Source organism: Desulforhabdus amnigena (assembly GCF_027925305.1).
GTDB classification, from domain to species: domain Bacteria; phylum Desulfobacterota; class Syntrophobacteria; order Syntrophobacterales; family Syntrophobacteraceae; genus Desulforhabdus; species Desulforhabdus amnigena.
This window is the reverse complement of record NZ_BSDR01000001.1, coordinates 3100901-3158571: the sequence shown is the minus strand read 5'-3', so window position 1 is coordinate 3158571 and position 57671 is coordinate 3100901. Positions and strand designations below refer to the sequence as shown.

Genomic DNA, 57671 nt, shown 5'->3' with positions numbered 1-57671 from the left:
GGCAGGGCATCGACGCGGTCCGGCTCTCGGGGCAGACCAACATGCTCGACCGGCCGGTCGTCGCCCGGCTGGCCGGGGAGCTCGGATATCCCGATGCCGCGAGCTGGATCGAGGAGCATCCGAAGGAATACGCCGAGGGCGTCTTCCGCGGGTTCATCGTCGATCCGCAGGGAGGGAAATCCTGATGTGCGGGCTCGCGGGAGTCATCTTCGGAAATAAGCGGCGACGCGCCGAGGAGCGGGAGTATCTCGCCTGGCTCTTCACCCGCCTGCTGCTGCTGAGCGAGGAGCGCGGACCACACGCCACCGGCGCGGCATGGCTCGACACCGACGGCGGACACCGGCTCTTCAAGCGGCCGGTGACGGCCGAGCGGTTCGTCACGGACAAGGCCTTCGCCGAACTCCTGGCCGGCATAAACAACCGCGCCACGCTTCTGCTCGGCCATACCCGGTGGCGCACCCGAGGGGACGAGCGGGTCAACAGCAACAACCACCCGATCCGCGCCGGGGAGGTGATCGGCACCCACAACGGCACCATCTACAACGCCGACTACCTGTTCCGGCGCTGGAAGATGCGGCGCTTCGCCGAGGTGGACAGCGAGATTCTGTTCCGCCTGGCCGCGAACGCCGCCCGGGACGGGGCCATGGATATCGAGCGGTTCAAAGCCCGGCTCCGACGCTGTCGGGGTCAGATCACCGCCGTCATCGCCTGCCGGACCGATCCGCAAACCGTCATCGTGCTCAAGGGCAACCGACCGCTGGAACTACGCTGGCATCCCCGCCGCAAAGCGGTTCTCTACGCTTCGGACCCCGCATACCTCGACGCCGTGCTGGCGGAGGAAAAAGGCTGGCGTGAGATTGCGGTCCCGCCCATGAGCCTGGTGGTGTTCCGGCGCGAGGACCTGGCCGGGTACTCGGTGGAACCGTTCGAGTTCGTCGCCCAGGAGAGAAAGGGCGCGGAACCATGACAGACACTCCAATGAACCCCATGAACCAGGCAATGAACCCAACAGAACCCTTGAAGCCGAACACAAACGGAATACTGAGACTCTTCGTCTACGGCACCCTGAAGCGCGGTTTCTGGAACCACGACCGCTTCTGCCGGGGCGTCCTGGCCATTGAGGACGCTCTGGTCCGCGGCCGCCTCTTCGAGACATCCTCCGGAATCCCCGTCCTGGAGGTCCCGGAGGAGGACATCCTTGCCGTCGGGACCACCAATCCACTCGCCGACGTGGCCACCTGTCTGCGTGCTGAAACGCACAGGCAGGTACAAGCGCGCGTCGTGGCTCGCATGTCCAATCCCGACCCAACCCCCGACCGGCTCCCGAAGAAGGGCACAGGCGCGCCCTGGGGCCCCGTGTATGGGGAGCTTCTGACCTTCGACGATCCCGAAAACCGCCTTCCGGCCATCGACCGGCTGGAGGGGTTTCACCCCGGCGGCCCCTGCCTCTACCGCCGCCTCCTGGTCTCCGTCCGGGCAAAGGAAACCGTGCTCCCGGCCTGGCTCTACGTCGGCTTCCCTTCGAAAGAGAGGGGACTGCAACCGTTAGGGTCCTCACAATGGCCCCGGAACGGGTAACTTCTCTCGAACGGCAGGTTTGTGACCCGGATAGGGATCGATTCCGGTATGTATTCCGTGAGGCGGAAAATCGAGAGATCGCCAGGGCAATCGATACAGACAAATCCAGGTTTCTGCGGTAAATTGCGGTTGACAATCGGAAAGGATTGGCGTATCATTATTTGTTGGAAAATGGGAGGGGTGTGCCCCTCTCTCTTTAAACGGCCGAGGCGAGCGGTGAGTCGTGAACCGTAACATTCCGCGGGAGCAGGAGAAATGACCGAGATCGAAGACCGATGGCTGTCGGTGGAAGAGATATCCAAATACCTCGGTGTCAGCAACGACACGGTGTACCGATGGATCGACAAGCACCGGATGCCCGCTCACCGGATGGGTCGACTTTGGAAATTCAAAAAAGACGAAATCGATGAGTGGGTAAAGGCCGGAGGTGCCTCCTCACACGACCAGAGGACAGAGTAGGCAGGTATCGAAGAACATGGAACGGATCGAACGGATACAGATAGGGAAACGAGCGAAGCGCAAAGTCTACGCCGTGGACCTATTCTGCGGTGCCGGCGGGCTTACGTACGGACTCGAGAAAGCGGGCATCGACGTCCGCCTTGGGGTCGATATCGATCCTGCCTGCGAGTATCCCTTCTCTGCGAACAACGCCGCCAAGTTTCTTCTAAAATCCGTCGAAGACCTCAAGGCGGAAGACCTCGAACGGGTATTTCCTAAAAACGGTATCCGTCTGTTGGCCGGATGCGCTCCCTGTCAAACATTTTCCACCTACAATCAGAAGGCGACCCCGGACGACAAACGGTGGTGGCTTCTCTTGCAGTTCGCGAGGCTCGTCGAGGAAATATCTCCCGAACTCGTCACGATGGAAAACGTTCCACGACTTCAGGATCAAGGCGTCTTCGAGGAGTTTCTCGGGACCCTCCAAAACGCCAAATATCACGTCCACATCGATATCGTGAATTGCGAAGAGTACGGGATACCCCAGCACCGCCAGAGGCTCGTTCTCCTGGCTTCGAAGCTCGGTCCCATTCGTTTGCTGTCGCCTGGGGAATTCGGTGCCGAGCGCACCACGGTTAGAGAAAACATCGCCGACTTACCGCCAATACGAGCGGGCGAGATGGAGGAGACAGATCCATTGCATCAAGCCTCTATCCTTTCGGACCTGAACAGGAAGAGGATCGAGGCATCGAAACCCGGAGGAACTTGGCGAGACTGGCAAAAGACGCTGGTCGCCGACTGTCACAAGAAGAAAACCGGCAAGACCTACCCGAGCGTCTACGGTCGCATGTGCTGGGACGAACCGGCTCCCACGATTACCACTCAGTTCTTCGGATTCGGTAACGGACGTTTCGGACATCCAGATCAAAATCGTGCGATCTCGTTGCGTGAAGGAGCGATTCTGCAGAGCTTCCCGAAAGATTACGAGTTCGTCCCTCCGGGGCAACCCATATACAAAAAAACGGTCGGAAGGTTGATCGGCAATGCCGTGCCGCCGAGACTCGGAGAAGTGATCGGACTGAGCATAATCCGCCATGTCGATACGTGGATGAAAAATCGAAGGAGAACCAGTGCAGGAGCGAGCGCGAATGCCTGAGAAATCACGATCCGATACGAACAGATATGTATGGAGCCGTTCCGTCCCCGACCCCGGCCAACTCGTCGAAATCAGACGTCGTCAGTGGGTCGTGGGTGACGTCGAGGCATCTGCTTTCTCTTCGACGGGAAACGGGAAGCAACACCTCGTCACTCTGGCCGCCCTCGACGAAGACTCCCTCGGTGAAAGCCTCCAAGTCCTGTGGGAATTGGAACCGGGGGCTCGTGTGCTGGAAAGAGCGGGGCTACCGAAAATCACCGGTTGGGACGAAACGGAAAAACTGGAAGCGTTCCTCGACGCCGTTCGCTGGGGGGCCGCGACCAACGCGGACAGGTCCTTTCTGCAGTCACCGTTCCGAAGCGGGATCACCATCGAAGACTATCAACTCGATCCCCTCGTCCGCGCGATCGATATGGCTCGCGTCAATCTGTTGATTGCCGACGACGTCGGTTTGGGAAAGACCATCGAAGCGGGCTTGGTGATTCAGGAACTTCTGGTGCGCCACAGAGCGAGATCCGTCATGATCGTCTGCCCCGCGACTCTTCAGGTCAAATGGCGGATGGAGATGCAGGAGAAGTTCGGTCTCGAGTTCCGTATCGTAGATACCGATTACGTCAAGACGCTTCGTCGGGAACGGGGCATCCACGCCAATCCCTGGACGTCTTTCCCTCGACTGATTTCTTCGATGGACTGGATAAAATCCGGGGAAGGGCTGCGTCTGCTCAAGGACATTCTTCCTCCTCACGTGACCTATCCACGCAAGTTCGACATCCTCGTAGTGGACGAGGCCCACAACGTCGCGCCCGCGGCCGCGACCAGATACGCGCTGGAAAGCCAACGCACGCGATTGATCCGCACATTGGCTCCCCATTTTTCCCATCGCCTGTTTTTGAGCGCGACACCTCACAACGGATATCAGGAATCGTTCACCTCCCTTCTGGAGCTTCTCGACGACCAACGTTTCGCCCGGACGGTGATGCCGGACGAAAGGCAACTCCATCGGGTCATGGTAAGACGAATGAAGAGCGACATCGTCGACGCCGACGGTCAGCCGGTCTTCCCGGTCCGACGGCTCCAGTGCCTGGAAATCGCCTATTCGGATGAAGAACGGGATATCCATCGCTTGCTGCGCGAATTCACGGCCACGAGAGCCAACAGCGTCAAAGGAACACGGTACGAGTTCGGGACCGACTTCGTGCACATGCTGTTGAAAAAACGACTGTTTTCGTCTCCGATGGCTTTCGCCATCACCTTGGCGAAACACAGAGAGACGCTGCTACGAGGTCGCCCTCGGACCGCCACGGCATTGGACGATCGAATACTCCGCAAGGCGATCGTTCGAAGCGAGGAGGAGTACTCGGACGAAGCGAAGGCGGAAGAGGCCCATCTCGAAGCGGTCGAAGTGGCGACCGAAATGGCCGTAGCGCTCGGTGAAACGGAACGTGCCATGCTCGACCGCCTCACCGAATGGGCCGAAAAACACAAGAACCGGGTGGACGCGAAGGCCAAGGCCATCCTCCACTGGCTCGATACCTATCTGAAACCTGGCGGACACTGGAACGAAAAGAGAGTCATCCTCTTCACCGAATACCGCGCCACCCATGTCTGGCTCCATCAGATTTTCACGGCCAACGGGTACGGAGGGGATCGTCTCGCCATCCTGCACGGAAGCATGCGCCCCGACGAACGCGAAGCCGTCAAGGCGGCCTTTCAGGCGAATCCGGACGTAGCCCCGGTTCGGATTCTGTTGGCGACCGACGCCGCTTCGGAAGGAATCGATCTTCAAAATCATTGCAACTACCTGATCCATGTCGAAATTCCTTGGAATCCCAACGTCATGGAGCAGCGTAACGGCAGGATCGACCGTCACGGCCAGAGGCAGAAGGAAGTCTTCATCTGGCACCCGGTGAGCCAAGGATTCGATCCTCGTGAAGTATCCAGACACCGGAAGGTCGGCGAAATCGAAGGGGATCACGAGTACCTCATGAGGGCGGTCCTCAAGGTGGACACGATCCGGGAGGATCTGGGCAGCGTAGGCCCCGTCATCGCCAAACAGATAGAAGAGGCCATGCTCGGAAGACGGACCGGTTTGGACACCGGTGCAGCCGAGGCCAAAGCGGCGAAAGCGCGTCGGTTCGTCGCTGCCGAGCGCAAGCTGCAGGAGAGAATCGCACGTCTACACGAGAAACTCGTGGAGGCGAAGAGAGATTTTCGTCTCGATCCGGAAAACGTGCACCGTGCGGTCGAAATCGCCCTCGAACTCGCCGAGAAGCCGCCGCTGAAATCGGTTTCGTTGTCTGGCGTTCCGAATGGCAAGGCGTTCGAAGTGCCGGTGTTGCCCGGTTCGTGGGGACGGGCGACCGTCGGACTCGAACATCCACACACGGGAGTACGACGCCCCATCACCTTCGATCACGAAGTGGCGAAGGGACGTGACGACGTGGTTCTGGTCCACCTCGAACACAAGCTGGTCCAGATGAGCCTCCGCCTGCTGCGCGAGGAAATATGGAAGCTGGACGACGTCAAGTTGCTACATCGAGTCACCGTTCGAGCGGTTCCCGACGAGGAACTCGCTCGGCCTGCAGTGGCCATCTGGTCGCGCCTGGTAGTTACGGGCGGCGGGCATCATCGGCTCCACGAGGAATTGACTCTCTCCGGCGGCGAACTGGAACACAAGTCTTTCAGAAGGATCGCTCAGGTGGGCAAACTCGAAGCGCTCGTCGAAAAAGCAGAGCCGGTTTCTCCCGGCGACGATCTCTTCGCGATCCTCAAGGACCGATTCGAAAGAAACGAGGAAGCGATCCGGGCAGCCGTGGAGGCGCGCTCTCGCGAGCGGTTGAAGTACCTGGAGAACACGTTGAATCGCCGCAAAGAAAGCGAGATCGCCGATCTCATGGCCATCCTCGACGATCTGGCAAAAAGCATCCGGAAAGAACTATCCGACTCGGGACCGCAATTCGTTCAATTGACGCTCTGGCCCGAGGAAGAACGCAACCAGTTGAAGAGGGATATCGAGGCGTTGAAAGCCAGGCTCGCCCGTATCCCCGAAGAGAAGAAAAGCGAGGCTGCCGCCGTCGAAAGCCGCTATGCCGACCCCACTGCCAGAACGTTCCCCGTGGCGGTCGTTTTCCTCGTTCCTCGCTCCTCGACCGGAAAGGTACGACCGACATGACGAACCCTTCGAGACATACGGAGTGGCTTTCCCTCGTCGAGGTGTCCGGGCCGTTTCTCGCCTTGCCTGTCCTGGAGAAGGCGTTCCCCCAGGGCTTGGACGTCGTCGAGACTCCAAAACGGCAGCGCCTCCGTGCGGCATACGATGAATGGTGTGATGCAGTCGAGGACAACGACCCTCTGCTCGCCGATCTTCATCGCGAGTGGATTCGACTCGTGTTCACGGAAATCCTGGAATACGACGGTTCGACACTGACGACGGATGCCGAGAAGGCCAAAACATACATGGTGGCTTCTCCGGAGCGAACCGAGACGTTCGCTCCCGACTGGATGGTAGTGTCGCCATCCGATGGCAAGCCTCGCCTTTTCGTTTCCGTCCAACGACCGGGGACCGACCTCGAAAAGGCACAAAAGGACGACAGATGGCCCGCGTCGCTCCTCGAGCGGATGGTGGCGCTGTGTCGATCCCACGCCGTTCGACTGGGAGTGATCACCGACGGCGAACGGTGGACGCTGGTGAACGCGCCCGTCGGGGGAATGTCGAGCTACGTCTCGTGGTACGCCCGTCTTTGGTTCCAGGAGCCGATCACCCTCAAGGCTTTCCAGTCCCTCTGGAGCGTCAGGCGCTGTTTCGGCCAGCCGGACGAGACCTTGGAAGCGTTGCTCGACAGCTCGCTCGAGCATCACGAGGAAATCACGGACACTCTCGGCGAACAGGTTCGCCGTGCCGTGGAAGTTCTCGTCCAGTGCCTGGACAAGGCCGACGCGGACCGCAACGGAGAATTGCTACGGGACGTCTCGCCCGCCGAGCTCTACGAAGCCGGTTTGACCGTCATGATGAGGCTGGTGTTCGTTCTCTGCGCCGAAGAACGTGGACTCCTGCTTTTAGGCGATCCCGTCTACGACGAGTGTTATGCCGTATCCACGCTGAGGGGGCGGCTCGCCGAGGAAGCGGATCGTCACGGTCCCGAGGTGCTCGATCGGCGGCACGACGCGTGGGCTCGTCTTCTCGCCGTCTTCAGAGCCGTTCACGCAGGGATCGACCACGAGGCCCTTCGACTACCCGCCCTGGGCGGTTCGCTGTTCGATCCGGATCGTTTTCCGTTCCTGGAAGGGCGGTCCAAGGGTACCAGTTGGCGCGATTCCGCCGCCGCACCGCTGCCCATAGACAACCGGACGGTCCTGCTTCTCCTGAACTCGTTGCAATCGCTGGAGCAGTCCGGAGGGGCTCTCCTGTTGTCTTACAGGGCGCTCGACGTCGAGCAGATCGGCCATGTCTACGAAGGCCTCCTCGAACACACCGTCGCCCGTATGCCGTCCGTGACCATAGGGCTGACAGGTTCCAAAAAGGCGAAGAACCCGAATCTCCCCCTCTCCGAATTGGAATCGGCGCGCATGGACGGGGAAGACACCCTCGTCGCCCTGGTGAAGGAAACCACCGAACGCAGCGAATCCGCCATACGAAACGCATTGACTCGTCCCGTGGACGAGACCGTCTTCGGGCGGCTGCTCGCCGTATGCGGCGGCGACACGACGCTCGCCGAACGCATCCGCCCGTTCGCCAACCTCGTTCGAACCGACGCATGGGGCGAACCCATCGTCTATCGCGAGGGAGGCTTCATGGTCACCCTGGGTGCCGACCGACGCGAGACGGGCACGCACTACACGCCGAAGTCGCTCACCGAGGCCATCGTCGAGACGACGTTGGAACCGGTCGTCTACATCGGGCCGGCCGAGGGTAAACCGCGGGCGGAGTGGAAACTGAAAACTTCCGCGGAATTGCTGGAACTCAAGATCTGCGATCCCGCCATGGGCTCCGGGGCGTTCCTCGTGCAGGCGTGCCGATGGCTCGCCGAGCGTCTGGTGGAGGCCTGGGCGATCGAAGAGGGGGCAGGCGGATTCGTCACCGCCGATGGCGAAGTCAGGCCATCGCCTGGTGGAGCCGATCCCCTTCCCGGCGGTATGGACGAACGGCTGTTGACCGGGAGGCGTCTGATCGCCGAACGGTGTCTCTACGGTGTGGACGTCAATCCCCTCGCCGTCGAACTGGCCAAGCTCTCCATCTGGCTGGTCACTCTCGCGAAAGGGCGTCCATTCGGCTTCCTGGACCACAACTTGCGCTGCGGCGACAGCCTGCTCGGTATACACCGGCTGGACCAGCTCACGAAACTCATACTGAACCCGGACGACGGTCCCTACCAACAGCGCATCTTCGGCCAGAACGTGGCCGGTTCGGTCGCCGAGGCGGTGGAGATCAGGAAGCGGTTGCGGGCAGTTCCGATCCGGGACGTTCGCGATGTCGAAACCATGGCCCGCCTGGACGCCGAAGCGAGGAAGAAACTCCAATCCATCGAATTGGTTGCGGACGCCATGATCGGCGAGGTTCTGCGGGCGAACGGAAACGCACGCACAATCGAATCCGCTCTGGATTCCCTGGCGATGCAGACGGACGCTTTCCTCCGCGGCGATATGGAAGCTGGCAAGGAGATTTCGAGGATCGCACGGGCCGCGTTGTCCGTGGATCTACCACCGGGCAAGCCTCCGAGAAAACCGTTCCACTGGCCGCTGGAGTTTCCGGAGGTGTTTTCGCGACAGAACGGAGGGTTCGACGCCTTGGTAGGCAATCCGCCCTTCCTCGGTGGTCAGCGTATCACGGGAGTCCTCGGATCGTCTTATCGGGATTGGCTCGTGCATCATGTCGCCGGAGGACGTCGCGGTTCGGCCGATCTGGTCGCTTACTTCTTCTTGCGGGCTTGGAGCCTGATACGAGAAGGGGGCGGATTCGGTTTGCTTGCGGTCAATACCATCGCCGAGGGCGACACGCGCCAGGTTGGGTTGGAGGCCATGGTCCGTGCGGGTGCCGTCATCCACGCGGCCTATCCCAACGAGCCCTGGCCCGGCAAGGCGGCGGTCGTCACCAGCCGCGTCCATGTCCACAAAGGCGAATGGCGCGGCGAACGCTCGCTGCTCGGGCGGCCGGTGCCGTTCATCTCGGCCTTTCTTTCGGATCGGGAAGAGTGGAGCCCGAAGCGGCTCAAAGCCAACGAAGGTATCGCTTTTCAGGGCTCTATTGTACTGGGCATGGGCTTTATCCTGACACCCGACCAGGCTCGGCGCATGCTTGACGCCGACCCGCGCAACGCCGACGTGATCTACCCCTACCTCAACGGCGAGGATCTGAACTCCGATCCCGAGCAGCGGCCGAGCCGCTGGGTAATCAATTTCTGGGACTGGCCGGAGGAGCGAGCGCGCACCTACGAGTTGCCCTGGAAATGGACCGAAGAGCAGGTCAAGCCGGAGCGTCTTTCCAACAAGGATAAGGGTGCACGCGAAAAGTGGTGGCTGTTTCTCCGAGCGAGATCTGAGCTATATCACGCCATCGGCCGTGGTCACCACTTCGAGCGGCATCCGGAGGGGTGGTCCTCGGGCAGGCGCCAATCATCAAGGGTGCTGGCTATCACTCGCGTCAGTAAAACATTGGCTTTTTCGTTCGTCACTTCCAATATTGTATTCTCGGATGCAACCGTGGTGTTTTCACTTGCTCAAGAGCGTGACTTCGCACTGTTGCAGTCTAATATCCACGCTGTTTTCGCGTGGCAGCATGCCTCACGTCTCAAGAGCGATTTGCGTTACAGTCCGACGGACGCACTCGAACCTTTTGCTTTTCCTGACGGATTCCGTGAGACAAACAACGACTCACTTGATGACTTGGGACGTCGGTTTCATCAAGCCCGCATTGAAATCATGCGAACCGAGCACATTGGCCTGACTATGTTGCACAACCGCTTCCATGACCCGTCGGACGACGATGTTCGAATCGTGGCCATGCGCGAACTGCATCGAGAGATGGACCTCGCCGTCGCCCGCGCCTACGGCTGGGACGATCTCGACCTCGAACACGGTTTTCACGAAGTGCCGTATCTGCCGGAGAACGACCGGGTCCGTTTCACCATCTCCGAGCGCGCGCGGCGCGAAGTGTTGCGCCGTCTGTCGGAGTTGAACCGTCAGCGCTACGAAGAAGAAGTCCAACGAGATTTGCATGGCGAAACCATGAACGGGTGTCGAACGACGAGAGGTCGAAGAGGAGGAACGAGGAAATGAACGATCCGAAAAGACGAAGATTACGTTTTCACCATGGGAGAGAACGCGCATGACGAAGACCGAGACGACGAAGCGAGTTCCGGCCATGGGGGAGATCGGGGCATGGCTCGTACGTGGATGTCCGGATGTCCGCTTCGACAATTTGAAAATCACCGTCGATCATGTTTCTGCCGACCTCCAAGGCATCCGCGAAGGCGACGGCCTTCTGCTCGTCGAAGAAAAATCCGGATCGCTCGATGTCGCATTCTTTGCTCGTATATACCGCGTGCGGCGTGGCCTCGACGAAACCGCGTTATTACTAGACGGGCTGCTTCCGGTGGAACCTCCCCGACCTTCGAGAGATTTCGGTATCCAGCCGCCGACCGTGGCTGTCTCCCGCCTGGAATGGCCGACTTTCGAATCCGCCCTGAAGACGGCCTGTGGCATCGAATTCCCGGCACTTCCCGTTTTCGAAGGGAAGACGGCACAGGAACGGGCCTATATCCGGGATCTCCTGCAATGGGCGGTCGAAGACGACCTGCTCGGACCCGCCGACGGACCTGTCGAGGAAATCATAGGGATGAGTGTGCGGGACCGGTACCTGGTCGGCAAGCTCGCTCCGCCGGACACCCGAGTTTCCGACGACCAGGTGGAAGACCTGCCGGACGCGGCGATCGCCGACCCGGAAGGCGACGACAGAGAGGCCGAGGCGTCGACCAGCAATTCGTTGGTGCCCTCGTCTTTGGGTTTCACCTTCTGCGTCGACGGATCGGCGAAGGCCGTCGAGGTTCGCGCGAGTTGGGGAAGGTACGAACGTACGGAGAGCGAGCGGACGACCGAAGACGGAAAACCGATCCGTTGCTGGAAACGGATACCTTCCGGTGGTACCGCCATCGTTTCGTTGGAACACAGGATCGTCGATCCCATCGTCGTGGACAGCGCCTGCCCCGACGTGGTCGTTCAGGGAACCGTCGGCGATCCGCTGCCGAACGGCGACCGTCTGGTGACCCTCTTCCTGGTGAACTGCCAGACCAAGCCCGACGAAAATCAAGATCAGGCGTGGGTTTTCCAGCCCGAACTGATCGTCAGGGACCCGGAAGGACAATCCATCTTCAGAAAGAGACCTTTGCTATCCGGCATCGGATCGGACGAAGAACGCGAATCGCTGGAGATGATTTACCGGCGGCGGGTCGAGTTCGCCGTCGGACACGGAGTTTCCGTCCACGCCACACCGTCGGCCGACGATCCGGAACGCGCAGTGGAGGTCAGGACCCGCGTATTGCCCCGGTACGAGGTTTCGGTCACAGAGACACCCGGAACCGCTGCGGACGACAGGCCCGTCATGAAACGTCTCGCCTCCGACGGCTCTCTCGACATGTCACGTCTCGCGGAAATGGAACGTGCCGATCTCGTCGCCGTCCTTGATGCTCTGGCGGACGACTACGCCGCATGGATCGGAGAGCTAAGGGAGAGAACGAAAATCGACGTACAGGGGTACGCTTCTTCTGCGACGGCCGCCATCGACAGATGCGAATCCATTCTCGAAAGACTTCGAGAGGGGATCGAGGTTCTGAAATCGGATGACGCGGCGCTCGAAGCGTTCCGCTTCGCCAACCGTTCGATGGCGTCGCAACGTGTCCACAGCGTCTATTCGCTCAGGGTGCGGCGGGGGGAAACCGTCGATCTCGCGAGCGTCGACATTCCCGAGAACCGCTCGTGGAGACCGTTTCAGTTGGCCTTCATCCTGCTGTCCGTTCCCGCCCTGGCGAATCCCGTGCACCGCGACCGGACGGAACCGGTGGAAGCCTTCGCCGATCTTCTGTGGTTCCCGACCGGCGGCGGGAAGACCGAGGCCTACCTCGGCGTGGCCGCTTTCACCATGGCCATACGCAGATTGCAGGGAAACATCGGCGGACTCGACGGAGGCCGGGGATTGGCGGTGATCATGCGCTACACTCTGCGATTGCTCACCATCCAGCAGTTCCAAAGGGCCACCACTTTGATGTGCGCTATGGAGGTGCTGCGACGTGTGGACACCGCCAAGTGGGGTGCCACGCCTTTCACGATCGGGCTATGGGTCGGACAGCGCGTGACACCCAACACTACCCAGGAAAGCCACGAAGCCATCGAGCGGGAAAGGGACGGAAAGTACGGAACCGGTTCCACGCCGGCGCAATTCACCTTCTGTCCTTGGTGCGGCTCCGAGATCGTACCTGGGCGAGACGTCAAAGTGGTCCGTGACATCGGCCGGACCTTCATCTTCTGCGGTGACAAATACGGAACCTGCGAATTCGGGAAGGTCAAGTCGCCGGACCTCGGTCTGCCGGCACTCGTGGTGGACGAAGAGTTATACCGCCATCCACCCTCCATGCTGATCGCGACTGTCGACAAGTTCGCCACGATGGCTTGGCGAGGTCAGGTGCGAACGCTGTTCGGTAGAGCCGACACGGAATGTCCGCGTCACGGGCTTCTGTGGCCCGGAGCCGATTGCAGCGGCACTCATCGGAAAAAGGGGTCTCTCCCGGCGACCACACCACGACCGACGTTGCCGATCCGTCCGCCGGACTTGATCATCCAGGACGAGTTCCACCTCATCGGCGGTCCATTGGGCACCATGGTCGGTCTTTACGAAACGGCCGTGGACGAACTCTGTTCGTGGACGTTCGAAGGCAAGAAGGTCCGACCGAAAATCGTCGCGTCGACCGCGACCGTTCGGAAGGCAGACGAACAGGTCAACAACGTCTTCCTCCGCCGCGTGGCGGTCTTTCCTCCTCATGGTATCGACGTGGAGGACAATTTCTTTTCCGTCCAGCGATCGATTGATCGGAACCCCGGACGCCGGTACATGGGCATCTGTTCGCCCGGTAGCTCGCGTCCCGCCGTCCTCATCCGGGTATACGTGGCCTTGCTCACGGCCGCTCAATCCCTGTTCGAGCGATTCGGGCAGGCGGCCGATCCGTACATGACCCTGGTGGGCTATTTCAATTCGCTACGCGAACTGGGCGGAATGCGTCGGCTCGCGGAAGACGACGTCCAGACCCGTTCCTATCGTGTCCAGATGAGCGACGTGTCTCGACCGGGGCTGAGCCAGCGCTCCATTCGAAACGTCGACGAACTCACCTCTCGAGTTTCGAACAAGGAGATACCGAGAAAGCTCGACCAATTGGAGGTCAAGTTCAAGGCGGCCTGGGCCAAAGGCGAAACTCGCGCCATCGACATCGTCCTCGCCACGAACATGCTATCCGTCGGGGTGGACGTAAATCGGCTCGGGCTGATGGTCGTCAACGGGCAGCCCAAAAACACGGCGGAATACATCCAGGCCACCAGCCGTGTCGGCCGTGTCTTTCCTGGTCTGGTCTGCACGGTACTGACTTGGTCCCGTCCGCGTGACCTGTCGCACTACGAGACCTTCGAACACTACCACGCGACTTTCTACAAACACGTGGAAGCGCAATCCGTCACGCCTTTCGCACCCCGGGCGCTGGACAGGGGTTTGACGGGCACGATGGTGAGCGTCATGCGCCTCGTGAACGATCCCTTGAATCCGAATCTCGGCGCCCAGACCCTGGACAACTCGGGGAGACCGGAGGCCTCCACCGTGAGAACCGTGGTTTCCGATCGTGCCTGGAAAGTGAAGGACAAGGCGGCACGGTCGCTTGCCGACACGATGGTGGCGGATCGCATCGATAGATGGGTGAAGGAAGCGATCAAGGCAGGACGAAGACTGGGTTACGAGACCGAGCGCGGTCAGGGGGACGTCGCCGCACTCCTGAAAAAGCCCGGTGCGACGGCCTGGGACGAATTCACCGTGCCGTTTTCGATGAGGGAGGTCGAACCCGGTGTCCGGCTCGTCATGGACGTGGCCAGACTCTCCGACCCTCCACAATGGCGCGCCAGGGCGAGAGACACGGAAAGCGACGGAGGTGAGGCATGAGTACCTATCTCGTGGGGCAAGTCCGCCCGAGTCAGTTGCTCTGGACATACGGTCCCGGAGCGCTGGTCGATCTTCCGAACCTGTCCGTCGTGACGATGGGCCTCGATCGCTGGGACGTCAATCAATGTCTGCCGGTGGAGGAGGCCAGGTTGCTCGCGGCCGTGCGCCGGCTGCTCGGCCCACAGGTCGAGCGTCTGCGTGTTCCCCCTTTCGTCCGTGAGGAAGGGGCAAGCCCCATGTCGGCGGAGGGCAAGATCGGCGTGCCGGTCAGGCCGTTCCCGCGATGGCTGCGCTGCGTGAAATGCGGATTGCTGGCGGAATACGATTCCGGCCTTTTCGACATCAAGCCGTATCCTTACAGGCCGGAACAGACTCATTTCGTGCATTCGAACTGCGAAAAAGGAAAAAACGCGGACGCGGTGCCGGCCCGCTTTCTGCTGGCATGCAGGAACGGACATCTCGACGATTTTCCATGGCACTGGTTCGTTCACGGTGGACCCTCCGAATGTAGAGGCACGCTGCGTTTCTTCGAGCGAGGGGCGTCGCTCCAGACGGAGAACCTCTGGGTGAAATGCGACGCGTGCGACGCCGCCCGATCCCTCGTTCACGCGTTCGGCAGAGAAGCCCAACAGAATCTTCCGGCCTGCAGGGGAAGGCACCCGCATCTCGACACTTTCGATGCATCGTGCCAGGAATCTCCACGAGCAGTATTGCTCGGGGCCACGAACAGTTGGTTCCCCGTCTCTCTTTCGGTATTGGCTATCCCCTTGGAACGGAATCAACTGAGCCAGCTCGTCCTCGACGGTTGGGAATATTTTGCGGACGTGGAGTCCGCAGACGAATTGAAAGTGGTGATCAAGACTCTGGTGAAGAGCGGGAGTCTGCCGGGAATCGAACGTTTCGACATCGGAGACGTATGGCGCTGCGTTCAGGAGCGGCAGGAAGGCAAGGGCGACGATACGTTCGTCACGGAGGGGGATCTCAAGATTCCCGAATGGGAGGTGCTGACAGCACCCACTCCTCCGACCGATTGGCCGCAATTCATGAGTCGACCGGAGCCCCCGCCCGCCGCGTACACGGGGAGGATCGCAGGTGTTCTGCTCTTGGAAAGATTGAGGGAAGTGAACGCATTGATCGGTTACACCCGAGTCGAGGCTCCGGAAGAGACCACCGATCCGGACGAGCGGCCCCCGATGGCGGCGTTGTCGCGTGCACGTCCCGATTGGATTCCCGCTTGCGAAGTGCATGGTGAGGGAATCTTCATTCGATTCGACGAGGAAGCCGTTCGAAGCTGGGAAGATATTCCTTCGGTCAAGCGTCGCAGCGAAAGACTGGAAGCGGGACACAGAGGGTGGAGAAACGCTCGTGGACAGGACCCCGAAAAGGGCTACCCCGGTATCCGCTACGCCATGATCCACACGTTCGCCCATCTCCTGATTCGGGAGTTGGCACTGGAGTGTGGATACAACGCGGCCAGCATCCGAGAGCGTATCTATGCGAGTTCGGACCCCGATTCACCCATGGCCGGAGTCATCATCTACACGGCTGCCGCCGATTCCGACGGAACCCTCGGTGGGTTGGTGGAACTGGGAAAGTCGGAGAACCTGGGACGCCTCATCGGCCAGGCTCTCGAACGTGCGACCATCTGTTCTTCCGATCCGCTTTGTTCCGAGCACAATCCCAGCGTCGATCGTTCCTTGCACGTGGCTTCCTGTCACGCCTGCACGTTCGTTGCAGAGACCTCGTGTGAACGGGGCAATCGTTATCTGGACAGGGCATTGCTCGTGAACACGTTCGAGTGCCGCGATGCCTCTTTCTTCCAAGGGGGAGGCGGCGGCAATGAATGAACTATGGCAGATCATCGCGGAGCTCGGCTTGGAACTGCACCCTGATCGTGTGGCGGCAATCGCTTCGAAAATCGAGTCGTTGGGATCGGTCGAACAGTTCGCACTGGTCAAGCCGGTCTTCGGTCCCAATGCGGACAAGTCCATGATCGGCCGGTTGGACGCCGCCTGGCGTGAAGCCAACCAGGTGCGTCCAGGCGAGTTGGCCGCGGCCTTGCGCGGGGCTTCGGCCACCGCGGCGCTCCATGAGCGGCATGGTTCCGTGGAAATGGTGTGGACAGGGCCTTCGACGGGAATGGTACCCGTCCGACACACGGAACAGGTGCTCTGTGAGGTTATCGAGTCCGCACGCAACCGGCTGTTTGTCGTTAGCTTCGTCGCATACGAGGTGTCATCGATAATCAAGGCACTGCAGGATGCGGCAGGCCGTCAGGTCCAGGTGGACATCCTTATGGAATCCTCGACCGACCGTGGCGGAAAGGTAACGGTCGATTCCTTCAAGACGATGAAGACCGCCGTTCCCTCCGCGAATCTTTACGTTTGGCATGTCGGAAACGGGGAAAAAGGCGTCTCCGACCCCACGGGGTCTGTGCATGCGAAGTGCGCGGTTTCGGACGGAAAGTTGGCCTTCATCACCAGCGCGAACCTGAGTACGGCGGCCATGGAAAGAAACATGGAACTGGGAGTGCTCGTGCGGGGTGGACACCTGCCGGACGAGCTCCATAGGCACCTCGAAGCGCTCGTGGCGACTGAAACTGTGGAACGGATTTGAATGGATACGGTGGACATGCGAACGAGATCACGAATCATGGCCAGTGTCGGGCAGCGCGACACGGGTCCCGAGATGCGTCTTCGCCGTGCTCTCCATCGACTGGGGCTACGATATCGACTACATGACCGAAAGCTGCCTGGATCGCCAGACCTCGTCTTTCCCCGGTTCAGATCAGTGGTGTTCGTGCACGGGTGTTTCTGGCATGTCCACAAGGGGTGCAAACTCGCTACCGAGCCAGCATCCAGAAAGGACTTCTGGCGCGAGAAATTCGAGGCGAACCAGAAGCGTGACAGAAAGAACTACGATTCCCTCCTGGCCAGCGGATGGAGAGTTTTGGTCGTTTGGGAATGTGCACTCAAAGGCAAGAAGGATGAGGAACTCGAGAAATTGGGTGCACACGTGCGGTCATGGCTATTGTCCAAAGAGAGATTCGGAGAACTCGGTTATTCGGATGTGGTGTCGGTTCATAACCTGGAGATGAGCGGCGACGTCGAAGGCGGCAAACCTGGAAAGGAAAAACGCGATGAGCGATAACGAACATCCATATCGGATGACTATTGACCTCAACGTGCTCGACCATTTGGCGGACGGCCTATACAGTAGCGTCGCCGCCGTGATTACGGAGACCGTTGCGAATGCCTGGGATGCTGATGCGACCGAAGTTAGGATTGACCTCGATATCTCCGGAGACCGCATAGAAATCGTAGATAATGGAATCGGGATGGACCTATATGCCGTTAACGAACGCTATCTTCGAGTCGGCTATCGACGCCGGAGAGATGGCGATACAACTCCTGGTGGACGATCGGTAATGGGCCGGAAGGGCATCGGGAAGCTCTCGCTCTTTTCAATCGCTGACCTGATCGAAATAAAGACTCAAGCAAACGGTGCAGAGCCAGCCGGTCTGAAAATCATATCCAGTGATTTGAGAAGGGCAATGGAGACAGGCCTTAGTGTATACAATCCCGAACCGGTAGCGGTTTCCCAGGGAACGTTCGTTAACGAACATGGCACTCTCATTCTTGCATCTTCCTTGAAACGCAATCGTCTTCGCGAGATGGCACCGGAGTCGCTTAGACGCCGGTTGGCCCGCCGTTTTTCCGTCATTGGAAGTGATGGTTTCCGTGTATTCGTGAATGGAGTGGAGGTAACCGCAACCGATCGAGAGGATCTCAAATTCATCGAATATCTTTGGACACTTGGCAACACGACAGTAGCCACCACATCGTGCGTGAACCTGAAGAAAACGGAAAGTCTGGACGGCCGTGACGAAACATGGAATCCAGAATGGCAAATACAAGGGTGGATTGGCACTGTGGATCGTCCTAAACGCCTTGCCACGCCGGAAGGAAATCTAAATTCGATCATAGTCCTCGCTCGGGGACGGTTGGTGGACGAGGATGTGTTGGCGAGGATAGTAGGCGCAGAGGTCTATACAAAGTATTTGACCGGCCAGGTGGAAGCGGATTTTCTCGATGCATCCGAATCTGCCGACATCGTGACCAGCAACCGGCAAAGGGTCATCGAGGATGATGCTCGGGTCGGTGCTCTGACCGTTTTCCTCCAGAAGGCACTTCGCAGGATAGCCGAGACGTGGAGCGAACTCAGGGCGACGGACAAGACGAGTGAATTGCGTGGACGATATCCGCGTATCGGAGAATGGCTCGACGGTTTGCAGGAGGGCTGGAAAACGAAAGCGGAAAAGCTTCTCGAACGTATCGCTACCATGGAGGTCGGAAAGGACGATACAGACCAAGAGGAAAGCCAGAGGACACTTCTTCGTCACGCAGTTTTCGGCTTTGAGCGGCTTCGACTCCGTGGGGACGCCGAAGAACTTGAACGAGCGTTGTCGAAAGGCGTGGATGCCCTTCTACGACTGCTGGCCGACCGGGACTCTTTGGAGGCGTCGTTTTATCGAGATATCGTGCGCAATCGATTGGACATAATCAAGGAACTCCAGGGATTAGTCGACGAGAATCACCGGGAGCGCGTTCTGCAAAAGTATCTGTTCGATCACCTTTGGCTGCTTGACCCCGCGTGGGAACGCGCCACGGGCAGTGAGGAGATGGAGCGGAGATTGCGTATGCACGATCCATTCCGCGATGACGACAGGACTAAGGAGGAGTATGGTCGAGTCGACATTCGCTACAGCACCTTGGCTGGCAAGCACGTAATCGTGGAGTTGAAGAGAGCGTCGGTACGCGTCGGTATTTACGAACTCGCTGGGCAAGGAGCCAAATACGTGGACGCCATGAAGGAAATCTTGCCTGTGGAGGAAAAGGATAGAGCTCAAATTGAAGTCGTGTTCGTTGTCGGCGCGAACCCGCCCGATTCCTCTCAACGGATCGAAGATGCGATGAACAGTGTATCTCCCGGTTCGAGAATCTTGACTTACGAGATTTTGATCGGCAGGGCTCGGGCCGCATACGCCTCGTATCTCGAAAGGGCGAGAGCGGCAGATCGAATCGACGGGTTGTTCGACCAGAGGGACAGGAGTGGTAATCCAGAACCATCGGAAACTGCGGCAGATGGAATGGACGGTGATCCGCCTGTGGCAGCATGAAGTCGAAGAGGATTTCGATGCATGCATTGATCGGATACTCGCAGCGGTCCGCGGGCACGAAGAGAAAGCCAACTCAAATCAGGAGGTATGAAAATGTCGAAGCGCAAGACTTACCATGTGACACCCAATACCGACGGCGGCTGGAAGGTCAAGGAAGAGAAGGCATCAAGAGCATCCAGCAGCCACGATACGAAGGCGGAGGCTGTGGATCGAGCCAAGGAACTTGCGAAAAACCAGGAGCTCGGGCAGGTGGTGATCCACAAGAAGGATATGACGATTCAGACCGAGCACACCTACGGAAAGGACCCATATCCGCCCAAGGGATAAGAATGTGCAATGTGATGGAGGCGGCGCTGAATAATGAAGACACCGAAACATTCCCTGCGGAAGATCGTCAGCTTCTTAAACAATCCTGACGAGGACGGCGGTTTCTGGCTGCCCAATATCCAGCGGCCGTTCGTCTGGAGCGAGGACCAGATCTGCCGTCTCTTCGACTCGATTCTGAGGGAATACCCCATCAGCACTCTGCTGATATGGAAGACCAAGGCTGAGGTCCGCCACAGAAAGTTCATCGACAACTACCGCAGCAAGCTCCGGTTGAGCGATTTTTACGTCCCCGAAAACGGCAGGAAGAAATGTCTGGTTCTGGACGGTCAGCAGAGACTTCAAAGCCTGTTCATCGGTCTGTGCGGCAGCTACGAAGGGCGGGAGCTTTTCCTCGACATTTTAAGCGGAGAGGTGTCCGCTCCGGACGACGTCAAGTTCAGGTTTGCCTTTCTCGACGCAGGCAAAGCCGGCTTTCCGTGGATCAGATTCAAAGACCTGGTCTTCAATACCGCCGATCCGCTTACCGCCGCGGAGGACCTGATCGCCAAAGCGGGCCGCGGACTCTCCCCTGATGAACGTCGCAAAATCAGCCGCCACGTCGGCATCGTATTCAAGACTTTTCATTCCGACGACGGGATTTCATACCAGGAGCTCGACAGCACCGAAAACGCCGAACTCTACACCGAAGACGACGTTGTGGAGGTCTTTATACGGGCTAATTCCGGCGGCACGCGGTTGGGCAAATCCGATCTGCTTTTTTCCTTGCTGAGCTCAAGCTGGGACCGCGCCGACGAACAGATGGAAGACCTCCTGTCGGACCTCAACCGCCACGGCTTCGCATTCACTCGTGATTTCGTTTTGAAATCATGCCTTACGCTGTTGAACCAAGGCGCACGCTATGAGGTCTCGAAGTTCCGCAAACCGGGCGTGCGGGAGGAAATCGAAACCAGGTGGCAGGACATCACGAAAGCGCTGAAAGACGTTCTGGACTTCGTCCGCGGGAAAACCTTCATCCGATGTGACAAAGCCTTGCCGTCCTATCTTGTCCTGATTCCGTTGGTCTATTCCCGCTATCATTTTCCGGATAACTGGAAGGCCGCGCAGGGGATAGACAGTTACCTGCTGCGTGCTCTAATCAGCGGCGCATTCAGCGGAACCCCGGACCAACTCATCGACGACTGCGTCGGAAAGATCAGGGAGCGGAACGGCTTCGATCTCAATCATCTGTTCGACGCCATCCGTTCGAAAGGACGAAGTCTCGAACTTACCGAGGATCGCTTCTGGCAGATGGGTTACGGTTCCGACTCGATCCATCTGCTTTTCAATCTGTGGTACCGTGAGTTCAATTACACACCTGCTTACGACAACAGCCTTCCGCAAGTCGACCACATCTTTCCGCAGAGCGCCCTGAGAAAGATCAAAGCCGCCAGCCCGGAAACGGGTCGGCTCAGCATCGTGAAATACAAACAGGATTCGCGCGACCAGTTGGCCAACTGCATGTTGTTGACCCAGGCGGAAAACGGTGCGGGCGGTAAATCCGATACCCTGCCCGAAGTCTGGTTCGCCGACAAGCCGGAAAGCTACCTCGACATGCACTTGGTACCGAAGGATAAGGACCTCTGGAAGATCGACCGCTTCGAAGACTTCATTGAAGAGCGCAAGAAGTTGATTAGAGATAAATTCTCGTATCTTCTTGCGCAGAAGACTCAGGATAATCGGATTGCACAAACGGGCAATGATGGACCCGCGCCATCTATTCATCGATGAACGCCACACCGGCATGTGCGTTTATTGCGGCACCCATCCGGATACGCGCGACCACGTTCCTTCGAAGGTCCTGTTGGATGAACCCTATCCGCCGGAGTTGCCGGTCGTCGGTGCCTGCAAAAAGTGCAACTCTTCGTTCTCGCTGGATGAGCAATATCTGGCTTGCTTCTTGGATTGTGTCATCCACGGCGGCGCAGAGGCCTCTGATCTTCATCGTCCCAACGTCAAGCGCATTCTGGAAGGAAATCCGGCGTTGCAATTGAGGATAGAGGGGGCTTGGAAAAAAGATGAGGCGGACGACTTGATATGGGAACCGGAGGCTGGTCGGGTTCGGAACGTGATCCTGAAACTCGCAAGAGGGCACGCCGCATATGAGTTGTACCCGAAACTGGAGAAACCGAGCATAGTCGGTTTTGCGCCCCTACAGATATTGAGCGATGACCAAAGATCGGCGTTCGAGCAGGTCGCCGGCGATGACGAGACCGACTTGTGGCCGGAAATCGGCAGCCGGGCGTTCCTGAGGGCGTTCGGGAAATCTCCGGACCGACTCCCGCTCTCAGGTGGTTGGGTCGTGGTTCAACCGGGGCGTTACCGATATTCAGTGTCCGAAACAGGCGGGGTGATTGTACGAATGGTCCTGAGCGAATACCTGGCCTGCGAGGTTGTATGGGAACTTTGAACGGTCCTTTGGAAAGGAGGTGATCTTTGCGACAGGTTTGCGACACAACTTGCGACAAGATCACGACTCGACTTGCGACATTCGCGTCGTGTAGAGTAATTGGGAAATCGACATTGACGCCGCTTCTGCCTCGCCGGGAACGGCCTGATCTTTGATAATCCGTTGATATTGAAGGTTTTCGGTTAACTGCGAGAGAAAGAGAACGGTTATGAAGAGGGTTGCACACGGGGAGCCAGAAATCAAGAAGGCCGTTTTCCGATAGGGAAACGGCCTTTTGCCGTTTGTAGACAGTGTTCGTAACTGCGAGTAAATCAAAGGGTTTTCGGTAATTGGGGATGAGCTTCCCGTCCTTCCAGATGGAGTTCGAAAGTACAAAATTGAGAAGAGGGCGTTTTTCGTGCGGATTTTGTTTTTCGTAAAAAATAACGGCGCCAAGGTCGCTTCTGGCCAGTCTCACCTCATCCCATCGTGTAGGCATACAACCACAAAATCCGTGATGCTATTTGGATCAAGGCGGCCGGTGCCCCCATCATCGTTCAGCCATGCGTTCATGGTCCAGTTCCCTGGTGTCTGGTTAAACGTCTTCTCTGCGCGTAACAGGCTGCTCCAAGGCGCCAGGTTCTGTTGACATTTGGGTTCTCATCGAAGGATGCCAACAAAACTCGAAAACGATACGTGGTTAAAGATCTGATGGCCTTTCGCAATCCACTACTCCTCTCTCCAAGTGCTTATTATGATGATGGAAATTCTTCAACTCCAGCAAAAAGCCTTGTGAAAAACGAATTCGAATCCGGAAATTCACACGCTCCGCAGTCAGGATTTCCTCCTTGTAGTGCTTCACGTAGATTCCTTGCTGGTGATGTTTCTGATCGTTTCCTTCATATCAACACAATTTTCATTTCACCCGTTGAATCTAAAGTCAGTCCGAACAGCGTCCGATATCGATGTATTTTGTGAAACTGCCGTTACAAAGGCGACTCGATTCGAACAAACACAAAATCCGCCTATAGAATTCCAGCCGCTTCCTTTGCTGATTAAAAAATTATTGCTTTGTAAGACATTGCGTTAAAGCGCCCTGTGGTCTAAAAGATTGAATGGATTCAGTTCTCATCCGGCCATTTTCCGGTCTTTATGAGTGTGAACAAGAAAGCAGCCAAAGGATTCGACCATGCGGACCATTATTGAAGCCTGGCAGCCTCGTAGAGACATTCTGCAGGGAACATTCAATCCTGAAATATTTACAATGCGAATTAAGGGTTGAGGCTCAGCAGCAGAAAACTTGCCGCAAGCCTTCCAAAAACATGAACCAAGAGCCCCTTGAAGGAGCGGACTTTCGAAGCGATCTCGATACCCGTTTTCTCCCCAATCCAGGAGAAGAGTGACTCAAGAGGTTGCCTGATTGCACTGACCGCCTTAGAGAAGGCCCTCTGAGCAAGGGGTAGAATCTCTTGCCCCTTTTTCTTCTTAAAAGGAGCATAGATGTGAACCATTTGAGGGCAAAGTTGCTCGGAAAGCTGTGAATCGATATAGGCTTTGTCTACGAACAGATCGATGTCGTGTAACTCTGAGGCGATGCCTTCCAGAACGTTTAGATCGAACTCTGATGCCGGAGTGACCAGAGCTCGGTCAGGCTGTGGCAGGGTGCCGGGAGATCTGAGCCCAAGAACATGCACCTTCACTCCATAGTAGTACATCTTCTTGGAGGAGCAGTAGCCCTTATTGGCAAAAAAGGATGCCACTCGCGCCTTGCCGCTCCTCTTCTCAGAAGCCATAATAACGGGAAAGGAGTCCAGCATGCCTATCTCTCTGAGGATGTTTGCCTGAGGCAAGTTCTCTTTAGCCGCCTCACAGAGCACAGGGAAAGCAGAGCTTATCCTGTTGAGCCTCTGGATGTATCCCCCATAGCATGGCAGGTGGGGAAACCACGATGAGAAGTGATCGCAGATGTAGTCATAGATCTCCTTTACATTTCTCCTTTTCTGGATGATGCCAAAAAGGTAGATCGTCATCACTTCCTCATCCGTAAACTCAGGGTCCATGTTATTGCTGAACCTCTGGACATGCTGCCAAAGGCCAGACTTGAACTGTTCGCAAACGAAGAGGTAAATTTCAATTAGCATTGTATCGGGCATCTTTCTTCCTCACTTCTGTCTATGTACTCAAAATCGTGTCCAGCAATAACGATTGATTTTTCTTCGCACAGTAAATCGGGATAAAATCAAAAAACGAGAGGGCTTCCTCTCAAGAGAGAAAATAATTTCTTCACGCTCAACTGGAGTTCCCGTTGGGTGAAGGAGGCCGCATTGAAAAACAATCTCATTTTTGATTTCCGAACCATGAATCCTACCACGGACAGCGCTGAGCAGGAGCAGGAAGCTCTGATCGGAATTCTCATCAAGACGGTGGAGCATTTCTTCGGTGGTTTCCAGAAGATTTTTGGAGGCGCATCCGATCCGAGAGACCAGAGGAAGATCAACTACCCTCTTGCATCTCTTTGCTTTGCAGGAGTTCTCATGTTCTTGCTGAGACTCGGAGCCAGAAGACAGGTCACATACCAACTCCGAAAGAATGAGCCCTCCAGGGAAAAGTTCGAGATCCTTTTCGGTGTCGACTCCTTTCCCCATGGTGATACCCTTAATGATCTCTACCTCAGGCTCTCTCCGCAAGAGGCTCAAGAGGCCGTTACCGGGATGGCCGAAACCCTCATCAGAAAGAAGGTGCTCTCTCGCTGGAGACTTCGGGGCATCTACTATGTTGTGGCTGTCGATGGGACGGGGACCATTTCCTTCGACAAGAGACATTGCCCGTACTGTCTCACCCGGACTCACGGAACCAAGACGATCTACTACCACGAGGTGCTCGAGGCAAAGCTCGTGACCCCAAACGGATTCGCCTTCTCCCTTATGACGGAATTCATCGAGAACCCCGGGGAGAATCCCGGCAAACAGGACTGTGAGCTCAAGGCTTTCTACCGGCTTGCACAAAGGCTCAAAGAAAGATTCCCCCGGCTTCCCCTGTGCATCAGCCTCGATAGCCTCTTTGCCGGCGGCCCCACCTTTGACCTGTGCAACCGATACGGCTGGAAGTTCTTGATCGTTCACAAGGATAACCTCCCCTCCGTTGAGCAACAGTTCGAGGCCCTCCAGAGATTCCATCCTGAGTGTCACCTCGAGTACCGGACAGGCAAAGAAGCCAGAATTCACCAGCAATACCGGTGGGTAAACAATATTCCCTATATCGATACTGAAAACAGAGAGCACTCCCTTTGCGTTCTCCGGTGCCTTGAGACCAAACCGGATAAGACAGGGCAGATCAGGACCACTCGATTCCAGTGGGTTACCAATTTCAAAATCAGTCAGGCAAGCGCCATCGAAATAGCCAACGATGGAGGAAGGAGCAGATGGATCATTGAAAACGAGGGCTTCAATGTCCAAAAAAACGGGGGATTTGAACTGGAACATGTTTACAGCAACAATGATGTCGCCTGCAAGATCTTCTACCTTCTCTTGCAGATCGCCTGCACTCTTTTTCAGCTCATCCAAAGAGGCAGTCTCTTTCGGAGAGCTTTCCCCACGGGAGTGGGATCGGCCAAAAACATCGCGTTCAGACTTCTCGAAGCTTGGCGCAACCTCAGGCTCGCTCGGGACTTCCTCGATAGAGTCCGGGCACAGCCATTCCAAATACGATTTGACACTTCCTGAAGGATGTCCATGTTCCAGGCTCTGATCCCCCATACATCTATAAATCTTTATAAACAGCACCAGAATGAGTGCACATGGGATAGCTGTATCTTCAACCTGGGATCAACTGCATTGAACGCCATGGGAGCACTTTTGAGCTGTGGTTAGATCTACTGGATCTTCACTGCTGAATCGTGTCTCTCTTGAGTCATAACAGGGTGGGAAAGATCCTCAACCCTTAATTCGCATTTACAGCCAGTTTGAGCCAGGTCATGGACTGCTACCGGGGCCGTTCGTCGATCTCACACGACCTTTATACGGACGGCGAGCAGTTCTTCAGCCAGGGGACCTACCCGACGGAGGGGCTTCGACTCGTCCTCACAGATGTCTTCGGCCGTATTGCCGGCCGGGGATCCCCGGCGATTCACCGCCTCGAAACGGCGTTCGGCGGGGGGAAGACGCATATTTTGATCGCCCTGGCCCATCTCGGGTTTCGCGGCAACGAACTGGCCTCCGTGGCTGACGGAATCCTGGACCCGGCTCTGTTGCCCGCTCCCGGCGAGGTCAGTGTGGTGGGGGTGGCCGGTGACGAAATCCCGGTGCACAAGCCTCGAGGGACGCGCCTGGTGCCGTATACCCTGTGGGGTGAGATTGCCTACCAGATCGGAGGAGAAAGTCTCTACCGGAGCGTCGAACAGGAAGCCGCTTCCTATGCCGCACCCTCCATGGAGATGCTCTCAGCCACAGCGCGAAAAACCGTCTCGGGTGGAACCGGAACTTTCCACATCGAGCATGATGTCTCCGCTCCGGAGCATGTGGCGGACAACAAGAACCAGCCGGTCCTGGCCATGATCACCCTGGATGCGCGGGAAATCGACCCGGAAACGTTCATTACCACCGTCGGCCCCAATCGGCCATGCATCCGGCAGAATCATGTTTTTCTCCCGGTTCCCAATACCGTGCATGTGAAAGGCGAAATCTGGAACGAAGAGAGGGTGCGCAGGGCGGTTGAAACGCTCAACCGCCTGCAGGACCTGGCTCGTTGGGTCATCGCCATGCGCAGGCTCAAGGAAAAGCCCGAAGACTACGGAGTCCACCCCTCCAAGCTGAACGATGCCGATTTTCTGGCCCGGCAGAAAGAACGGGAGCTCGCCCTTCAAACGGCCCTGGCTCAAACCTATGACGGCGTCTGGTACCCATCCGCTTCCGGGCAGATCGTTTACAAGGACATCAAGACCAGCGGGGGAGAGGGGGGCTTTTCCATTCTGGAGGAGCTCCGGCGCGTCCTTCTCTCCGAAGGGGAACTGATCAGCGCGGAGAGAGTCCAAACCCGGGAGATGCTCCAGGCCCTCTCGGCGCTCTTTTTCGAGTCGAGCCAGACCCCCACCGTCGCATCCAGGCGAAGCCGGGGAGCCGCCGCCGATGAGTCAGGGTATCACGCTCCGCTCGTTCGTTCGGGCTCCAAGCTGAGGATCGCCAGGCCGGAAGAGCGGAACGAAAAGCGGCTGCGGCAGCCTCAGACGGATTGGGACCTCCTGCAGGGGCTCATCCAGGAGCACCGCAGGGGAGGGGCTCCGGTGGCTCACAGGTACCTGGAGCAACATGGCGGGGGCAATCCGCAAAGGGTGATCAATCTCCTGGAGGTCTGGGCCGCCGAGGTCCCCGAGGAAAAACTCAGGAAAGAAGCGGAAACCATCCGGTATGATCTGGCTTCGAGGCAGGGATATCGTCGGTGAGCTCCCTCGAATCCGAACACCCGTGCTTCAAGGATTTTCCCTGGCGCATCAGCTATCGCTCCTTTTCCATAAAGAGCGATGGCTCCCCGGTGGATATCCTGCACGATTTTTACATCCCGGCGCTGCAGCGGGCCGTGGGCTACGATCGTGTGGCGGGCTATTTCCGCTCCACGTCGCTTGCCGCTGCGTCCCAGGGATTTTCTGCCTTTGTGGGAAGAGAAGGGAAGGCCCGGTTCATTGTGGGCGCCGATTTGGACCTCAAGGATGTCCGGGCGATTTTGCAGGGCTCCCAAGAGAGGCTCGCTGGAAATCTCGCAAAGGAGCTTGCCGGGCCGGACGATTGGCCCAAAAGCGTTGCGAACGGGGTAAGGCTCCTTGCCTGGATGGTCGCGCGAGGGTTCCTCGAAATCAAGGTCGCCTTCCGGATGCACTGCCGGACGGGTGAGCCCCTGGCTTTCGAATCCATCGAGGACGGCTATGTTCACATGAAATGGGCCATTTTCAGGGATGCTTCCGGTCGGAGGATTTACACATCGGGCTCCCTCAACGAGTCCCATACGGCGCTCGTTCTCAATGCGGAAAATATTGACGTCCATTGCGACTGGTGCGGCGAAACGGAAAAACTGAGGGCGGATGAGGCGGAGCGGGATTTTGAGGACCTGTGGAATGACCGGAATCGGGCGTTCAAGGTCCTGGATTTGCCGGAAGCCGTGAGGCGGCGACTGATCTCCCTTGCCGGGGACCTGAAGATGCCTCCTGTTGAAGTGGACGGGAGCAGGGCCGCGCCGCTCAAGGTGCATCCTCCCTCTCCCCTGGAGCTCCTGCGGTTTGCCCTGCTCAGGGACGCGCCCCGGCTGCCCGGCGGGAAATACGTGGGCATGGAAACGGCACCCGTTTCTCCCTGGCCCCATCAGGCCGTTGTGGCGCGCCGCATCATCGATTCATGGCCCGCGGGGCACCTGCTCTGCGATGAAGTGGGGCTTGGAAAAACCATCGAAGCGGGGCTTGCCGTCCGTTCCCTCTATCTTGCCGGGCTGGCAAAACGCGTGCTCATTGTGGCTCCGGCAAGCCTCACGCAGCAGTGGCTCAGGGAAATGGAGTCGAAGTTTTATCTGCCCTTTGCCCGGGCCCTGGGAGGCAAAACGCCGAGGCACGAATACCTTCTCCCCTACGAGCAGGAGAAGTCCGCGGATTCCCTGTATGCTCCGCTGCTGACCATCCTTTCGAGCAGTCTCTTGGTGAGGGAGGAACGGCTGGCAGATTTGAGGGCGGCCCGGGATTTCGACTTCGTTCTGGTGGATGAAGCGCATTACGCGCGCCGCAAGAATACCACCGAGGGCAACCGCGCCCATCCTCGGTACGGACATCTTTACCTGACGCTGCAGAACGAACTGCGGAAGAAAGCCCGGAGCCTGGCTTTGCTCACGGCAACGCCCATGCAGCTGGATCCCGTCGAGGTGAGCGACCTTTTGCGATTGACGCGGCGCGCGGGAGTATTTCAATTCGATCCGAGCCTGACCCTGGCGTTTTACGAGGTACTGGGAAACCTGGTGAGCGGGGCCGCCGTTTCGGAAAAGGAATGGGAATTCCTGCGGAAAGCGATACTTTCTCTCAAAACCCTTGATCCCGAGCATTGGAAATTCATCGAGCGCGCGGTCATCGATGCGCGCATCAGGATCAGCGTGAAGAAATGGCTGGATTATGGGCAAGCGCCGTGCGGCGGCGACCGGCAAAGAATGCTCCGGCTGATCTTTTCGTGTGCTCCCCTCTCGCGGGTCATGCTGCGCCACACTCGAACCCTCCTGGAAGTGTATCGGGAAAAGGGGCAACTGAGCGGGACCCTGGCCTCCCGTGTCGTTCTTCCCCTGGCAGCCGTTTATTTCACGGAACAGGAGCGTGAGGTTTACGAACGGCTCGAAGACTACTGCCGGGAACTGGCAGGCCGCATGGCGGGGAAGAGAGACGCGCGGGGCAGGAGCGCCATAGGCTTTTATCTGAGCTTTCTGCGACTGAGATTCGCCTCCAGCCTCTTTGCCATCCGGGAGACGGTCCGCCGCAGGCTGGAAAGGATCGAGGCTACTCTGAACGCTTTCGAGGGCAGAGAGGCTGAAGAGACCTGCCTGCTGGATATGGAAGACCTCCTGGAAGATGGGGATGACGACTCAAAAGCGGTCGATACGCTCCTCAAAGGGCGCAGTCCCCAAGACCTCCAGTGGGAAAAGGATCATCTCGGGGGGATGCTGCGAAATCTTAGGGACCTGACGGGGACCTCCTCCAAAATGGCCGAGCTCCTTCGGATCCTGGATGCACGGCGGGTGAAGGGGACCGACCGCATACGCCAGACCGTCATCTTCACGCGCTTTTTCGATACGCTGACGGACATAGTGCAAAGACTGCAGCGTGCCGGCCCGAGGATGCTCATCGGGACCTATTCGGGGCAGGGAGGGCAGTATGTCCGTCCGAAGGATTTGAAATGGGTCGGCGTCGAGCGGGAGATCATCAAGCACCGGTTTTTGCGCGGAGAAATCGATGTGCTCGTGTGCACCGATGCCGCGGCGGAAGGGCTCAACCTGCAGAGTGCGGACTTCCTGGTGAACTTCGACCTGCCGTGGAATCCCATGAAGGTGGAGCAGCGCATCGGGCGCATCGACCGCATCGGTCAGAAGAATCCCGTCATTTTTGTGGCGAATCTTTGCTACGTGGGGTCCGCCGAAGAAGTGGTGTACGGCAGACTGTGGCAGCGCCTCATCGAGGCGGGCGCCATCGTGGGGACGCAGCAGATTTCTCTTCTGCCCGTTACAAGAGACGAATTTCAGGAGCTGGCTGAAAATCCGTCCTTTGCCGAGAAGTTGGAGAAGCTGGCGAAGGAAAGGGCTCTCTTGTTCCGGAAGCGGACCGCTTCAAGAGAGATCCCCCCACAAGACCTGCATGAAATTTATACCCGGATGATCGGGAGTGACGCATCACGCAAAGCTCCCGCGACGCTCGAGGACATCTGGCAGGTGCTCTCACGGTCGCATTACCTGCAGGGTCTTGGCTGTACCGTGGAGGGAGGACCTGAAAAAAAGATTCTGAAGCTTTCCAACATCCCTGGCGTGCCCGAAAATACTTTTGTGACGACTTCCCGGGAGACTTTCGAGAAGGATGCCGCCGAATTCAAGGGGAGCCTTCACTTCTGCACCTATGGGGACCCTGTTTTTGAAGCGCTCCTGGATCATTTGACAAGCTATGACTTGCCGCCATGCCTCAAGAGACTTCAATGTGAAATTCCCGAGCTTTCTTTCGAGGGGGCCGGCTATGCGGCGGCCACGCTCGATGAAGAGGGGAAGACAATTTGCCGCTTGGTCACTTCCTGCTCTGAGTCCGGGGATATATCTATAAAGGAAGACGGGGTAATCACTGAGGCGGATACCGCCGCGTCCCTTCAAAGCTTGCGGAAACTCACGGAGGAGGACCTCAAGGTTCATATTTCCATGCCCCAAATCGAAAAGGAAAACGAACGCGCCGCCCGTTCGCAGATCGTCTTGAACTATTTGATCATCCGAGGCTTGATGATGGATCGCAAAATGCTCGGGAAAGGACAGACCCTCTTCTGGCGGGAGATCGAAAGCATCGAAGAGGATTACAAGGACCGGGAATCCTTGAGAATCCGGCATATCCCCTCAGGCGTTGCGAGAAAGCTCTCCGGACTCTTGTTGGATGTGAGCATCACGCACGCTGGAGAGGACACGTACATCGACACACCAAAAGTATTCCTGAAAGCCGCCATAGAAGCGGCATGCCGCGAAGCCGACGCCATGCGGGCCAAAAAATCCGAACTCCTGACCGACGAGGTCCTCAGCCGCCTTGAGAGGATGATAAAGGTGGCAAGGACTTGAGGACGGTTCATCTCCTTGCAATACATTTTGGCCCATCTCGAGATGGGGTATTCGAAAGATAGAACCATCAGTAAACTTCTTGGTGTGTTCCGATGGATTCCAGGAGAATGGTTTCTGATCCTTCGTATTGGGTAAATTCAAAAATGATTCTGAGATCATATCCCGCACTGCATGCCCATGATCCTTCCAGCTTTCCCTTCAATTTATGGGTTCTTAACAGGGGGTGGAAAGCATCTTCAGCCAGGAGTTCCAGTGCCAGATATCTTCGGTGAGTTGAGGGTTCTTAGAGCCTATCCAAAAACCTACCTCGGCAGCGGACACCCCCCTTTAATTCCCCCCTCGAGGGGGGAATTAAAGGGGGGTGTCGCAAAGTCCACAGGTGGTTTCTGGATAGGTTCTTATTCACGATCCGGCGTGCTGCCCGAATGAAAGCATTGGACCGGAGCAAGAGACGCTTCATGATAATATTTCCGTCATGATCTCATCGGTGGTGACCGGCCTACAACGACCTTTGCGCAACTCATCTCGAGCGCTCCGCACATCTCGAGCCAGCAGGTTCCGACGACGCTCGGCAATGCGACGAGACAAAACATCTATCAACTCTTCCTGTTCTTCCAGGGTGAGCTTATCAGCATCTTCCAAAATCTCCCCAAAAGGCTTGCCGTTTCCCACTCTTATAACTCCATGATTTGTGTGGGGTGAGGGATATCTTCATCTTTTGAAATATCCTCCACCTTTCATGCTGTTCGATTTGTCGCTGTGAACGGTGTAAACGCTCTCCTGATGAATTCCAGGCAAATGACGTACCATCTCACTTCTTATCTTAGCTTCGAAGAAATGACATGATAATGAAAAGGGTGCGATCCAAAGTGATTGGATTCAATCTGCATGTTGGAATTGGGAGTCCCAATATGCATCCCGGCACGTAGGTCGCGTTGAGTTTCGAAACGCGACATGTCATTATTGTTTGTTGCGTTTCATTTCATTCAAGGACGGCGTTCTTATTCCTGAAAGAAGTCTCGGAGCGGATAAGGAAGGCAAGAAGTTCAAGATCATCCTTGTGGAGGAGGAACGATCCAGTGCTAGGCGGGAGCGCTTCTTCCGGTGAACGCGCATTCGTTCAATTTGCCTGAAGACTACCGCTTCGACCAAGGAAATCATAGTTGAAACCGTGGGGACATTTTCTGTGTCTCGCGCAGCCCACGCTCAACCCCTGATGGGATAAAGCGGCCTGGAATGCTTGACGAGGTTTGATGTTCCGGCATATGGACTTGAGGAGATTGAAGAAGCCGGTGTCTGTCGTCGCATCACTCTTGCCGGATGGCTTCGTTCAGAGCATCCAGCAGTTCCGGCAGGTTCAGTGCATATCTATCCGCCACATCCTGCAATGAATCGAACAAGGCCTTGCAGCAGATACATTCTCCGGCATACGTGTCATAATTTTTGAATACCGCCTCGGTTTCGCGATAACGGCTGACAATATCCAGCACCGTCATTTCGGGTGTGATGGGGTTGGGGATATCCTGGGGAGGCGTTTTCATGCGTGAATCAACTCCCTCAGGGCCCGGGGAATATGGTCGATGATTTCCGAGACCTGGGTGGCGGGTGTAGGCTTTGCGTAGTGTCCGGCCAGCCGGTTGATTCCGGCAGCCATCTGTGCGGCGTCCTGCAGCGGCATGCCCGAATCTATCAGGGCGGCTGCAATCCCGGTGAGGGTATCTCCGGTGCCGCCGATGGGCTCAAGGGTGGCCACACTGGGCGAATCGATGATTGCCCGGATTCCTTCACGGTCGGCGACATAATCGCGGTTGCCTTTGACCAGGAGGCAGCGTGCGGCGTTTTGGAACCGGTAGGCTCTGGCGATCATCTCCGGTACCCGCTCCTCCATATGGAGAATGAAGCCACGGGTATAGAAGGGGTGGGGCGCCTTTTCGTCGGCCAGAAAGGAAAGCTCCCCGATATCGGGGGTGAAGAGGTCGTAGGCCTCGGCCTCCCCGCTCATTTTAGCGGCGTACATGAAACCCGCGTCGGCGATGAGAATGGGTGTTCGGGCCATCTCCTGGAGGGCGAAAAGGACCCGGTTGTGCCAGTCCACATCGGGTTGGAGGTAATGAAAAACGATGACATCGCACTCCATCTGCTCCGTGTTTTCGCATAGAAAACGGTACAGACGGCGGCTGCCGTCTCCCAGGCCGATGTCTCCGACAAGACAGGCCGAAGGCGGCGGTTGACCCAATGTGCGGGAGACCTGGAGCGCAGCCGCCAGAAGAGCCGGTGTACCACGGTTGACCGGAAACGATCGATCCGTAACAGTGATCTGCCCCTCTGAGGTACCCACCTCTCCAACCAGGATCGGAATGCCCGGATCAGGCACGGTCCCTACGACGACGAGCATTGTTTTACGATCTCTTCGTACGCCAGCTGCAGGGCGTAGCCGCAGAGGGTATGGCCGATATCCCGGGGTTTGGGAGCGTCCGCCAAGGGTTTGCCGACCATCATGGCAGCCAGATAGGGCACATCCGGGCAACCGCCTCCCGAGATATTGACGATGGTGAGTGAAGCCTTTTCAATGCTGATCTTCATGTTTGCAGCACGCACCATCAAATAGGCGCCGTAATCGGTGGTCTGGAAGATGTCCACCGGTTGCAGCAACGGCCCGGTCACCGGGACTGTTTCCAGAGGGGGAATACCGGCTGATTCAAGCATGCGTTTGATATTGAGCTTCTCCATCAGGGGAAACTCGATGACAAGGTCGCAGCCGCGCTGAATTTCGGCCGGCGGGCCCATGACCCGAACCTGCCAGCCTGCCGATTTGAGGAGCTTTTCAGCCTGGATCACTTCGCTGGTGTTCTCAAAAATAAGGATCCCGCGATCTGCCTGCTGTCGATCTGCCTCGGCCGCAACCAGCGGTGCGGGTTTCGATTTTTTCTTGAAGCGTGAAAAGAGCGCCACCGTTATTCCTTTTTGAGGGTCAGCTTGTAGCCCTCACCGTCGGGCTGAATGCCCGTAACGCTCCAGCCCTTGCTGTTGGCGGCCCGGGTGACGTTTTCCTTCGAGGTATCGGTGTCCACCAGAACGATGATTTCCGTATCCGATCCGGATTTGATTGCATCCAGGGTCATCAGCACCGGTTGCGGACATGAAAGCCCTCTGGCATCAACTGTAAGTGCCATTTTACCGCTCCTTATTTCGCTGTTTTGCGCATCGTAAAGCCAATGAAAAGGCATACGGCCAGGCCCACTATCACCGCAGCGATGCCATGCGGTCCAACGCCCGAGGGCGAGCTGGCCAGTCCGAAATTATGCGCGAAAGCGGCGCCAACGATCATGCCGAAAACAAACACGGCCGAATCGCCGTCGCCTTCTCCCGCCAGAAAGAGCTGGCGGCCCGGGCATCCGCCGGCAAGAGCGAAGGCGAGTCCAGCAAGCGCCATGCCCGCGAAGTTCCATAGCTCTTGGGTGTGGGCCACGGGTTGCCCCTCGAATCCGGGTTTGAATTGACCGACGATCAGGTTGGTGACGAAGGCGAATGTCAGCAGAGCCAAAAAGCCGCTCAACAGATGGGTCTGGCGGAATAAAATGAGGTCACGCAAGGCTCCCATGGTGCAAAAACGGCTGCGTTGGGCCAGAAAACCGATCGCCAGCCCGACCCCCAACGATACGGCCAGCGGAGCGTGCATGGCACCGGGTCCTTTCAGGCTGTAGAAGAGAACCCCGCTTTTGGCCTCTCCCTCAACTTGAGGATAGAGCAGCATCAATACGAGAAATCCCACCATTGTCAGCGGCAGCAGCCAGCCCACCGACGTATAGGTGGCCTGGGTGCGTCCCAGGTTGTATCCGTTTTTCAGAAAGAGTGCCCCGATCCAGATACCGCAGACAAGACCTGCCAGTCCGAATATGGCGTTGCCGTCCCCTCCGGCCAGGCGCAGCACGGCCCGCCAGGGGCAGCCCAGGAAAACCAGCGCACCGATCATGGCAAAGGCGCCGAGAATAAAGCGCACGATAGGGGCGGAACCGGCGCGCGGGCGAAACTCTTTGAAAAGATAGGCAGCAATCAGCGATCCCAAAACGAAGCCAATGATTTCAGGCCTCAGATATTGCACTACCTCCGCACGGTGAAGCCCCAGCGCGCCGGCCATATCGCGTTCGAAACATGCCACGCAGATGCCCATGTTCCCCGGGTTCCCCCATTTTTGGAGCAAGGAAGCGAATACCCCGATGAATGCACCCACGCTGATGATTCCCCACCGGCTGGCAAAAAAGCGCTTGATCGAATCCATTTTTCCTTTTCTCCTGATTTTAAGAGTCTGCCCTGATTCATCTTTGGCTTTTGTGAATAGCATGAAGCTTAGTATGCGGTAAAATTCAAAAAAATGATGAATTGCTTGAGAAATATTGGTTTTGTCGATATCAATGCAAAACGATCTCCTTCGGTATGCTCCTTGTGTCACTCGTCACTCCGGGAGAGCCGCACCGTCTCGCCTACAGTAGTGATAAAGCATCTATATTTGGGTATTATAGTAGCTGAAACGCTACCGCTTTGGCTCCCCTTTTTGCCTTTTCTTGAAGAATATTATTTTATATTTCAATTGGATATCTCTTTATGTGTCCTGGCTTTCATCCTTGGCGCGCCCTTTGCTCTGTTTGCATGGGTTGAAGAAAAGTGATCATCGGATGCGGCAAAAGAGGGCGTTCTTCAATTGGTGGAACGCGGGGGATTATTTGGGGATCGAGAAGGAGATTCGGATGGCGAAAATCGGATTGATGCGTTGCGAAAAAAACGAGGTGCGCTGCCCTTTGACCGGATGTCTCAACAGTCTGAAAAATGTCGAACAGGGGTTCGATCGTTATGAAGATGCTGAACTCGTGGGTGTTTTCACCTGCAGGTGCCCGGGAGAGGACGCTGTCGATCTGGCGAAGATCTTGAAAAGCAAGGGTGCCGAGGTGATCCACTGGTGCACCTGTGCCTTCGCCCGTCGGGAAGATGGAAAATGGGTCCTGGGCGGAGGGTTTTGTGATCATTTGGATGCAATCCTTGAACGTGTCTCCAGAGAGGTGCAAATTCCATGTGTAAAGGGTACGGCCCACCTACCCCAAGGGTATCGGCCTGAAGTGTTTGAGTGAATCTTATTCGAGGTCAAGGTAATGAAAGAAGATTTGGATGCATTTGCGCAGCAGCTCCAACTGAGCATCTTTGAGGAAACCAGGAGAGACTGGGGTGAGAAAGTCTATGAACGATGGAAAAATCCACTTTATATGGGGAAGATGTACGGTGCGGATGGTGAGGCGACTTTGAGGGGGACCTGCGGGGATCAAATGCAGATCTATCTGAAGTTTGACGGAGAAAGGGTTGTCGAGGCGTCCTTTCAAACGGATGGATGCGGTCCCAGTGTGGTGTGCGGTTCCTTTGCGGCCGAAATGGCTCACGGAAAGGTTCCCGAAGAACTTTTCGAAATATCGGGTGAAACCATTCTTTCCGTCCTTGGGGGGCTCCCCGAAGACCATCGACATTGCGCTTTTTTGGCCGCCGAGACCCTGCAGGCAGCAGCAAACGATTATTTGGTCAAGCAAGCCCAAAAGGGCAAAACCTCTACTGCTCGCAGTGGTCCTTGTTGTTCGGCCAAAAAAGAGGATTGAAAAAAAACAGCAGCGTTGGATTTTCCACCGCTGCTGTCCGGTCGATATGGCGTGTCACAAAGTAATCGATTTAAATCATGAAAAAGGCTTCAGAAAACGCTCCTTTTCCAGCGAAATGCTCAAACATGTAGGAATATCCGTTTATCCGCCTAGCTTCGGCAGGAGCCGTCACGTTTTTTGTCTCTTTTTTGATCGCGGTCTGCGGCGAGCTGCAAGCAGGAGCGATCTTTATCTCTGGTGCGAATTCTATCGCGTTTTGCAGCCAGATTCATGGAATCATCCTGAACAGAGATGAAATTTTGGCAGGAGCCGTCACGTTTTTTGTCTCTTTTTTGATCGCGGTCTGCGGCGAGCTGCAAGCAGGAGCGATCTTTATCTCTGGTGCGAGTTCTATCGCGTTTTGCAGCCAGATTCATGGAACCATCCTGAACAGAGATGAAATTTTGGCAGGAGCCGTCACGTTTTTTGTCTCTTTTTTGATCGCGGTCTCCAGCAAATACGGTCCCAACACCAAAAACCAATACCAATAATAAAATCAATCCTGACCATCGAACCTTCCGCATACATTGTCCTCCATTGACAGTTTGTTTTGCTTTTGCCAACACGCCTGTTACTTTCTGGTACAAATCGCATCGGAGAATGGTCACAAAAAAATAAAGATTTTTTTGCATAGGAATCAAAAAATGATCGGATGTTGACCGCCCTTATGGAGGTGGCCGGGGGGACTGTTAGGAAAATCAATAAAATAAATGAATTATAAGGACTGAAACGAAAATGGGGCAAGCGCAATGAGCGGACGCAGGTGAGGAATGACTTGAGCTTATTCTGTTCTTGTCCTATTGTTTGATTCCCATGCAGGAGCTTGGATGGGGTCGGGTTAAACAGTGGCCGTCTGTACTTTCTATCGACCATGCCTCGATGTACGAGAATCGAGCGGATGCGAAGTCGGGGGATGTTGATTGGCCAAATGATGGAGTTCAAAAGCGTTTCGACGAGAGGGGGATGATGAGCAGCAGGAAAAAAGATGCCCGGAGTGAAGAAAAGACTGGAAGAGTCTCGATACGGGATGACGAAAGGGTTGAGCCTTCTTCGGGTCACGTAGCCCGGAGCAAACGGGCAAATGCGGAAGGGGGCGATGCCGCAAAGCGCCTTACCGCTCTGGAAGAGGCGCAGCAACTCATGTATAAAGCCTGGCAAACGACGGACCCGCTCACGAGGGTGGCCCTTGCTCAGAAAGCCTTGGAACTGTCATCGGACTGTGCCGACGCCTACGTTTTGCTCGGCCGGGAGATTTCCACCTCTATTGCGGATGCCATTGCCCTCTACCGCCTGGGCGTGGAAGCAGGCGAGCGGGCCATCGGCAAGGAAGCTTTCGAACGGGATGCAGGGCGCTTCTGGGAGATAGTGGAAACCCGGCCCTATATGAGAGCCCGGCAGGGACTTGCGGAGTTCCTCTGGGGGGCGGGGCATCGTGAAGAAGCGGTGGAGCATTACCAGGATTTGTTGAGGCTCAATCCGACGGACAACCAGGGGATCCGGAATTTGCTGATGCCCTGCCTGATCGAGTTGGGGAGAGACGAGGATGCATACGCTCTCTTCAAGCGGTACGAACTGGATGAGATGGCTGTCTGGAAGTATTCCAGGGTTGTGCTGGAGTTCCGAAAAAACGGCGATTCTCCGTCGGCCGGGGAGTTCCTCGAGAAGGCCCTGGAGCAGAATCCGTTCGTACCGGAATATCTGCTCGGCCGAAAAGCAATGCCCCACAACCTTCCGCAGCACTTCAGCTTCGGTGACCGGAACGAAGCCATAATGTATGTTTATGACAACCATGTCGTATGGAATAAGACTCCGGGAATCCTGAACTGGCTCAAAGCCCGGATGGAGTGATTCTGCTCCATGTGGGACGAAAGAGCTATCTCGTAACCGTTTACCGCCGGTTATACTGCTGCCGCAGAAAGGGAAAAAACATTTTTTTGAACTTTCCTTATTTCCTGCACTCTCTGTGTCCTCTGCGGTGAACAGTTGCACTTTTTCAACGGAGGGCGTGTGCATGCGCCGTTTGTTTGCCGTCGTTGTTCTTATATGGATGCTGGTCAATTCTCTGGGATGCGCGACGGTTCCGGCCCGGAACCCCCTGGCGGAGGCCAAGGTGGTTGAGGCAAACCAGGCTTTGGACCAACTGAATGTGGATGTCGCTCAGTTTTACCTCGATGCCGAGGCGGCCATGCAGCAGGTCAAGCAGCTCCATGAAAAGCCGGGCTGGACCGATATGGCAGAAGTGATTCGGGAGACTCCGGCCATTCGGGCATACGTTGACGGGGGGGAACCGGTGGATTTTGCGTCCCTTCCCGCAGTGGCGCAATGGACTCGGAAGTGGAATTCGCCATGGAAAAGCCTCTTTTCAGAGTATATCGGCCTGGTGGACCGGTGCAGCATCCTGGAAGCGCGCCGCACGGCTCTCTTGGAAAGGCTCTTTGTGGTTCAAGCCAAGTATATCGGAGCGACCACCATGGAACTTTCCAAAGGACGCTACGAGCAGGGAAAATCCATTTATTCCATGGTGGATACGCTCAGCGGGACCGAAGCGGAACTGAATGCGTATCAGCTCAATTCCATTGGGCTTTATGATGTATCAGAGTAGGGTTTCAAAGAGTCTTCGGTCTCCCTGTTCCTCCAGGGTGAGACATTGATCCAATGAGAAGGACAAGACGATGCTCCATAAGATGAAGGCTTTTCTCAAGGAAAAAGATATGTGCGTGCTGGCGACCTGTTTGGGCGGCAAGCCCCATTGTTCCCTCATGGCCTACGTTACGGATGATGCGGGTGAAGTGGTGTACATGACGACGCTCAAGGATACTCAAAAATACATGAATCTTAAGGAAAATCCTCAAGTGAGCCTTTTGATCGACAATCGGGAGAGAATGGATATTTCCCGAGATCGAACCTGTGCTCTGACTGTTTCGGGATCTTATTTCCCTCCGATGGACCCGCAAGAAAAAAAGTCGATCTTGTCGAAGATCTCCCAAAAGCATTCTCATCTGGCTCAACTGGTGAATGATCCGCGAGCGGAAGTGCTCTGTATTCGAATCGAGTCTTTCCTCTTGCTGGAAGGGGCTCTGGATGCGCATTTTGAAAGGGTTTCCTGATCTTCCGACCTCCGATCCGTTTTGAAAACGGAAATCCTCTCATTGCACTCTGTTGACAAATCCTCCCGTGAGATTAACTTCTCTCCTAAAAGTTGGATAAAAATAAATTTCGTTAAACCTGCCCAGTAGATGGGGCGACGAGCCGGGTTTACATTCAATGTAACCCGGCTTTTTTTATTTCAAGGAGGATTCCCATGAGCGCAATTGCAGAGAAACATGCAACCCATTCCTCGCCATACGACCTTTTTGCTCCAGGGGCTTTTTCCCGAATGGACGAGACCGATGACAAATCGTTTTATGCCCGGGACCGGTTTGTGCAGCATCTCGACCGGTTGGCCCTTTCGACCGTGGAAAAACTGGTGGGGGAACTGATCAACGAGGAAAAGCCGGTGATACTGGATCTGATGGCCGGCTGGGATTCGCATATCCCGAACACTCTCAGCCCTTCCAGGGTGGTCGGGCTCGGCCTGAACCGGAACGAACTTACCCAAAACAAAGCTCTTTCGGATTTTGTCATTCATGATCTCAACGAGGAGACCGCCCTGCCTTTTCCCGACAATACCTTCGATGCCGTCATCAATACCGTATCTGTAGATTATATGACCCGGCCTTTTGAAGTTTTCAGCGAAGTGAAACGCATTTTGAAGCCGGGAGGGTTGTTCCTCGTGATCTTTTCAAACCGCATGTTTCCGCAAAAGGCCACCCGGGTCTGGCAGGAATCGAGTGAACAGGAGAGGGTGGTGATGGTGGAACAGTTTTTCAACCTGACGGAAGGATTTGAAAAACCTCGTACCTTCGTTTCAAAAGGCAGGCCCCGTCCCAAAGATGACAAGTATGCGCATCTTGGAATCCCGAGCGATCCCGTTTATGCCGTTTATGCCGACAAGAAAGGAGCTCCCGCCCACAAGAAGCCGCGGCCCGAAGTGCGTGTTTATTCGGAACACGAATGGTCCGACGAGGAACTGAAGCAGCGGATGCAAAATGTAAAGCACACTTTGCTCTGTCCCTATTGCGGAGAAAAAATGAAAAAATGGAGGGTCCCCGTTTCCCCCTTCAGCACCTGGGATATAGAATTCGCTTATATCTGTTTCAACGACGAATGCGGGTATCTCCTGCGTGGCTGGGAATCCATGAGCAGGCAGGGCAATCGGGGATATTCCTATCGAGTGATGTACGATCCCGCCCGGAACTGCTGCATGCCGCTGCCCGTTCCGACCCTTCATGCACTCAAGGAAGGTATTGTCGAGGATGAGGAATAAGAACCTATCCAGAAACCACCTGTGGACTTTGCGACACCCCCCTTGGTCCCCCCTCAAGGGGATTGGCGTCAGGTTAAGAAATTAGAGAGTTTTTCATGGTAGTTTTTCCTTTCATGACGTGATTCATAGGCACAATGCCTGAGTAGCTGTTCAAGGAAAAGATTTGGCATCTGAGATGAGTGGAATAAAAGGATAAGAGCCCAGATATGTTCTTGGATAAACTGAGCAAATTTCAAAAGACTGAGATGTTTGCCCTCAGTGGCATAAGCATATGCGCTGAATTCTGCAAAGAAAGACTGAAAGAGAGTGATGAAGACAAGCCTTGAGTAGACAAGAAGCTCGATATAGCTCTTGCTCCCCTTCTGGGGCAAAGAGTTGAGGTGGAAGTGACTCTTCCATGCTTTAAAGAGAATCTCTATTCTCCAACGGATGCCATAGATTCTGCATGCAGTCAGGCTATCCCAGATATCCTCCCCAACATTGCTGAGGAATATATCCCATCCAAGGAGTTCGAGTTGCTCTTTCGTAGGATTGGACCTTCTGTCCTTCTTGAGGAGCTTTCTTCGCCTTATCTGGGCAATGTTTGCAGGCACAGGGGAGGCTACGAGTCTAACCGGCAGTCTCTCCGTAGCTCCTGCTACAATCATGGTATCCACAATAGGATGTTTTTTGAGAAGTTTAAGGAGATCGAGTCTTTCTCCATCTTCTGTATAATAATTAACATTATGCTGATAGGGAGTAAGGAAGTAGATTCCTTGACGGGTAAATAATCTAAATATGTTGAGAACGAAATAGCCAAGATCTCGGATGACAAGATCCCCTGGCCTGGCAAAGTTAAGAATATCGGCAGAGGCTTTCTGATCGTTTCTTCTAAAACCACTTAACCCAAAATGAAGGCAAGTCTGCGAGAGCAAATCATGGATGACTTGAATTTTCATGATTGCTTGCACCTTTCCCGTCTGATTACCTGAGCCGGGGAAGAAACGAACCAGACTCTCGGGCAGGTTAATGGTAGTGCTGTCCTGGAGGAGAACCCTCTTGAAACGACTGAATGCCCCTTTGGCTGTGAGAGGTTCCAGGCTGGATGCTCTAAACATGAGTGACATGAGCACTGAGCGCACAAAAGCAACACATTTGGGGGTTATCCTCTCCCAGAGGGATTGCTTTGAGATGCAAGAGCCTGCAACAAACCCCAGAATTGTGGCAAATACTTCAAGACTGACTGTGCTGTAGAGAGTCATAAGGCAGAGAGCCTTTATGAAATCGAATGGATTAAACTTTCTGATGCGCTTCATGAAGCCAGTTTCTTTGGCTTTGAGCAAAAGAGTTGCGTCATCGAGTTTAATGTCCATGTTTTCAACAGGAATCAATTGGCTGTCCTTCATTTGTTTTTCCTCCTTCTGAAGACCTCATTTAACTGATGGACACATTTAAATGTAAGTCTTCAGAATGGAAGGAAAACATTCTTAACCTGACGCCAATCCCCTCAAGGGGGGAATTAAAGGGGGGTGTCCGCTGCCGAGGTAGGTTTTTGGATAGGCTCTAAATGCGGAGGGGCGGCGGAGTCTTCAAACCAAAGTGTTGGCATTTCGTGGTCATGGGCTTATTTTAAAAAGCTAAGGGAAAGCTGCTGCTGGAACCATTGATTTTTGTCTCCCTTGTATTTAGGACCTATCCAGAAACCACTTGTGGACTTTGCGACACCCCCTTGGTCCCCCCTCGAGGGGGGAATTAAAGGGGAGTGTCCGCTGCCGAGGTAGGTTTTCGGATAGGCTCTTAGGCCGGTGGGGTGTTTGCATTGAGTGGAACCACGGACAGAAGGGGAAGATTATGGCGACCAATGAGGATTTGATCAAAATTTTCGAATATGCTCTCAACCAGGAAAAGACAGGGAAGGGTTTCTTTGAATATTCCCTGCAGCGCATGGGGTACGGTGCGGCGGTGAACGCCTTCAAGCGTTTGATCGAGGAAGAGGAGAAGCATATTCTTTTCATTTCGAAGATCCTGGAAAATCTGAAAAACCAGCAACCATTCAATGCTTCGGAGCTCAAACCGGAAGTCCTGGAACCTACCAACTACTTCGATGAACGGGCTCGGTCCGAGTTCCTTCAGCAGTGTGTGGAAGGTTCCATGGTGCCTGACGTTACGGTTTTCAACACGGCGTGGCTCATTGAGAAGGACCTGAGCGAGTTTTATGAAAAAATGGCTGCCCAGACGGAGGGAGAGGCGAGGGAGGCTCTCTCGATGCTTTCCAAATGGGAAAAAGGCCATGAAAAATTCTTCCGGGAATATCGGGACAAAATATCGGAAGTCTATTCCCGTATGCCTTGGGGAGGCTGAAGAGCAAACCTTGTTTGGACTACAAATGAAAAGGGCGCATTGACACTCTGTGAGCCCATGCCTATTTTCGTTGCGTGACTTGTCAACCGGCTTGAATGGCTGATGTATGATGCAGTTGAAAAGTAAAATTCAAATATTTCATGAAGCGCGAATCATCTACCCGAAAAGGAGGAAAAATGGCAGATCGAGCAGGTGCCGTAACGATGCAGGGGTCCCCTCTTACATTGACCGGCAACGAAGTAAAGGTGGGAGATAAAGCTCCGGAATTCGAGGCGTTGGATACGGGTTTGTCCCCTGTCAAACTTTCTTCTTATTTGGGAAAGGTTGTGGTCATTTCATCCGTTCCTTCTCTCGATACGCCCGTTTGCGATATAGAAACGCGCCATTTTAACGATGAAGCGGGCAAACTGGGCAAAGATGTGGTGGTGTTGACCATCAGTATGGATCTTCCCTTTGCTCAGAAGAGGTGGTGTGGAGCTGCGGGAGTGGAAAACGTCATAACGCTGAGCGACCATCGTGACGCGGCTTTCGGTCAGGCTTTCGGCGTTCTGATCAAGGAGCTGCGTTTATTGGCCAGGGCGGTATACGTGGTGGATAAGAAGGGCGTTATTCAATACGCTGAACTGGTCAAAGAACTCACTCATGAGCCAGATTATGAGGCAACCTTGAAGGCTGTCGCCGGATGCCTCGTTTAGCGGGTGTACGCACTTTTTAGTTTTCTGAGTGGAGAGGTTCAAATCTTTTATCTCCGAAGGGGGGCTCGTTCCGATGAATGATTTGAGCGAGTCCTGTTGGGAGTGAGAGGCAAATAAATGGCCGGGAATCGTCGATGCGATTCCCGGTCGTCGTTTGGAGCCGGAAACCGGCCGCGGAGGGAATCTATGGCGAGGTTAACGGGAAAAAGGGTCCTGATGTTTGTTGAAGACATGTATGAAGATCTGGAGCTTTGGTATCCAAGGCTGCGCCTCATGGAGGAGGGGGCCGAAGTGGTGGTGGCGGCACCGGATAAAACCAAAACCTATATGGGAAAGCACGGCTATCCGTGCAAAGCGGACGCTCATCTGGATGGCTTGAAATCCGACGATTTCGACATTCTCGTCATTTGCGGCGGCTTTGCTCCCGACCGGCTGAGGCGGAATCGGAAAGTGCTCGAACTGACCCGGGAGATGCATCAAGCGGGTAAAGTGGTGGCTCACATCTGCCATGCGGGCTGGATTCCTATTTCTGCGGGTATCATGAAGGGTTATAAGTGCACGTCCACTCCAGGCATAAAAGATGATCTCGTCAATGCCGGTGCACTGTGGACGGATGCACCCGTAGTGGTGGACAGAAATATGATTTCCAGCCGCCGTCCGGATGATCTGCCCCTGTTTTGCCGGGCGATCATCGAACTGGCATCCAGGTCGGCTTAACTTCTATGACTTTCGTGCGGTACAAAAAAAGAGCCAGGAATAAAAGGGTGAACCTGGCTCTTTTCAAGAGAAATTTGCCTATAGAGGTGAATCGACCTCATGGCTCAATCATTATAACCGCCAAAGCTGAAGCTGGGGAGGGAGTATGTCAGAATTTTTATTATCTATTCGTATTCAAGCTCGAGACCGTTATTGGTGACGATGAGGGGAGTTGAGCTCATCTCCCTCATATGTTCCGCCAGAAGGAATTTTCTCAATAAATCCGGTATTTCCCAGGTGTCGTGTTTGTTCAGAAAATCGTCCGCAATGAGAACATTATGCAGCCTGTCTTGACTGCCGACCTTGAAAACATGCATTTGCCGTTTGGGGTCGTGTTGGTCTTCTATTGAAAAACCTGAAAATTCCGCTTGCAAATATTCGCGCACCGCTGCTGTTTTTTCCTGTTCGGCCACCTTTATCTCCTTTCCCAATGGTTGATAGCGTAAATCGATCCGGGCCCTTGGCAAACGATTGATTTCCTTGGAAGCCCTGAATGTCTTGGGGATGGAAAGGGCTCAAGAATGTTTCCGGGCATCCGCGCTTGCATATGAAAGACGGTTTGAAAAAGTCCAACGTTCAGCTTCCAGGCATTGGAAGCATACTTTGTAAAAATATCTCTAAACGGAATCTGTTACTATTGTAAAGTTTTGTCAGCTAAAGATCGATCAACGAATTCAACCATATTCCTGGAGGCATTCATGCATCTCTCTGTTCAAACAAAGTCCGGTATACCTGTTCGGCTGACCGTGGAACGGGACAAATATGGTGTTCCTCAGATCTATGCTCACTTCAGACAAGCCGGTGAGGCGGAGGAAAAACGGTATCTCTGCAATGGTTGGGGAGTGAGAAAAAGTGGCGAAGGGTTCAAGGAGGGAATCATCATCTTTGGCGGCATATTGGAAGTCCCTAAAGAGGACTGGCAAAAGATGCTCTTTGCCAGAGAGGATCTTCGGGGAAAAGACAATCTGGAAAACATTCATCTGGTGAAAGTCTATTCTCAAGGAAACCGGCTGACAATCGATGGATATACTCTCAGTGCACGCATAGACAAGGCAAGCTGGAAAAAGATTGCTTCCCATATGGTCGAAGTGGACAGCACGGAAAACGACGAAGTGCTCAGCGGAGGCCATTTTATCGGCTGGATAGTGAAAAAGGGCATGGAGGGAGAGGTCGAGCGCCTGTTGAATGTCAAGCCTGAAAAGAGGGTCTACCCCGATCTGTGATCGGACGGGGTTCAGACGGAAATAAAAGTCTCTTCCGGGAGGATGAGGCAAGTCAGCTTGCCTCCGTAGACACAGCCCGTATCGATTCCGATTTTGTTATGGCTGAGAGCGGGAGCCGCGAAGGGGGTATGGCCGAAAACGATTTTTTTGCCCCAGTCATAAGACGAGTGAACGAATTCTCCTCGAATCCACAACATGACTTCTTCATCGGATTCGCTGGGAGGGAATCCCGGCAGGACACCGGCGTGAACGAAAAAGTGAGAGGCCGTTTCGTGGTAAAGGGGTAAGTTCTTGATGAAATCGATATGTTTTTTGGGGATCCCCATGCCATAACTTGCCAAAGTAGCGCGGCCGCCGTTTTCCAGCCAGAAGGCTTCCTCGAAAGAATTTCTGTGAGCCAGGGCCTTGAGCAGCATTTCTTCATGATTTCCTTTCAACGGGACGAGATCATATCCCGACGCTTGAAGTTCCATGATTTTTTCTATCACGCTCCTGGAGCGCGCACCTCTGTCAATGTAATCCCCGAGCAAAATGATCGTGTCATCTTTGGTGATTCGAATCTTTTCCAGAAGTTCCTCCAGCTTTTCTATCATTCCATGAATGTCGCCGATGGCGAGTGTCCTTCTCATACCTTATAAAATCCTCTGATGGAGACCTTGAGATCAGAAAGCGATATTGTTTTTAAAATTATTATAAGTGATTGAGATGGGTTCGGGGAGCAGGGCAATCGCATGACTTTCGTTGTGAAATCAAATTAATAGCTGCATTCTCCGCTTCGTTGTTGTATAGAGATAGTCCTTGACATTAATCAGAAAAGATTTGAGAGGAACGATGAGAGCAGGGACTATCATGGAACATTTCTCCGAGCTGGAAGACCCAAGGAAACACACTAAAAAGATTCGCCACAAGCTGATCGACATCCTCGTTATCGCCATCTGCGGTACTATCTGCGGGGCCGACGACTGGATGGGGATCTCTGATTTTGGAAAAGCCAAGTTCAAATGGCTGCGCACTTTCCTTGATCTCCCCAATGGGATTCCCTCTCATGATACTTTTGGCCGGGTGTTTTCCCTGATCCGCCCCGAGAAATTCCAAGAATGTTTCGTAAGCTGGATCCAATCGGTTGTCCAGATCTGTGAGGGAGAGATTGTACCCATTGACGGAAAGACGCTGCGCCGCTCCCACGACTCCAAGTCCAACACTGCGGCCATCCACATGGTCAGTGCCTGGGCCAATAGGAACCGACTGGTGTTGGGGCAGGTAAAAACGGAGAAGAAATCCAATGAGATCACTGCCATCCCGGAGCTTCTCAAGGTCCTCGATGTCCATGGGTGCATCGTGACCATCGATGCCATGGGTTGCCAGAAGAAGATCGCCGGACAGATCGTCGAGCAGGGAGGCGATTACGTGCTGGGGCTGAAAGGAAACCAGGGCACTCTGCTCGATGCGGTGGAAAAGACCTTCTCCGAGGCCAAGCAAGAGGACCTGGATGGCCCGGACTTTGATTTCCTCCAGACGGAGGAGAGCGGTCACGGTCGCCATGAGGTTCGCTCCTATTTCACAACTTCCCTTCTGAATCAGCTCCCCAATCCTGAGGAATGGAAAGGGCTTCAAACCATTGGAGCCGTCCTCTCCGAGGTGACCCGAAATGAGAAAACCACAATCGAGTGCAGATACTACATCGCGAGCATCGAAAACAACGCCAAGCTCTTTGCCAATGCCGTGCGCTCTCACTGGGGAATCGAGAACTCCTGCCACTGGGTTCTCGACGTAGCGTTTCGAGAAGACGAGTCGAGGGTCAGGAAAGATCATGCTCCAGAAAACCTTGCCCTCTTGCGCCATATTGCTTTGAATCTCCTCCGTGAAGAAAAGACAGCTAAAGTCGGGGTGAAAAACAAACGCCTCAAAGCGGGCTGGGATAACCGCTATCTGGCTAAGGTCTTGCTCGGAAAATAAAAGTCATGCGATTGCCCTGGTTCGGGGAGGTGTGTTCCTTTTTAAAATATTTTCCAGAAATCAACCTTTCTGCATTAGAACAAACAGGGGTGCAATTATAAAAAAGCCACTAAGTTAATAGGTATTTTCTGATGTTTGTCATAAATTTGAAAAAGATGTTAAGTCCACTCTTGACGTATCTTCTCAAATCTGCTATCTGAGGAGGTCCATTGGTAAGTAATGCTTCTTCTTTTTGCTATAGTTCTTTATTCCTCGCTGTGCAAGGCTTACCGATTCTTTTGTTGCTTATTTTCTTCTGTTTATTTATAAATTTTATCGGCTATTTATTGTTCATATTCCCTGCTGAACCTCTTCTGTTCGTGTTGTGTGTTCTTGATTCTGTACTCTGGTTGCTTATTCCCTATTGCTTGCTCTTATATCTTGCTGTCTTGAGGATATATGGTTTATCTCTTTAAGGAAGGAGGTGGAAAAGGGGTAAGGCTGGTAAAGGGATTATTATGTGTTGATTGGAGTATGTTTTGATTATTTTAATTCAATCTTAACTGAAGAAAAGAGGGAATTTATCTATGTCAGCTCCAGGACAAGGGAATCCAGCAGTAGTCGGTTTGGCAGGTTTCGGTATGACCACGTTGCTTCTCCAGTTTCATAACCTTGGATGGTGTGGCACCGGCATTATTTTCTGTACAGCGTTGGCATTCGGCGGTGGCGCGCAGCTGATCGCAGGCTTCCAGGAATTCAAATGCGGCAATAATTTTGGTTACAGCGCCTTCGTATCCTATGGTGCATTCTGGATCGCACTTGCACTCATCTGGCTCCTTGCCGATCTGAATATCGGTAAGCATTTGGGCATAACAGCCAATGATATCGGCTTCTTCCTCGTTGGTTACACCTTGTACACCCTCATTTTGTGGGTCGGAGCCATGAAAATCCATGGAGCCATGGCATGGACTTTCACTACTCTGGTCATCGGCTTTGTCGGTCTTGACCTCGTTTTTCTCGCAGATATGAAAGGCATCCTGAAAGCAGTGGCTTGGGACCTGGTTGTCTGTGCATTGCTTGCCTGGTACATGATGGCCGCAGTCATACTGAACGGTCTTTTTGGCAGGCCCGTTCTTCCCGTAGGCGCACCCTGGATTAAATAATCTTTATTGAAATCATAAAAGTGATCTTGAAAAACCCCGGAGGGGCAATTCCTTCGGGGTTTCTTTTTTTTGGAGGTGCACCGGGTGCCTACTCAAAAAACATCGCCCTTCAAAATCGGACGAACCTTTTTCAAAAAGTGAAAATCTTGTCGGCTTCCATGGCGATTTCATATAAATCGTCCATCCAACCAATCGGGCACGTGCTTGATCCCACCAAACCGTGGGATTTCATGCAGACCCCTCAGACATAAAAATCGCCCTCGAACTGGTTGATTTGCTCCATGACATTGAATTGCTCGTTCCCTGCCTGTTCAAAAAGGACGCCCTTTCCGAGCATGAACACGCTGACTTCGTCCCCCTTCTTCACGCCCACATTTGCGAGCCGCATTGCATTATAAATGGTTTCGCCATCATCGGTGGTAATGACAAACAAGATTTTCATTTGTATTTTCCCCTTATAGTTTTTGAGACAAAAGGATTTCCTTCCACAAAGCGCATCGCCCCCTTTCAAGGAGAAATGAAACCGTTCAATAATGTGGTAAGGACCTCTGCCGCAGAGTAGAGGATAGAATGCTAAATAATCTAATCTTTTGCATTTTCTGAAATCAATCGTTGCTTGGAGTGGAGCCCGGGGATACAAAACCGGAAACCGCATCATCGCGATTCTACCGGGTGAACCGTTATTTGCGCTTCATGTCATTTCCCCACAGAGGATCGTCGCCGAAGTGTTCCAACCACCACTGTTCAGGCGAGAGATGCCTTTTTACCGCCTCTTCGGAGAAGGAATATTGATATTGCCGGCAGTATTCCAAGATCGTTTGATAAGCCGAAACGATCTTGCGGGTCATTTCGTTGCATTTTTCCCGGTCTTCGCCGCATTTATCCGGATGCCATTTGGTCAGCAGCCTCTTGTAGCTCGATTTAATCGACGCCATGGTTGCTGTTTCCGGGATCTCCAAAAGTTTTCTTGCCGCCGTGATTTCTTGATATCTGTTCATCTTCAAACGAATCGCTTTCCTTAGAACCTATCCGGAACCCCTCTGTGGACTTTGCGACACCCCCCTTCAATTCCCCCCTCGATGGGGGAACCAAGGGGGGTGTCCGCTGCCGAGGCAGGTTTTCGGATAGGCTCTTAGTGTGTGGAGTGCGGGAGCGTTCATGCAGGCCTTGGGGAACGCGGGGTTCAAGCATCCGCCATGTGATGCTTCCTCAACCGGTAGTAGAGAGTGGTCCGATGGATATTGAGAAGCCGCGCGGCCTCACTCTTGTTTCCATTTGCCAGCCTCAACGCCTCAGCCGTTTGCTCTCTTTCGGCATCCTTTGCCGTACGATAAAGAGCGGGGAGGCGGTCCGTTTCATCTCTATCCAGTGATTTGTGCTTGAGAAGGCTTTCGGGCAGGTGCTCGATGGTCAGGCGGTTTCCGGTGCACAGGTTGAGCGCCCTTTCGATGACATTTTCAAGCTCCCGAATGTTTCCCGGCCAATCATAGGCGGTGAGGATTTCCATCACTTCAGGGTCAATCTCCGATATGAAGGAAGCCGTATTGTCCTGAACCTTGTAAAGGAAATGCTGCACCAGGAGTGGGATATCTTCCCTCATATCTCTTAAAGGAGGGAGGCGCAGCGAATTGACGTTGAGCCGATAGAAGAGGTCGGCCCTGAAATAGCCCTCTTTCATGCGCTGTTCCAAGTCCTTGTTTGTGGCTGCAATGACTCGGAAATCCACCACAGTCGGCATCCTTGACCCCAGCCGTTCAACTTCCTTTTCCTGAAGGACGCGCAGGAGCTTGGCCTGCAGTCCAAGAGGGAGTTCCCCGATTTCATCCAAAAAAATGGTGCCCTTTTCGGCAAGCTCAAACTTGCCTGGTTTTCCCGACCGGGCGGCTCCTGTGAAGGCGCCGGCTTCATAGCCGAAAAGTTCGGCTTCGAAGAGTTCGGTTGGGATAGATGCACAATTGACCCGAACAAACGGATGGTTCCTGCGGGGGCTTGCCTGATGGATAGCATGGGCGTAGAGCTCCTTTCCTGTGCCGCTCTCACCGATGAGCAGGACAGGGCTTTCCGCCCGGCCCAGTTGTCGTGCCACTTCTTTTGCCCTGCTCGTGCGGACTCCCCTCCCGATGATATCATCGAAGGTGTACCTTGCCGGATAGAGATCTTTGATTCCCTGCCGGAATTTCTTGACGGTGCTCTCAAGTTCCCTGATTTTTTCTCTGAGAGCTGCCAGGGCTTTCTGGTTGTGAAAGAGGGCCTTCCCCACCGCTCCGATTATTTTCTGGCCCTGTTTGAGGGGATATCGACTGACGATGACCTGTTTTCCGCGGACGTTGAAGGGCTCGCCGATATCGGGCCGGCCGGTGCGCACTACGATATGCAGCCGGCTGTTGGGGATCACCTCCAGGATATGGCGTCCAATGGCATCATGAGCGGCTATTCCGTAGATGGTTTCATTGGCCTTGCTGAAGTGGCGGATGAAGCCATTTTCATCAATAATCACCATCCCTTCATACGGGTTGTCCAACACGGCCTGAAGCAGTTCGGGCGAGATCCCGCCGCTGCTGTGTGAACCTTTTTCCATGGTTGTTCCCTTCTTTCTTTCATTTCACAGGCAAGGCATCTTTCCGCCTGTGTATGAAAGATACTACATGTAGAAAATTGCTACAAGACGAAGGGCTTCTTTCTGTAGCAATTTTTCGACAATATGCCGCAAGAAATAGGATTTATATTATTTAACTTATTTATTTTACAAATATAATCTAAATGGCACATACTTTGTAAATTGTCGCGGGCACACCGCATCCTCGCTTTGCCTCTTCCAAAGAAAGTTCGGCGTGCGGTCAGCGGAATGATTTTCTAGATGGAGAATGCCGCCGGAACAGAGCGTGAGGGCATCTCTCCTGGGCCTGATCCCAAACCAAAGCGTGAAAGGAATACTCGCCATGGATTCCCCAAGAAAAATCAGGGTTCCCTCTTACGAACTCCTGCTCCTGATGTGCTGTACATTTACATTCACTTGCTACATGGGTTCTTATATGCGGTTTCCAGTGGTGCCGCTTTTTGCCCGAGCCCTTGGGGCCGATACGCTCCAAGTTGGAATGATCAATTCATCTTTTATGTTGACTGCAAGCGTTCTGTCCTTGCCTCTTGGGATCCTGTCCGACCGCCTGGGCCGAAAGCTACTCATCCTGTGCGGCTTGATGATCCTCTCACTTTCCTCTTTTCTGCTTTGCTTCAGCACATCCGCAGTCCAGATGATGGGAATCTATCTCCTGTTCGGAGTGGGCCTCGCCTCATTTGCACCCACGATGATGTCATTTGTAGCAGATTTTTCGCCGGCAACACACCTTGGCCGCTCCTATGGCTGGTATACTCTTGCCATATACGGAGGCATGAGCCTTGGCCCCGCCGCAGGCGGCTTAATGGCTGCCCGGCTGGGGTTTCAACCGGTCTTCATGGCCTCCGGCATCATTATCTTCGCTCTCTTTGTGATGGTCTTTTTCTTCATGCCCCGGGCCCGACATGTCCTGATCCAAAGACCTTCCAGACGTCCCACCCGGGATGTGGCAAGAGACCTTTTGAAAAATATACCTCTTCTGGCCTGCTGGCTCGCCACTCTGGGCGGGTGCCTGGGGCTTGGGATGTTCATTACATTTGTGCCCCTGTACGCCCAGGACCAAGGAGTACACATCGGGCAAATCGGCTTCATCTTTGCCGTTCAGGGGGTTGCCAATGCGCTTTCGCGTATCCCCTTCGGGCGGCTGAGCGACAGAGTCGGCAGGCGGAGCAACCTGGTCGTTGCAGGTCTCATCAGCTTTGCCCTCTCGGTTGGCGGACTCGGAATGGCCTATAACCTCATCACTTTCATGGTCTTTGCCGCAGGCGTTGGCATGAGCATGGGGCTGGCTTTCACGGCTCTCGGGGCACTCATCTCCGAGGTGGTGAGCCCGGATGCGCGAGGTCTGGCCATGGGGGGCTACAACAGCGCTATTTATATTGGCATGATGCTGAGCTCTCTTGTGATGGGAGCGGTGATCCGGGAGATCGGATTTGCAAATGGTTTTCTTATCGTGGGGATGATTAATCTTGTAACCGCTGGACTCTTTCACATAGTGTTCAGTAACTCGTATGCGTGCAAAACAATATTGGCGAAAATCGGGCGGTGAGAGCATTTGAATCGAGGTGCCGCACCGTTTGAACATTGAGTGCTCTCTTGAATCAGGGAGTGCATTTTCGTTCAGGAAGGGAGAAAATGAACAATGAAAGGTTTTGAGGCTCGCCTTGAAGAGATCAATAGATTGGCCGAAGAAATTGAGCGAAGGAGATTGGACCTCATGGAGGCGGGTGCGCGGGATGCCGGTTTTCCCGTGAAGGTCACTTCCACTGAAGTGGACCTTGCGGTTCAATATCTGAAGACCCTTCAGGAGGAAATGGAATGCGTTTGCAAAGGACATCCTTTCGGGACAATTGCAGCCATCTTTCCATACGATGCTTCAGTGATCGTGTTGGCTCGAACGGGAGGCGGATGCATGCTGACGGGCAACCGATTCCGGTTCAGTTTCTCTTCATGGAATCCCGAATCGGCACGGCTTGTGGCTGAAATTTCTCGACCTTTCGACTGCTTTGAACCTGTAGTCGGCCAGGATAACCGCATATTTGGTCAAAATTGTGTTGACGATGAATCTGTGCGGCTCCTTTTCATTTCCGGATCATCTGCCGTGGGTCAGGCCTACCGACGCCACCACCAGGCTTTCGATAAACTCTTTTTTGCCGGCCCCGGCGGAATGCCTGCCGCCCTTGTTTTCCCGGATGCGGATCCGGAAGCGGCCAGCCGTTTCATTGCCAGGCGTGCATTTATGAACGGCGGCCAGTACTGCACCACACTCAAGAAAGCTCTCATTCACAGCAGCATTTACGATAGCGTCCGAAGCAAGATCCTGAAGCATGTTGAAAAGCTCAAGGTGGGGTCCCCCCTCGATTCCGATACGGACATAGGTCCTATCCTCGTTGAAAGAACAAGACTGATTGTCGAGAATGCACTGGCACAATGCAAAGACTCCCGCCTGCTCACCGGTGGAATCGATGGGGAGTGGATCTACCCACTCGTGCTTGAGATGCAAGATATTCCGGATCTTGAACTCTTCGGTCCTTTTCTGGCTCTGAAGTCCTTTGACAATCCGGAACAGGCGGTTCAGGAAGTCACCGAAACCCGCTATGGTTTTTACCTTGCGTATTTCGGAACGCCTCCCGAAGGGGCATCCACTCTTTTCGATTCCAATTTTGGCATGGTGGATGCCAATCCGGATTTTTTCTTTAGACCGCTGCGTCTTCCATTCGGAGGGAAAAAAGAGAGTGGTTGGATCCTGGAGCGAACGCGCGACCGATGGGTCAACCGTGACGGAGCATTCGTCTACAGTAAAGAGTTGGTCAGGTATGAATGACCACAGGAGTACGATAAATCAAGGCTTTCAGATATTTCTCTAAGTTTTTTATGGCCTCAGCCGGCCTTTTCCGGGTTGGAAGAAAGCAGCCCGCTGGATTCAAACTGGTCCAGCGCTTCCAGCGCCTCGCATCCATAAACCACAGCAGGCCCTCCGCCCATGAGAATGGCGATGCCGATGGTCTCCAGGATCTCCTGTTTCGTGGCTCCAGCCCGGATGGCGTCGTGCACGTGATAGGCGATGCATCCATCACACCGGACGGTGATGCCGATTCCCAGCGCGATGAGTTGTTTGATTTTGGTGCTGAGAGCGCCCTCCGCCGTTGCCGCGCCATTGAGTTGGACAAATGCCGACATGGGGCCGCGCAGTTCTTTTGCCAGTTTGGCGGATAACTTTTGCAAACGTTCATAATACCGGGGGTAGTCGTCACGCATCTTGCATCTCCTTTGGGGCCGCGGCCCGAGAAAGATCTTCCGGCTTCATCCGGTCTTCATGTCGCGTTTCATTGCATTCAACGCGACGGTTGGAGGCGTCCATGCTTTCGGGAAGTTTTCACGATTTTGAATCGACATTGTAGATCAATTTAGGGGGTTGGCGGATTCCAATATCCCGTTATTTACCACGGAGACACGGAGGGCACGGAGAAATTTTGGAATTCTTATGGAATTCCTTTGGGATCTCCGTGGTAAATGGGGATTTCAAGAGCGACTCACTCCTTCACACGGGAGGAGAGGTAATGGAGGATCTCAGACAGGGTATTGAGCTTTCCATAGTCCGATTCGGGAACGCTCACTCCGAACTCCTCATGGAGGCGGATGAAGAAATTCAGGGCATCGAAGGAGTCGATATCGAGCGTTCTCCGTATGTTTTCATCCGGTCCCAGAGTGCTCGGGTCGGACTCGGGAGCGATCTGCCTGAGAATCCTGAATATGGCCTGTTTGATTTGTTCTTCGTTCATAGTTTTGAGGGTTCCTGAAGGTAACGGTTGAGGGCATCGAGGAACTGGGCGCCGCGAAGGCCGTCCGTTGCACGGTGGTCTGCTGCGAGTGTGGCCGTCAAAACAGGCCGGACCCCGAGCATCCCGTTTTCTGCCCAGGGTTGCTCCATGATTTTTCCAAAACCGATCAGAGCCACCTGGGGCGGGTATATAACCCCGTAGACCGTCTCAACTCCGAGATCTCCCAGGCTGGTAATGCTTATGGTGGCGTCCGTAACCTCCGAACTGCGCAACCGTCCTGATCGAGTTCGCGTGATGAGGTCTCGCAGCGCTTCCATGAGTTCGTCCAGGTTCTTCAAATCCGCATTGAGAATGGCGGGTGTGATCAGGCCGCCCTGTCTCAAGGAAATGGCAAAACCGACATGGATCGCCTCCTGAGGTTGATGGCGATCATCCAGCCAGTAGCCGTTGAGTTCCGGCACATCCCCCAGGGCCAGCGTGACGGCTTTGATGAGGGGAACAACGGGCAATATCCGTTCCTTGATGGAGCGCTTCAGATTTTCCGATTCCAGCCAATGCAAGGTCCGGCTCATATCGATGCGTGTTTGGAGGTAATAGTGGGGAATTTCCCGGTTGGAGCGGGCCATGGCCGCCGCGATGGCCCGGCGCATGGTGGTCTGATAATCCCTGGCAGCAGGCTTTTCCGCGGTGGGTGGAGCGGGTGGGGCCTCTTCTCTTGGCGCTGGAGGGGCTCCTCTCGGAATCTCCGCCTTCACTGACACCGTAGCTCTCTCGACATCCGCCGCACTTATGGCACCTTCGGGGCCTGTTCCCCGCAGAAGGCTCAGGTCGATGGAGCGTTCGGCTGCCAGCTTGCGTGCATAGGGGGAAGCTTTGATACGTTCTGCTCCGGCCGCTGGAGCCGGTTGAAAGGGTATGGCCTCCTTCACCGGAAGCACTCCTTCGAGTCCGGACGGCACATGGGGAGCACCCTCGATAGGGGCTTTCTCCGGTGCGGCAACGAGCGGGGCCGCTTCCGTTCGAATGATGGCCATAACAGTCCCTACCGGAACCTTCTGGCCCGGCTGGACGAGAAGTTCCTCAACGACGCCGTCCTCGAACACTTCGACCTCGATGGCGGCCTTATCCGTCTCCACGACGGCAATGATATCCCTTCGTTTGACACGGTCTCCGGGCTTCACTCGCCACTCGAGAAGTGTCCCCTCCTTCATATCCGAGCCCAGGCTGGGCATGCGAAATTCAGCCATTGGTCTCCACCATTTTCCTGACGATGTCTACGATCTTGTCCACCTGAGGCAGGGCCGCGTCCTCGAGGTGCTTGGCATACGGCAAGGGCACTTCTACGGTACAAAGGCGCTCCACGGGAGCATCAAGTTCGTAAAAGGCGCCCTCCATGATTCGTGCGCTGATCTCTGCGGAGATGCTCCCGGTGCGCCATCCCTCATCCACGATGAGTGCACGATGCGTCCTGGCCACCGAATCCAGGAAGGTCTTTTCATCGAGGGGGCGCAGCGTTCGC

Annotated in this window: 50 protein-coding genes and 1 pseudogene (2 of these 51 running past the window's edge); 32 read left to right on the top strand and 19 right to left on the bottom strand. The window is 54.9% G+C overall.

All coding sequences use genetic code 11. The annotated features are described in order from the left end of the window. From QMG16_RS13385 to QMG16_RS13315, 15 genes are all read left to right on the top strand, one after another. Nucleotides 1-185, top strand: partial view of a DUF5049 domain-containing protein gene (locus QMG16_RS13385; protein WP_281794921.1) — the end only. It extends 316 nt beyond the left edge of the window; 185 of the gene's 501 nt are visible here — the last part of the coding sequence; the start codon falls outside the window, past its left edge; it ends in the stop codon at nt 183-185. Next, the gene (locus QMG16_RS13380) at nt 185-967 is read left to right on the top strand and encodes a class II glutamine amidotransferase (protein ID WP_281794919.1); all 783 of its coding nucleotides are present in this window, start codon (nt 185-187) and stop codon (nt 965-967) included. The genes QMG16_RS13385 and QMG16_RS13380 overlap by 1 nt, the downstream gene beginning before the upstream one ends. After that, nucleotides 964-1578 carry a gamma-glutamylcyclotransferase family protein gene (locus QMG16_RS13375; protein WP_281794917.1) on the top strand — a complete coding sequence of 205 codons (615 nt, stop codon included), beginning with the start codon at nt 964-966 and terminating at the stop codon, nt 1576-1578. Before QMG16_RS13380 ends, QMG16_RS13375 begins: the two co-directional genes overlap by 4 nt. Before the next feature lie 255 nt (nt 1579-1833). Beyond that, the gene (locus tag QMG16_RS13370) at nt 1834-2037 is read left to right on the top strand and encodes a helix-turn-helix domain-containing protein (protein WP_281794916.1); all 204 of its coding nucleotides are present in this window, start codon (nt 1834-1836) and stop codon (nt 2035-2037) included. A 16-nt stretch (nt 2038-2053) separates the two neighbouring features. Further along, a complete protein-coding gene (locus QMG16_RS13365; RefSeq protein WP_281794914.1) occupies nt 2054-3172 on the top strand; it encodes a DNA cytosine methyltransferase in 1119 nt (372 codons plus the stop codon). After that, entirely contained in the window at nt 3165-6344 is a 3180-nt protein-coding gene (drmD, locus tag QMG16_RS13360; RefSeq protein WP_281794912.1) for a DISARM system SNF2-like helicase DrmD, read from the top strand. The genes QMG16_RS13365 and drmD overlap by 8 nt, the downstream gene beginning before the upstream one ends. After that, nucleotides 6341-10444: an Eco57I restriction-modification methylase domain-containing protein gene (locus tag QMG16_RS13355; RefSeq protein ID WP_281794910.1), complete on the top strand. Its 4104-nt coding sequence runs from the start codon at nt 6341-6343 to the stop codon at nt 10442-10444. Before drmD ends, QMG16_RS13355 begins: the two co-directional genes overlap by 4 nt. Nucleotides 10445-10493: 49 nt before the next feature. Further along, a complete protein-coding gene (gene drmA / locus QMG16_RS13350) occupies nt 10494-14357 on the top strand; it encodes a DISARM system helicase DrmA (RefSeq protein ID WP_281794908.1) in 3864 nt (1287 codons plus the stop codon). After that, nucleotides 14354-16204, top strand: a complete 1851-nt coding sequence (gene drmB, locus QMG16_RS13345) for an MrfA Zn-binding domain-containing protein (RefSeq protein ID WP_281794906.1) — start codon at nt 14354-14356, stop codon at nt 16202-16204. The genes drmA and drmB overlap by 4 nt, the downstream gene beginning before the upstream one ends. Continuing rightward, nucleotides 16197-16973 (top strand): DISARM system phospholipase D-like protein DrmC, encoded by a 777-nt coding sequence (gene drmC, locus QMG16_RS13340; protein ID WP_281794904.1) that lies wholly within the window; start codon nt 16197-16199, stop codon nt 16971-16973. Before drmB ends, drmC begins: the two co-directional genes overlap by 8 nt. Then, nucleotides 16974-17507, top strand: coding sequence for a very short patch repair endonuclease (locus QMG16_RS13335; RefSeq protein WP_281794902.1), 534 nt, complete (start codon nt 16974-16976; stop codon nt 17505-17507). It abuts the gene before it with no gap. Beyond that, the gene (locus QMG16_RS13330; protein WP_281794900.1) at nt 17497-19536 is read left to right on the top strand and encodes a BbrUII/HgiDII family restriction enzyme; all 2040 of its coding nucleotides are present in this window, start codon (nt 17497-17499) and stop codon (nt 19534-19536) included. Before QMG16_RS13335 ends, QMG16_RS13330 begins: the two co-directional genes overlap by 11 nt. Nucleotides 19537-19629: 93 nt before the next feature. Then, complete coding sequence (locus QMG16_RS13325; RefSeq protein ID WP_281794898.1) at nt 19630-19863, top strand: DUF2188 domain-containing protein; 234 nt, start codon at nt 19630-19632, stop codon at nt 19861-19863. 33 nt (nt 19864-19896) lie between these two features. Next, entirely contained in the window at nt 19897-21630 is a 1734-nt protein-coding gene (locus tag QMG16_RS13320; RefSeq protein WP_281794895.1) for a GmrSD restriction endonuclease domain-containing protein, read from the top strand. Then, nucleotides 21584-22309 (top strand): hypothetical protein, encoded by a 726-nt coding sequence (locus tag QMG16_RS13315; RefSeq protein WP_281794893.1) that lies wholly within the window; start codon nt 21584-21586, stop codon nt 22307-22309. The genes QMG16_RS13320 and QMG16_RS13315 overlap by 47 nt, the downstream gene beginning before the upstream one ends. 1250 nt (nt 22310-23559) lie before the next feature. Here the strand turns inward: QMG16_RS13315 and QMG16_RS13310 are convergent. Continuing rightward, nucleotides 23560-24441 (bottom strand): transposase, encoded by an 882-nt coding sequence (locus QMG16_RS13310; RefSeq protein WP_281794892.1) that lies wholly within the window; start codon nt 24439-24441, stop codon nt 23560-23562. Nucleotides 24442-24612: 171 nt separating this feature from the next. Here QMG16_RS13310 and QMG16_RS13305 point away from each other — a divergent pair, with 171 nt between their 5' ends. The 3 genes and pseudogenes from QMG16_RS13305 to QMG16_RS13295 all read left to right on the top strand — a co-directional run bounded on the left by QMG16_RS13305 (nt 24613) and on the right by QMG16_RS13295 (nt 31603). Further along, nucleotides 24613-26010: a hypothetical protein gene (locus tag QMG16_RS13305; protein WP_281792283.1), complete on the top strand. Its 1398-nt coding sequence runs from the start codon at nt 24613-24615 to the stop codon at nt 26008-26010. A 227-nt stretch (nt 26011-26237) separates the two neighbouring features. Next, nucleotides 26238-26711, top strand: a pseudogene (locus QMG16_RS19745) (DUF499 family protein); the annotation flags it as partial. A 1010-nt stretch (nt 26712-27721) separates the two neighbouring features. Continuing rightward, nucleotides 27722-31603 (top strand): helicase-related protein, encoded by a 3882-nt coding sequence (locus QMG16_RS13295; protein WP_281794890.1) that lies wholly within the window; start codon nt 27722-27724, stop codon nt 31601-31603. Between the two features lie 67 nt (nt 31604-31670). Here the strand turns inward: QMG16_RS13295 and QMG16_RS19645 are convergent, their stop codons facing one another. The 7 genes from QMG16_RS19645 to yedE form a co-directional block, all read right to left on the bottom strand. Then, a complete protein-coding gene (locus QMG16_RS19645; protein ID WP_373878745.1) occupies nt 31671-31862 on the bottom strand; it encodes a type II toxin-antitoxin system RelE/ParE family toxin in 192 nt (63 codons plus the stop codon). Between the two features lie 197 nt (nt 31863-32059). Next, nucleotides 32060-32275 carry a hypothetical protein gene (locus tag QMG16_RS13290; protein WP_281794889.1) on the bottom strand — a complete coding sequence of 72 codons (216 nt, stop codon included), beginning with the start codon at nt 32273-32275 and terminating at the stop codon, nt 32060-32062. Nucleotides 32276-32910: 635 nt separating this feature from the next. Next, on the bottom strand, nt 32911-33144 hold the full coding sequence (locus tag QMG16_RS13285; protein ID WP_281794888.1) for a hypothetical protein: 234 nt from the start codon (nt 33142-33144) through the stop codon (nt 32911-32913). After that, nucleotides 33141-33998, bottom strand: a complete 858-nt coding sequence (locus QMG16_RS13280) for an NAD(P)H-hydrate dehydratase (protein ID WP_281794886.1) — start codon at nt 33996-33998, stop codon at nt 33141-33143. Before QMG16_RS13280 ends, QMG16_RS13285 begins: the two co-directional genes overlap by 4 nt. After that, entirely contained in the window at nt 33983-34555 is a 573-nt protein-coding gene (locus QMG16_RS13275; protein ID WP_281794884.1) for a putative Se/S carrier protein, read from the bottom strand. Before QMG16_RS13275 ends, QMG16_RS13280 begins: the two co-directional genes overlap by 16 nt. Before the next feature lie 2 nt (nt 34556-34557). Beyond that, nucleotides 34558-34776 carry a sulfurtransferase TusA family protein gene (locus tag QMG16_RS13270; RefSeq protein WP_281794882.1) on the bottom strand — a complete coding sequence of 73 codons (219 nt, stop codon included), beginning with the start codon at nt 34774-34776 and terminating at the stop codon, nt 34558-34560. 11 nt (nt 34777-34787) lie between these two features. After that, nucleotides 34788-35945 carry a YedE family putative selenium transporter gene (yedE, locus tag QMG16_RS13265; protein ID WP_281794880.1) on the bottom strand — a complete coding sequence of 386 codons (1158 nt, stop codon included), beginning with the start codon at nt 35943-35945 and terminating at the stop codon, nt 34788-34790. A gap of 403 nt (nt 35946-36348) precedes the next feature. On the opposite strand from yedE, the gene QMG16_RS13260 reads away from it, so the two are divergent. Both QMG16_RS13260 and QMG16_RS13255 read left to right on the top strand, forming a co-directional pair. Continuing rightward, nucleotides 36349-36726 (top strand): CGGC domain-containing protein, encoded by a 378-nt coding sequence (locus QMG16_RS13260; RefSeq protein WP_281794878.1) that lies wholly within the window; start codon nt 36349-36351, stop codon nt 36724-36726. 21 nt (nt 36727-36747) lie between these two features. Next, the gene (locus tag QMG16_RS13255; RefSeq protein WP_281794876.1) at nt 36748-37239 is read left to right on the top strand and encodes an iron-sulfur cluster assembly scaffold protein; all 492 of its coding nucleotides are present in this window, start codon (nt 36748-36750) and stop codon (nt 37237-37239) included. Between the two features lie 149 nt (nt 37240-37388). On the opposite strand, the gene QMG16_RS13250 is transcribed toward QMG16_RS13255, so the two are convergent. Continuing rightward, the gene (locus tag QMG16_RS13250; protein WP_281794874.1) at nt 37389-37910 is read right to left on the bottom strand and encodes a hypothetical protein; all 522 of its coding nucleotides are present in this window, start codon (nt 37908-37910) and stop codon (nt 37389-37391) included. A 331-nt stretch (nt 37911-38241) separates the two neighbouring features. Between QMG16_RS13250 and QMG16_RS13245 the strand changes: the two genes are divergently transcribed. From QMG16_RS13245 to QMG16_RS13230, 4 genes are all read left to right on the top strand, one after another. Next, complete coding sequence (locus tag QMG16_RS13245) at nt 38242-39126, top strand: tetratricopeptide repeat protein (RefSeq protein ID WP_281794873.1); 885 nt, start codon at nt 38242-38244, stop codon at nt 39124-39126. 163 nt (nt 39127-39289) lie between these two features. Next, nucleotides 39290-39880, top strand: a complete 591-nt coding sequence (locus QMG16_RS13240; protein WP_281794872.1) for a hypothetical protein — start codon at nt 39290-39292, stop codon at nt 39878-39880. Between the two features lie 70 nt (nt 39881-39950). After that, nucleotides 39951-40385, top strand: coding sequence for a pyridoxamine 5'-phosphate oxidase family protein (locus tag QMG16_RS13235; RefSeq protein WP_281794870.1), 435 nt, complete (start codon nt 39951-39953; stop codon nt 40383-40385). Nucleotides 40386-40579: 194 nt separating this feature from the next. Beyond that, on the top strand, nt 40580-41644 hold the full coding sequence (locus tag QMG16_RS13230) for a methyltransferase domain-containing protein (RefSeq protein ID WP_281794868.1): 1065 nt from the start codon (nt 40580-40582) through the stop codon (nt 41642-41644). Between the two features lie 68 nt (nt 41645-41712). On the opposite strand, the gene QMG16_RS13225 is transcribed toward QMG16_RS13230, so the two are convergent. Next, nucleotides 41713-43014, bottom strand: a complete 1302-nt coding sequence (locus tag QMG16_RS13225; RefSeq protein ID WP_281793340.1) for an IS4 family transposase — start codon at nt 43012-43014, stop codon at nt 41713-41715. Nucleotides 43015-43474: 460 nt separating this feature from the next. Between QMG16_RS13225 and QMG16_RS13220 the strand changes: the two genes are divergently transcribed. From QMG16_RS13220 to QMG16_RS13210, 3 genes are all read left to right on the top strand, one after another. Continuing rightward, nucleotides 43475-43984: a ferritin family protein gene (locus QMG16_RS13220; RefSeq protein ID WP_281794867.1), complete on the top strand. Its 510-nt coding sequence runs from the start codon at nt 43475-43477 to the stop codon at nt 43982-43984. A gap of 176 nt (nt 43985-44160) precedes the next feature. Further along, nucleotides 44161-44679, top strand: a complete 519-nt coding sequence (gene tpx / locus QMG16_RS13215) for a thiol peroxidase (RefSeq protein WP_281794866.1) — start codon at nt 44161-44163, stop codon at nt 44677-44679. Nucleotides 44680-44865: 186 nt separating this feature from the next. Beyond that, nucleotides 44866-45396 (top strand): type 1 glutamine amidotransferase domain-containing protein, encoded by a 531-nt coding sequence (locus QMG16_RS13210; protein WP_281794865.1) that lies wholly within the window; start codon nt 44866-44868, stop codon nt 45394-45396. A 164-nt stretch (nt 45397-45560) separates the two neighbouring features. On the opposite strand, the gene QMG16_RS13205 is transcribed toward QMG16_RS13210, so the two are convergent. Next, on the bottom strand, nt 45561-45848 hold the full coding sequence (locus tag QMG16_RS13205; protein ID WP_281794863.1) for a hypothetical protein: 288 nt from the start codon (nt 45846-45848) through the stop codon (nt 45561-45563). Nucleotides 45849-46133: 285 nt separating this feature from the next. Between QMG16_RS13205 and QMG16_RS13200 the strand changes: the two genes are divergently transcribed. Further along, a complete protein-coding gene (locus QMG16_RS13200) occupies nt 46134-46658 on the top strand; it encodes a hypothetical protein (protein WP_281794862.1) in 525 nt (174 codons plus the stop codon). Between the two features lie 11 nt (nt 46659-46669). Here the strand turns inward: QMG16_RS13200 and QMG16_RS13195 are convergent, their stop codons facing one another. Then, complete coding sequence (locus tag QMG16_RS13195) at nt 46670-47287, bottom strand: metallophosphoesterase family protein (RefSeq protein ID WP_281794861.1); 618 nt, start codon at nt 47285-47287, stop codon at nt 46670-46672. A gap of 202 nt (nt 47288-47489) precedes the next feature. Here QMG16_RS13195 and QMG16_RS13190 point away from each other — a divergent pair, with 202 nt between their 5' ends. Both QMG16_RS13190 and QMG16_RS13185 read left to right on the top strand, forming a co-directional pair. After that, on the top strand, nt 47490-48614 hold the full coding sequence (locus QMG16_RS13190) for an ISAs1 family transposase (RefSeq protein WP_281794807.1): 1125 nt from the start codon (nt 47490-47492) through the stop codon (nt 48612-48614). A 566-nt stretch (nt 48615-49180) separates the two neighbouring features. Continuing rightward, nucleotides 49181-49756: an acetate uptake transporter gene (locus QMG16_RS13185; protein WP_281794860.1), complete on the top strand. Its 576-nt coding sequence runs from the start codon at nt 49181-49183 to the stop codon at nt 49754-49756. Between the two features lie 130 nt (nt 49757-49886). On the opposite strand, the gene QMG16_RS13180 is transcribed toward QMG16_RS13185, so the two are convergent. The 3 genes from QMG16_RS13180 to QMG16_RS13170 form a co-directional block, all read right to left on the bottom strand. After that, complete coding sequence (locus QMG16_RS13180) at nt 49887-50198, bottom strand: DsrE family protein (RefSeq protein WP_281794858.1); 312 nt, start codon at nt 50196-50198, stop codon at nt 49887-49889. 238 nt (nt 50199-50436) lie between these two features. Further along, on the bottom strand, nt 50437-50754 hold the full coding sequence (locus tag QMG16_RS13175) for a J domain-containing protein (protein WP_281797087.1): 318 nt from the start codon (nt 50752-50754) through the stop codon (nt 50437-50439). 185 nt (nt 50755-50939) lie between these two features. Next, entirely contained in the window at nt 50940-52334 is a 1395-nt protein-coding gene (locus tag QMG16_RS13170) for a sigma-54 interaction domain-containing protein (RefSeq protein ID WP_281794856.1), read from the bottom strand. Between the two features lie 361 nt (nt 52335-52695). Here QMG16_RS13170 and QMG16_RS13165 point away from each other — a divergent pair, with 361 nt between their 5' ends. Both QMG16_RS13165 and QMG16_RS13160 read left to right on the top strand, forming a co-directional pair. Beyond that, on the top strand, nt 52696-53919 hold the full coding sequence (locus QMG16_RS13165; protein ID WP_281794855.1) for an MFS transporter: 1224 nt from the start codon (nt 52696-52698) through the stop codon (nt 53917-53919). Between the two features lie 93 nt (nt 53920-54012). After that, the gene (locus QMG16_RS13160; RefSeq protein ID WP_281794853.1) at nt 54013-55194 is read left to right on the top strand and encodes an aldehyde dehydrogenase family protein; all 1182 of its coding nucleotides are present in this window, start codon (nt 54013-54015) and stop codon (nt 55192-55194) included. A gap of 56 nt (nt 55195-55250) precedes the next feature. Here the strand turns inward: QMG16_RS13160 and QMG16_RS13155 are convergent, their stop codons facing one another. The 4 genes from QMG16_RS13155 to QMG16_RS13140 form a co-directional block, all read right to left on the bottom strand. After that, entirely contained in the window at nt 55251-55628 is a 378-nt protein-coding gene (locus QMG16_RS13155) for a carboxymuconolactone decarboxylase family protein (protein WP_281794851.1), read from the bottom strand. 275 nt (nt 55629-55903) lie between these two features. Further along, the gene (locus QMG16_RS13150; RefSeq protein ID WP_281794850.1) at nt 55904-56152 is read right to left on the bottom strand and encodes an acyl carrier protein; all 249 of its coding nucleotides are present in this window, start codon (nt 56150-56152) and stop codon (nt 55904-55906) included. Next, entirely contained in the window at nt 56149-57399 is a 1251-nt protein-coding gene (locus QMG16_RS13145) for a dihydrolipoamide acetyltransferase family protein (RefSeq protein WP_281794849.1), read from the bottom strand. Before QMG16_RS13145 ends, QMG16_RS13150 begins: the two co-directional genes overlap by 4 nt. Beyond that, nucleotides 57392-57671 carry the 3' end of an alpha-ketoacid dehydrogenase subunit beta gene (locus QMG16_RS13140; protein WP_281794848.1) on the bottom strand. It continues 725 nt past the right edge of the window, so 280 of the gene's 1005 nt are visible here — the last part of the coding sequence; the start codon falls outside the window, past its right edge — the gene reads right to left on this strand; its stop codon occupies nt 57392-57394. The genes QMG16_RS13145 and QMG16_RS13140 overlap by 8 nt, the downstream gene beginning before the upstream one ends.

Excerpts from the sequence above, each read along its gene's own strand:
- QMG16_RS13380 (WP_281794919.1), top strand. The coding sequence starts at position 185 with ATGTGCGGGCTCGCGGGAGTCATCTTCGGAAATAAGCGGCGACGCGCC.
- QMG16_RS13375 (WP_281794917.1), top strand. The coding sequence starts at position 964 with ATGACAGACACTCCAATGAACCCCATGAACCAGGCAATGAACCCAACA.
- QMG16_RS13370 (WP_281794916.1), top strand. The coding sequence starts at position 1,834 with ATGACCGAGATCGAAGACCGATGGCTGTCGGTGGAAGAGATATCCAAA.
- QMG16_RS13365 (WP_281794914.1), top strand. The coding sequence starts at position 2,054 with ATGGAACGGATCGAACGGATACAGATAGGGAAACGAGCGAAGCGCAAA.
- drmD (WP_281794912.1), top strand. The coding sequence starts at position 3,165 with ATGCCTGAGAAATCACGATCCGATACGAACAGATATGTATGGAGCCGT.
- QMG16_RS13355 (WP_281794910.1), top strand. The coding sequence starts at position 6,341 with ATGACGAACCCTTCGAGACATACGGAGTGGCTTTCCCTCGTCGAGGTG.
- drmA (WP_281794908.1), top strand. The coding sequence starts at position 10,494 with ATGACGAAGACCGAGACGACGAAGCGAGTTCCGGCCATGGGGGAGATC.
- drmB (WP_281794906.1), top strand. The coding sequence starts at position 14,354 with ATGAGTACCTATCTCGTGGGGCAAGTCCGCCCGAGTCAGTTGCTCTGG.
- drmC (WP_281794904.1), top strand. The coding sequence starts at position 16,197 with ATGAATGAACTATGGCAGATCATCGCGGAGCTCGGCTTGGAACTGCAC.
- QMG16_RS13335 (WP_281794902.1), top strand. The coding sequence starts at position 16,974 with ATGGATACGGTGGACATGCGAACGAGATCACGAATCATGGCCAGTGTC.
- QMG16_RS13330 (WP_281794900.1), top strand. The coding sequence starts at position 17,497 with ATGAGCGATAACGAACATCCATATCGGATGACTATTGACCTCAACGTG.
- QMG16_RS13325 (WP_281794898.1), top strand. The coding sequence starts at position 19,630 with ATGTCGAAGCGCAAGACTTACCATGTGACACCCAATACCGACGGCGGC.
- QMG16_RS13320 (WP_281794895.1), top strand. The coding sequence starts at position 19,897 with ATGAAGACACCGAAACATTCCCTGCGGAAGATCGTCAGCTTCTTAAAC.
- QMG16_RS13310 (WP_281794892.1), bottom strand. The coding sequence starts at position 24,441 with ATGCCCGATACAATGCTAATTGAAATTTACCTCTTCGTTTGCGAACAG.
- QMG16_RS13285 (WP_281794888.1), bottom strand. The coding sequence starts at position 33,144 with ATGAAAACGCCTCCCCAGGATATCCCCAACCCCATCACACCCGAAATG.
- QMG16_RS13280 (WP_281794886.1), bottom strand. The coding sequence starts at position 33,998 with ATGCTCGTCGTCGTAGGGACCGTGCCTGATCCGGGCATTCCGATCCTG.
- QMG16_RS13270 (WP_281794882.1), bottom strand. The coding sequence starts at position 34,776 with ATGGCACTTACAGTTGATGCCAGAGGGCTTTCATGTCCGCAACCGGTG.
- yedE (WP_281794880.1), bottom strand. The coding sequence starts at position 35,945 with ATGCTATTCACAAAAGCCAAAGATGAATCAGGGCAGACTCTTAAAATC.
- QMG16_RS13260 (WP_281794878.1), top strand. The coding sequence starts at position 36,349 with ATGGCGAAAATCGGATTGATGCGTTGCGAAAAAAACGAGGTGCGCTGC.
- QMG16_RS13255 (WP_281794876.1), top strand. The coding sequence starts at position 36,748 with ATGAAAGAAGATTTGGATGCATTTGCGCAGCAGCTCCAACTGAGCATC.
- QMG16_RS13250 (WP_281794874.1), bottom strand. The coding sequence starts at position 37,910 with ATGCAAAAAAATCTTTATTTTTTTGTGACCATTCTCCGATGCGATTTG.
- QMG16_RS13245 (WP_281794873.1), top strand. The coding sequence starts at position 38,242 with ATGATGAGCAGCAGGAAAAAAGATGCCCGGAGTGAAGAAAAGACTGGA.
- QMG16_RS13240 (WP_281794872.1), top strand. The coding sequence starts at position 39,290 with ATGCGCCGTTTGTTTGCCGTCGTTGTTCTTATATGGATGCTGGTCAAT.
- QMG16_RS13235 (WP_281794870.1), top strand. The coding sequence starts at position 39,951 with ATGCTCCATAAGATGAAGGCTTTTCTCAAGGAAAAAGATATGTGCGTG.
- QMG16_RS13230 (WP_281794868.1), top strand. The coding sequence starts at position 40,580 with ATGAGCGCAATTGCAGAGAAACATGCAACCCATTCCTCGCCATACGAC.
- QMG16_RS13220 (WP_281794867.1), top strand. The coding sequence starts at position 43,475 with ATGGCGACCAATGAGGATTTGATCAAAATTTTCGAATATGCTCTCAAC.
- tpx (WP_281794866.1), top strand. The coding sequence starts at position 44,161 with ATGGCAGATCGAGCAGGTGCCGTAACGATGCAGGGGTCCCCTCTTACA.
- QMG16_RS13210 (WP_281794865.1), top strand. The coding sequence starts at position 44,866 with ATGGCGAGGTTAACGGGAAAAAGGGTCCTGATGTTTGTTGAAGACATG.
- QMG16_RS13200 (WP_281794862.1), top strand. The coding sequence starts at position 46,134 with ATGCATCTCTCTGTTCAAACAAAGTCCGGTATACCTGTTCGGCTGACC.
- QMG16_RS13195 (WP_281794861.1), bottom strand. The coding sequence starts at position 47,287 with ATGAGAAGGACACTCGCCATCGGCGACATTCATGGAATGATAGAAAAG.
- QMG16_RS13190 (WP_281794807.1), top strand. The coding sequence starts at position 47,490 with ATGAGAGCAGGGACTATCATGGAACATTTCTCCGAGCTGGAAGACCCA.
- QMG16_RS13185 (WP_281794860.1), top strand. The coding sequence starts at position 49,181 with ATGTCAGCTCCAGGACAAGGGAATCCAGCAGTAGTCGGTTTGGCAGGT.
- QMG16_RS13175 (WP_281797087.1), bottom strand. The coding sequence starts at position 50,754 with ATGAACAGATATCAAGAAATCACGGCGGCAAGAAAACTTTTGGAGATC.
- QMG16_RS13170 (WP_281794856.1), bottom strand. The coding sequence starts at position 52,334 with ATGGAAAAAGGTTCACACAGCAGCGGCGGGATCTCGCCCGAACTGCTT.
- QMG16_RS13165 (WP_281794855.1), top strand. The coding sequence starts at position 52,696 with ATGGATTCCCCAAGAAAAATCAGGGTTCCCTCTTACGAACTCCTGCTC.
- QMG16_RS13160 (WP_281794853.1), top strand. The coding sequence starts at position 54,013 with ATGAAAGGTTTTGAGGCTCGCCTTGAAGAGATCAATAGATTGGCCGAA.
- QMG16_RS13155 (WP_281794851.1), bottom strand. The coding sequence starts at position 55,628 with ATGCGTGACGACTACCCCCGGTATTATGAACGTTTGCAAAAGTTATCC.
- QMG16_RS13150 (WP_281794850.1), bottom strand. The coding sequence starts at position 56,152 with ATGAACGAAGAACAAATCAAACAGGCCATATTCAGGATTCTCAGGCAG.
- QMG16_RS13145 (WP_281794849.1), bottom strand. The coding sequence starts at position 57,399 with ATGGCTGAATTTCGCATGCCCAGCCTGGGCTCGGATATGAAGGAGGGG.